Source organism: Methylobacterium sp. D53M, from assembly GCF_053345625.1.
Map to the genome: position 1 here is coordinate 278,808 of NZ_JBKFAL010000004.1, position 55,105 is coordinate 333,912.

General features: G+C 70.9%; 50 protein-coding genes, 3 tRNA genes and 3 pseudogenes (2 of these 56 only partly in view). 27 read left to right on the forward strand and 29 right to left on the reverse strand.

Annotated elements, in window-relative coordinates; all coding sequences use genetic code 11:
• Window positions 1-1,357 carry the 3' portion of a DUF6880 family protein gene (locus tag ACLBYG_RS10465; protein ID WP_447681414.1) on the forward strand. It extends 155 nt beyond the left edge of the window, so 1,357 of the gene's 1,512 nt are visible here — the last part of the coding sequence; the start codon falls outside the window, past its left edge; it ends in the stop codon at window positions 1,355-1,357.
• Between the two features lie 18 nt (window positions 1,358-1,375).
• Here ACLBYG_RS10465 and ACLBYG_RS10470 read toward each other — a convergent pair whose 3' ends face one another.
• Both ACLBYG_RS10470 and ACLBYG_RS10475 read right to left on the reverse strand, forming a co-directional pair.
• Window positions 1,376-1,738: a DUF427 domain-containing protein gene (locus ACLBYG_RS10470; RefSeq protein ID WP_447681415.1), complete on the reverse strand. Its 363-nt coding sequence runs from the start codon at window positions 1,736-1,738 to the stop codon at window positions 1,376-1,378.
• The gene (locus ACLBYG_RS10475; protein ID WP_056528928.1) at window positions 1,735-2,625 is read right to left on the reverse strand and encodes a methyltransferase domain-containing protein; all 891 of its coding nucleotides are present in this window, start codon (window positions 2,623-2,625) and stop codon (window positions 1,735-1,737) included. Before ACLBYG_RS10475 ends, ACLBYG_RS10470 begins: the two co-directional genes overlap by 4 nt.
• A 149-nt stretch (window positions 2,626-2,774) precedes the next feature.
• Between ACLBYG_RS10475 and ACLBYG_RS10480 the strand changes: the two genes are divergently transcribed.
• Both ACLBYG_RS10480 and ACLBYG_RS10485 read left to right on the forward strand, forming a co-directional pair.
• Window positions 2,775-3,020, forward strand: a complete 246-nt coding sequence (locus ACLBYG_RS10480) for a hypothetical protein (RefSeq protein ID WP_020092126.1) — start codon at window positions 2,775-2,777, stop codon at window positions 3,018-3,020.
• 28 nt (window positions 3,021-3,048) lie between these two features.
• On the forward strand, window positions 3,049-3,810 hold the full coding sequence (locus ACLBYG_RS10485; protein ID WP_447681416.1) for a ComF family protein: 762 nt from the start codon (window positions 3,049-3,051) through the stop codon (window positions 3,808-3,810).
• A gap of 8 nt (window positions 3,811-3,818) precedes the next feature.
• Here ACLBYG_RS10485 and ACLBYG_RS10490 read toward each other — a convergent pair whose 3' ends face one another.
• Window positions 3,819-4,412 carry an N-acetyltransferase family protein gene (locus tag ACLBYG_RS10490; protein ID WP_447681417.1) on the reverse strand — a complete coding sequence of 198 codons (594 nt, stop codon included), beginning with the start codon at window positions 4,410-4,412 and terminating at the stop codon, window positions 3,819-3,821.
• A gap of 322 nt (window positions 4,413-4,734) precedes the next feature.
• Here ACLBYG_RS10490 and zapE point away from each other — a divergent pair, with 322 nt between their 5' ends.
• Together zapE and ACLBYG_RS10500 are read left to right on the forward strand one after the other, a co-directional pair.
• The gene (zapE, locus tag ACLBYG_RS10495; RefSeq protein ID WP_447681418.1) at window positions 4,735-5,967 is read left to right on the forward strand and encodes a cell division protein ZapE; all 1,233 of its coding nucleotides are present in this window, start codon (window positions 4,735-4,737) and stop codon (window positions 5,965-5,967) included.
• The gene (locus tag ACLBYG_RS10500) at window positions 5,964-8,939 is read left to right on the forward strand and encodes a response regulator (protein ID WP_447681419.1); all 2,976 of its coding nucleotides are present in this window, start codon (window positions 5,964-5,966) and stop codon (window positions 8,937-8,939) included. Before zapE ends, ACLBYG_RS10500 begins: the two co-directional genes overlap by 4 nt.
• A 51-nt stretch (window positions 8,940-8,990) precedes the next feature.
• Here ACLBYG_RS10500 and ubiB read toward each other — a convergent pair whose 3' ends face one another.
• From ubiB to ACLBYG_RS10520, 4 genes are all read right to left on the reverse strand, one after another.
• Window positions 8,991-10,553: a 2-polyprenylphenol 6-hydroxylase gene (gene ubiB / locus ACLBYG_RS10505; RefSeq protein ID WP_447681420.1), complete on the reverse strand. Its 1,563-nt coding sequence runs from the start codon at window positions 10,551-10,553 to the stop codon at window positions 8,991-8,993.
• 31 nt (window positions 10,554-10,584) lie between these two features.
• Window positions 10,585-11,370, reverse strand: coding sequence for a bifunctional demethylmenaquinone methyltransferase/2-methoxy-6-polyprenyl-1,4-benzoquinol methylase UbiE (ubiE, locus tag ACLBYG_RS10510; RefSeq protein WP_447681421.1), 786 nt, complete (start codon window positions 11,368-11,370; stop codon window positions 10,585-10,587).
• Between the two features lie 113 nt (window positions 11,371-11,483).
• The gene (leuB, locus tag ACLBYG_RS10515) at window positions 11,484-12,593 is read right to left on the reverse strand and encodes a 3-isopropylmalate dehydrogenase (RefSeq protein WP_447681422.1); all 1,110 of its coding nucleotides are present in this window, start codon (window positions 12,591-12,593) and stop codon (window positions 11,484-11,486) included.
• Between the two features lie 115 nt (window positions 12,594-12,708).
• Entirely contained in the window at window positions 12,709-13,446 is a 738-nt protein-coding gene (locus tag ACLBYG_RS10520) for a carbonic anhydrase (protein WP_447681423.1), read from the reverse strand.
• 260 nt (window positions 13,447-13,706) lie between these two features.
• On the opposite strand from ACLBYG_RS10520, the gene ACLBYG_RS10525 reads away from it, so the two are divergent.
• The 3 genes from ACLBYG_RS10525 to ACLBYG_RS10535 all read left to right on the forward strand — a co-directional run bounded on the left by ACLBYG_RS10525 (window position 13,707) and on the right by ACLBYG_RS10535 (window position 16,572).
• The gene (locus ACLBYG_RS10525; RefSeq protein ID WP_447681424.1) at window positions 13,707-14,561 is read left to right on the forward strand and encodes a hypothetical protein; all 855 of its coding nucleotides are present in this window, start codon (window positions 13,707-13,709) and stop codon (window positions 14,559-14,561) included.
• A gap of 269 nt (window positions 14,562-14,830) precedes the next feature.
• A complete protein-coding gene (locus ACLBYG_RS10530) occupies window positions 14,831-16,396 on the forward strand; it encodes a 2-isopropylmalate synthase (protein ID WP_091676703.1) in 1,566 nt (521 codons plus the stop codon).
• A gap of 100 nt (window positions 16,397-16,496) precedes the next feature.
• Window positions 16,497-16,572: transfer RNA gene (locus ACLBYG_RS10535), tRNA-Lys, on the forward strand.
• A 378-nt stretch (window positions 16,573-16,950) separates the two neighbouring features.
• On the opposite strand, the gene ACLBYG_RS10540 is transcribed toward ACLBYG_RS10535, so the two are convergent.
• From ACLBYG_RS10540 to ACLBYG_RS10550, 3 genes are all read right to left on the reverse strand, one after another.
• Window positions 16,951-19,425, reverse strand: a complete 2,475-nt coding sequence (locus tag ACLBYG_RS10540; protein WP_447681425.1) for a Hint domain-containing protein — start codon at window positions 19,423-19,425, stop codon at window positions 16,951-16,953.
• 698 nt (window positions 19,426-20,123) lie between these two features.
• Entirely contained in the window at window positions 20,124-21,170 is a 1,047-nt protein-coding gene (locus tag ACLBYG_RS10545; protein WP_447681426.1) for a glycosyltransferase family 2 protein, read from the reverse strand.
• A 602-nt stretch (window positions 21,171-21,772) separates the two neighbouring features.
• Window positions 21,773-22,069, reverse strand: a complete 297-nt coding sequence (locus ACLBYG_RS10550; RefSeq protein ID WP_447681427.1) for a hypothetical protein — start codon at window positions 22,067-22,069, stop codon at window positions 21,773-21,775.
• A 187-nt stretch (window positions 22,070-22,256) separates the two neighbouring features.
• Here ACLBYG_RS10550 and ACLBYG_RS10555 point away from each other — a divergent pair, with 187 nt between their 5' ends.
• Window positions 22,257-22,580, forward strand: a complete 324-nt coding sequence (locus ACLBYG_RS10555) for a hypothetical protein (RefSeq protein ID WP_447681428.1) — start codon at window positions 22,257-22,259, stop codon at window positions 22,578-22,580.
• Window positions 22,581-23,044: 464 nt separating this feature from the next.
• Window positions 23,045-23,317 (forward strand): hypothetical protein, encoded by a 273-nt coding sequence (locus ACLBYG_RS10560; RefSeq protein ID WP_020092139.1) that lies wholly within the window; start codon window positions 23,045-23,047, stop codon window positions 23,315-23,317.
• Window positions 23,318-23,489: 172 nt separating this feature from the next.
• Here the strand turns inward: ACLBYG_RS10560 and ACLBYG_RS10565 are convergent, their stop codons facing one another.
• Window positions 23,490-23,783 (reverse strand): hypothetical protein, encoded by a 294-nt coding sequence (locus ACLBYG_RS10565; RefSeq protein ID WP_020092140.1) that lies wholly within the window; start codon window positions 23,781-23,783, stop codon window positions 23,490-23,492.
• A 315-nt stretch (window positions 23,784-24,098) separates the two neighbouring features.
• Window positions 24,099-25,607 (reverse strand): annotated as a pseudogene (locus ACLBYG_RS10570) (excinuclease ABC subunit A); the annotation flags it as partial.
• Window positions 25,608-25,970: 363 nt separating this feature from the next.
• On the opposite strand from ACLBYG_RS10570, the gene ACLBYG_RS10575 reads away from it, so the two are divergent.
• The gene (locus tag ACLBYG_RS10575) at window positions 25,971-26,714 is read left to right on the forward strand and encodes a dienelactone hydrolase family protein (protein WP_447681429.1); all 744 of its coding nucleotides are present in this window, start codon (window positions 25,971-25,973) and stop codon (window positions 26,712-26,714) included.
• Window positions 26,715-26,728: 14 nt separating this feature from the next.
• On the opposite strand, the gene ACLBYG_RS10580 is transcribed toward ACLBYG_RS10575, so the two are convergent.
• Window positions 26,729-27,241: a CYTH domain-containing protein gene (locus tag ACLBYG_RS10580; protein ID WP_091677196.1), complete on the reverse strand. Its 513-nt coding sequence runs from the start codon at window positions 27,239-27,241 to the stop codon at window positions 26,729-26,731.
• A gap of 591 nt (window positions 27,242-27,832) precedes the next feature.
• On the opposite strand from ACLBYG_RS10580, the pseudogene ACLBYG_RS10585 reads away from it, so the two are divergent.
• From ACLBYG_RS10585 to ACLBYG_RS10595, 3 genes and pseudogenes are all read left to right on the forward strand, one after another.
• A pseudogene (locus ACLBYG_RS10585) lies at window positions 27,833-28,293 on the forward strand (glycine cleavage T C-terminal barrel domain-containing protein); the annotation flags it as partial.
• Complete coding sequence (locus tag ACLBYG_RS10590) at window positions 28,286-28,873, forward strand: sarcosine oxidase subunit gamma (protein ID WP_447681430.1); 588 nt, start codon at window positions 28,286-28,288, stop codon at window positions 28,871-28,873. The pseudogene ACLBYG_RS10585 and the gene ACLBYG_RS10590, both read left to right, overlap by 8 nt.
• Window positions 28,870-30,222, forward strand: a complete 1,353-nt coding sequence (locus ACLBYG_RS10595; RefSeq protein WP_447681431.1) for an L-serine ammonia-lyase — start codon at window positions 28,870-28,872, stop codon at window positions 30,220-30,222. The genes ACLBYG_RS10590 and ACLBYG_RS10595 overlap by 4 nt, the downstream gene beginning before the upstream one ends.
• A gap of 35 nt (window positions 30,223-30,257) precedes the next feature.
• Here the strand turns inward: ACLBYG_RS10595 and ACLBYG_RS10600 are convergent, their stop codons facing one another.
• The 6 genes and pseudogenes from ACLBYG_RS10600 to ACLBYG_RS10625 all read right to left on the reverse strand — a co-directional run bounded on the left by ACLBYG_RS10600 (window position 30,258) and on the right by ACLBYG_RS10625 (window position 35,933).
• Window positions 30,258-30,770 (reverse strand): prolyl-tRNA synthetase associated domain-containing protein, encoded by a 513-nt coding sequence (locus ACLBYG_RS10600; protein WP_447681432.1) that lies wholly within the window; start codon window positions 30,768-30,770, stop codon window positions 30,258-30,260.
• An 8-nt stretch (window positions 30,771-30,778) separates the two neighbouring features.
• Window positions 30,779-31,553: pseudogene (locus ACLBYG_RS10605) on the reverse strand (electron transfer flavoprotein subunit beta).
• On the reverse strand, window positions 31,550-31,687 hold the full coding sequence (locus ACLBYG_RS10610; protein ID WP_447681433.1) for a hypothetical protein: 138 nt from the start codon (window positions 31,685-31,687) through the stop codon (window positions 31,550-31,552). The pseudogene ACLBYG_RS10605 and the gene ACLBYG_RS10610 overlap by 4 nt, the downstream one beginning before the upstream one ends.
• 63 nt (window positions 31,688-31,750) lie before the next feature.
• A complete protein-coding gene (locus ACLBYG_RS10615; protein ID WP_447681434.1) occupies window positions 31,751-32,566 on the reverse strand; it encodes an FAD-binding protein in 816 nt (271 codons plus the stop codon).
• Between the two features lie 130 nt (window positions 32,567-32,696).
• Window positions 32,697-34,562, reverse strand: a complete 1,866-nt coding sequence (locus ACLBYG_RS10620; RefSeq protein ID WP_447681435.1) for a glycoside hydrolase family 15 protein — start codon at window positions 34,560-34,562, stop codon at window positions 32,697-32,699.
• A 126-nt stretch (window positions 34,563-34,688) separates the two neighbouring features.
• Window positions 34,689-35,933, reverse strand: a complete 1,245-nt coding sequence (locus tag ACLBYG_RS10625; protein ID WP_447681436.1) for an acyl-CoA dehydrogenase family protein — start codon at window positions 35,931-35,933, stop codon at window positions 34,689-34,691.
• A 124-nt stretch (window positions 35,934-36,057) separates the two neighbouring features.
• Between ACLBYG_RS10625 and ACLBYG_RS10630 the strand changes: the two genes are divergently transcribed.
• Together ACLBYG_RS10630 and ACLBYG_RS10635 are read left to right on the forward strand one after the other, a co-directional pair.
• Window positions 36,058-36,813: a response regulator gene (locus ACLBYG_RS10630; RefSeq protein WP_020092151.1), complete on the forward strand. Its 756-nt coding sequence runs from the start codon at window positions 36,058-36,060 to the stop codon at window positions 36,811-36,813.
• The gene (locus ACLBYG_RS10635; protein ID WP_447681437.1) at window positions 36,810-38,219 is read left to right on the forward strand and encodes an ATP-binding protein; all 1,410 of its coding nucleotides are present in this window, start codon (window positions 36,810-36,812) and stop codon (window positions 38,217-38,219) included. Before ACLBYG_RS10630 ends, ACLBYG_RS10635 begins: the two co-directional genes overlap by 4 nt.
• A 24-nt stretch (window positions 38,220-38,243) precedes the next feature.
• Here the strand turns inward: ACLBYG_RS10635 and ACLBYG_RS10640 are convergent, their stop codons facing one another.
• Window positions 38,244-40,400, reverse strand: a complete 2,157-nt coding sequence (locus tag ACLBYG_RS10640; protein ID WP_447681438.1) for a methyl-accepting chemotaxis protein — start codon at window positions 40,398-40,400, stop codon at window positions 38,244-38,246.
• 415 nt (window positions 40,401-40,815) lie between these two features.
• On the opposite strand from ACLBYG_RS10640, the gene rocF reads away from it, so the two are divergent.
• The 3 genes from rocF to ACLBYG_RS10655 all read left to right on the forward strand — a co-directional run bounded on the left by rocF (window position 40,816) and on the right by ACLBYG_RS10655 (window position 42,850).
• A complete protein-coding gene (rocF, locus tag ACLBYG_RS10645) occupies window positions 40,816-41,784 on the forward strand; it encodes an arginase (protein WP_056527896.1) in 969 nt (322 codons plus the stop codon).
• Window positions 41,784-42,659: an urease accessory protein UreD gene (locus tag ACLBYG_RS10650; RefSeq protein ID WP_447681439.1), complete on the forward strand. Its 876-nt coding sequence runs from the start codon at window positions 41,784-41,786 to the stop codon at window positions 42,657-42,659. The genes rocF and ACLBYG_RS10650 overlap by 1 nt, the downstream gene beginning before the upstream one ends.
• A gap of 117 nt (window positions 42,660-42,776) precedes the next feature.
• A tRNA-Cys gene (locus ACLBYG_RS10655) sits at window positions 42,777-42,850 on the forward strand.
• A gap of 48 nt (window positions 42,851-42,898) precedes the next feature.
• Here ACLBYG_RS10655 and ACLBYG_RS10660 read toward each other — a convergent pair.
• Together ACLBYG_RS10660 and ACLBYG_RS10665 are read right to left on the reverse strand one after the other, a co-directional pair.
• Window positions 42,899-44,578: a methyl-accepting chemotaxis protein gene (locus ACLBYG_RS10660; protein ID WP_447681440.1), complete on the reverse strand. Its 1,680-nt coding sequence runs from the start codon at window positions 44,576-44,578 to the stop codon at window positions 42,899-42,901.
• A gap of 306 nt (window positions 44,579-44,884) precedes the next feature.
• On the reverse strand, window positions 44,885-45,121 hold the full coding sequence (locus ACLBYG_RS10665) for a hypothetical protein (RefSeq protein WP_056527886.1): 237 nt from the start codon (window positions 45,119-45,121) through the stop codon (window positions 44,885-44,887).
• 268 nt (window positions 45,122-45,389) lie between these two features.
• Here ACLBYG_RS10665 and ACLBYG_RS10670 point away from each other — a divergent pair.
• The 3 genes from ACLBYG_RS10670 (at window position 45,390) to ACLBYG_RS10680 (ending at window position 46,403) form a co-directional block, all read left to right on the forward strand.
• Window positions 45,390-45,465: transfer RNA gene (locus ACLBYG_RS10670), tRNA-Asn, on the forward strand.
• 344 nt (window positions 45,466-45,809) lie between these two features.
• Window positions 45,810-46,034, forward strand: coding sequence for a hypothetical protein (locus ACLBYG_RS10675; RefSeq protein WP_244526756.1), 225 nt, complete (start codon window positions 45,810-45,812; stop codon window positions 46,032-46,034).
• Window positions 46,035-46,160: 126 nt separating this feature from the next.
• Window positions 46,161-46,403: a hypothetical protein gene (locus ACLBYG_RS10680; protein ID WP_056530108.1), complete on the forward strand. Its 243-nt coding sequence runs from the start codon at window positions 46,161-46,163 to the stop codon at window positions 46,401-46,403.
• Window positions 46,404-46,525: 122 nt separating this feature from the next.
• On the opposite strand, the gene ACLBYG_RS10685 is transcribed toward ACLBYG_RS10680, so the two are convergent.
• The 3 genes from ACLBYG_RS10685 to ACLBYG_RS10695 form a co-directional block, all read right to left on the reverse strand.
• On the reverse strand, window positions 46,526-47,212 hold the full coding sequence (locus ACLBYG_RS10685; RefSeq protein ID WP_447681441.1) for a BA14K family protein: 687 nt from the start codon (window positions 47,210-47,212) through the stop codon (window positions 46,526-46,528).
• A 125-nt stretch (window positions 47,213-47,337) separates the two neighbouring features.
• The gene (locus ACLBYG_RS10690) at window positions 47,338-47,655 is read right to left on the reverse strand and encodes a hypothetical protein (RefSeq protein WP_100251293.1); all 318 of its coding nucleotides are present in this window, start codon (window positions 47,653-47,655) and stop codon (window positions 47,338-47,340) included.
• A gap of 69 nt (window positions 47,656-47,724) precedes the next feature.
• Window positions 47,725-47,907, reverse strand: a complete 183-nt coding sequence (locus tag ACLBYG_RS10695; protein WP_012319429.1) for a hypothetical protein — start codon at window positions 47,905-47,907, stop codon at window positions 47,725-47,727.
• 475 nt (window positions 47,908-48,382) lie between these two features.
• Here ACLBYG_RS10695 and ACLBYG_RS10700 point away from each other — a divergent pair, with 475 nt between their 5' ends.
• From ACLBYG_RS10700 to ACLBYG_RS10710, 3 genes are all read left to right on the forward strand, one after another.
• Window positions 48,383-49,036: a cell wall anchor protein gene (locus ACLBYG_RS10700; protein WP_447681442.1), complete on the forward strand. Its 654-nt coding sequence runs from the start codon at window positions 48,383-48,385 to the stop codon at window positions 49,034-49,036.
• Window positions 49,037-49,108: 72 nt separating this feature from the next.
• Entirely contained in the window at window positions 49,109-49,687 is a 579-nt protein-coding gene (locus tag ACLBYG_RS10705; protein WP_447681443.1) for an NADPH-dependent FMN reductase, read from the forward strand.
• Window positions 49,688-50,031: 344 nt separating this feature from the next.
• Entirely contained in the window at window positions 50,032-50,364 is a 333-nt protein-coding gene (locus ACLBYG_RS10710) for a hypothetical protein (RefSeq protein WP_020092164.1), read from the forward strand.
• A gap of 322 nt (window positions 50,365-50,686) precedes the next feature.
• On the opposite strand, the gene ACLBYG_RS10715 is transcribed toward ACLBYG_RS10710, so the two are convergent.
• Window positions 50,687-50,902 (reverse strand): hypothetical protein, encoded by a 216-nt coding sequence (locus ACLBYG_RS10715; RefSeq protein WP_020092165.1) that lies wholly within the window; start codon window positions 50,900-50,902, stop codon window positions 50,687-50,689.
• A 305-nt stretch (window positions 50,903-51,207) separates the two neighbouring features.
• On the opposite strand from ACLBYG_RS10715, the gene ACLBYG_RS10720 reads away from it, so the two are divergent.
• A complete protein-coding gene (locus ACLBYG_RS10720; protein WP_165923077.1) occupies window positions 51,208-51,360 on the forward strand; it encodes a hypothetical protein in 153 nt (50 codons plus the stop codon).
• Window positions 51,361-51,363: 3 nt separating this feature from the next.
• Here ACLBYG_RS10720 and ACLBYG_RS10725 read toward each other — a convergent pair whose 3' ends face one another.
• Entirely contained in the window at window positions 51,364-51,843 is a 480-nt protein-coding gene (locus ACLBYG_RS10725; RefSeq protein ID WP_447681444.1) for a hypothetical protein, read from the reverse strand.
• A 154-nt stretch (window positions 51,844-51,997) separates the two neighbouring features.
• Entirely contained in the window at window positions 51,998-53,248 is a 1,251-nt protein-coding gene (serA, locus tag ACLBYG_RS10730) for a phosphoglycerate dehydrogenase (protein ID WP_447681445.1), read from the reverse strand.
• A 373-nt stretch (window positions 53,249-53,621) separates the two neighbouring features.
• Here serA and ACLBYG_RS10735 point away from each other — a divergent pair, with 373 nt between their 5' ends.
• A complete protein-coding gene (locus ACLBYG_RS10735) occupies window positions 53,622-54,470 on the forward strand; it encodes a transglutaminase-like domain-containing protein (protein ID WP_447681446.1) in 849 nt (282 codons plus the stop codon).
• Between the two features lie 34 nt (window positions 54,471-54,504).
• Here the strand turns inward: ACLBYG_RS10735 and ACLBYG_RS10740 are convergent, their stop codons facing one another.
• Window positions 54,505-55,105, reverse strand: partial view of a Crp/Fnr family transcriptional regulator gene (locus ACLBYG_RS10740; RefSeq protein ID WP_447681447.1) — the 3' portion only. The gene runs 167 nt beyond the window's last position; only the last 601 of its 768 coding nucleotides appear in the window; the start codon falls outside the window, past its right edge; it ends in the stop codon at window positions 54,505-54,507.

The window sequence follows — 55,105 nt, forward strand, 5'->3', positions numbered from 1 at the left end:
GCGCAACCCGGCCTTCAAGAAGCTGGTGAGCGCCGCGCTCGCCTCGCTCCAGGGCCCCGAGGCCGTCGCGGCGATCGTCGACCGGCGGCTGACGGCCCTCGAGGGCGCCCAGGGCTACATCGACTGGCAGAAGCGCCGGACCTTCGCGGCCGACCTCAACACGACCGTGACGGTGATCCTCAACGAGCTGCGGCCCCTCGATGCGGGGGCCGCGCTCGACCGGCTCCGGCGCTTCCTCGACGGCGCCGACGCGGTCCTGAACCGCGTGGACGACAGCACCGGCGCCGTGCAGGGCGTGTTCGACCGCGCCTCAGCGGCCTTCGTGGAGATCGCCGGTGCCCTGCCGCCGGAGGACGCCGCCCGGTTAGCGGCGCGCCTCGTCGAGCCGTTCGCGGCGGATCCGTTCGGCCCCCTCGGAACCGTCCTCGGCGAGATGATCCCGGCGCTGCCCGAGCAAGCCCTCGCCGAGATCGACGACCGGCTCTCCGCCGCCGAGGCGGCCCTGCCGCAGGGCGGGGATCCCCGCCGCGACGCGACTCACCACCGGCAGGCGGCCCGGATCCAGATCCTGCGCCTGCGCCAGGCCGTCGCCGACCGGCGCGGCGACACCGACACCTTCATCGCCCTGGAGCGGGCGACCTTGCCGGGGCGGGAGAACCGCGTCGCGATCGCCCGGCGGCTCCTCGGCGCGGGGCGCGCCGCCGAGGCGCTGGACTGGATCCGGCGCATGCAGGATCCGGGTCTGCGAATCGCCACCCGGGCCGACTTGATCGCCGGCTTCGACCTGCGCGGACCGGAACGGGAGCGGCAGGCCCTTGAGATCGAGATCCTCGACGCGCTCGGCCGGGGTGAGGAGGCCCAGGCCCTGCGCTGGGGGCGGTTCGAGCGCGAGCTCGACGCGCCGATGCTGCGGGCCTTCCTCGCCAAGCTCCCGGACTTCGACGACGAGGAGGCGCTCCTGCGCGCCCTCGACCACGCCGAGGCCTTCCCGCAGCCGCACCGGGCGCTCGCCTTCCTGGCGGCCTGGCCGGATCTGCGCCGTGCGGCCGCGCTGGTCGTCGCGCGGCCTGAGACCTGGCAGGGCGACCAGTACGCGGTGCTGGCGCCGGTCGCCGAGGCGCTGGCGCAGGATCACCCCCGGGCCGCGACGATCCTGTATCGCCGGCTCGTCGACTCGATCCTCGAGACCGGCCGCAGCGCCGCCTACCCGCACGGCGCGCGCTACCTCGCGGAGCTCGACGCCCTGGCGGGGCGCCTCGCGACCGGCGTCGTCGATCCGGATCCGCAGGCCTACCGCGCTGCTCTGCGGCGGGCGCACGGCCGCAAGCACGGGTTCTGGAGCCTCGTGCGCGACTGAACCGGGCGCGCGGCCGGCTCAGTCCTCCAGCACGATGGCGTCGACCCGATCCGGGTAGAAAGCCACGTGGTCGCGGATTGCCGCGACGGCCGGGTACGGATCGCCGTAGCTCCAGACCGCGTCGGGGCGCCGATCGCCGTCGACGACGAGGTCGAAATAGTGGGCGTCGCCCTTGTACGGGCATTGGCTCGTCCGCGCCGAGGCGACGAAACAATCGGCACGGATGTCGCTTCGCGGCACGTAGAAGACCGGTGGGTACCGAGCCTCCTGCAGCCGCAGGGCGTTCCGGGTCTCGGCGACCGCGGCGCCCGCCACGACGACGCGGACGCGCCGGGACTCGGGCTCGACGGTGATCGGGTGGTCCGGTCCGGGCAGCTTCATGGCGTGTTCCCTCCCTCGGGCTTCAACTCGACGGTCCCGAGCGCGTCGGCGAGGCGCGTCTTCGCGGTCCCGGGCCGCAGGGGCTTCTGCTGGGTCTCGTGCGGCGCCCAGCCCGAGAGCCACAGAACCTCGAAGGTCGCCCGCACGCGACCGTCCGGGTCCGAGAACCGCTCGGCGTAGATCTCGGCCATGCGCAGCAACGTCGCCCGCCGCAGCGGCGTCCGCCGCCGCTCGGTGAGCACGTTGGTCATGCCCATGGCCCGCAGGTCGCGCATCAGGCCGAACGGGTCGGCGTAGCGGACCGTCAGCGTGTCGGTATCGGCCACCGGCAGCGCGAAGCCCGCCCGCTGCAGCAGGCCGCCGGCCTCGCGCACCGCCGCGAAGGGCGCCACGCGGGGGCTGACCCCACCCTCGACCTCGCTCTCGGCCTGGGCGAAGCTCTGGCGCAGCTCCGTCAGCGTCGCGCCGCCGAGCAGGCAGCCGACGAACAGCCCATCCGGACGGAGGGCGCGGCGCAGCTGGATCAGCGTGCCGGGGAGGTCGTTCACGGCGTGGAGGGCCAGCAGCGACACGGCGAGGTCCAGGCTCCCGGTCGCCAGCGGCAGCGCTTCGGGATCTCCGACGATCAGGTCGCCGCCCGGCTCCGGCAGGGCCGCGAGGCGGACATGCCGCGCCGCCGGATAGCGGGCGGCGAGCAGCCGGGTCGCCACGGGACGCGGCGTGGCGAGGTCGAGAACAGAGACGAAGCTGCGCAGGACGGCGCCGAGCCGGTCGTCGAGATCCTCGGCGAGGCGGTCGAGGAGGAAGCCCGGGTAGCCGAGGCGCCCGGCACGGGCGAGGCGGCGGCGGGCGAGGCGCGTGTCGAACAGGGCGGCGGGAGCATCCATCGGGGGGCAGATGGCATCTGCGGTCGCGTCGCGCCACCGTCGCCGCGCACGGTCTCGTGAGCTGCGCTAGGATGCTGGAACGACTCGGGAGCGTCGCTGTTCCTGCTGCAACCGGCCCAACGGCCGAGATTCCTCAGGGAGCACACATCATGAAGCGCATGCTCGTCGGGGCCGCCGTGGCCCTCACCACCCTGGCCGCCGCGGGCGGCGCCGAGGCGAAGGGCTGCATCAAGGGCGCCATCGTCGGCGGCATCGCGGGTCACTACGCCGGCCATCACGGCCTCGTCGGCGCCGCGGCCGGCTGCGCCATCGGCCGCCACCGCGCCAACGCTCGCGACCGTCAGGTCGAGCGGCAGCAGATGGCGCCGCAGGCGCGCCCCGTCTCGGCCCAGTAAGCCGGGTCTGCGGGAGCGCGTCGCGCGCATGACGGCCTTCCAGGCCGTCGCCACGGCCCTGCGCGGTCTGCCGCGCGGGGTCGTCTCCCTGATCTACCCGCCCACCTGCGCGGGCTGCGGCGGCGCCACCGCCGATCCGGGCGCCCTCTGTCCGTCCTGCTGGTCGAGCCTGCGCCTGATCGAGGAACCGGTGTGCCAGCGCTACGGTACGCCCTTCGCGGTCGACCTCGGGGTCGGCCCGCTGGTGTCGCCCCGGGCCATCGCGGAACCGCCGGTCTCCGGCCGCGCCCGGGCGGTCGCCCTCTACGATTCCGTGGCGCGGCGGCTCGTCCATCGCCTGAAGTATGAGGACCGGCTCGATCTCGCCGGCGTGATGGCCCGGATGATGGCCGCGAGCGGCCGGACCCTGATCGCCGAGGCCGAGTGCCTCGTGCCGGTACCGCTCCATCGCGGACGCCTGTGGCGGCGGCGCTTCAACCAGTCCGCCCTGCTGGCGCGGGCGATCGCGGATGCGGCGGGGCGGCCGTGCGTCGCCACGGCCCTCGTGCGCGTGCGGGCCACGCGATCCCAGGTCGGCCTGAGCCGCGCGGCGCGGGCCGAGAACCTGAGCGGCGCCTTCCGGGTCGCCTCCGCCGAGCAGCACCGCGTCCGCGGGCGCCGGGTCCTCCTCGTGGACGACGTCATGACCACCGGCGCCACCGGCAACGCCGCCGCCCGCGCGCTCCTGCGCGGCGGGGCGACGTCCGTGGATCTCCTGACCTTCGCCCTCGTCGGCGACATCGCCGGCTGAGCCTGCCTTCAGCGCCCGGCCTGCACCCGCTCCGGGAAGCCCGCCGCCAGGGTGAAATCGAACGCCTCCGCGATCCCCTCGTACCAGAGCGAGAACGGCGTCGGACGCGCGAGGTGCAGGGCGCCCTCGATCTCGCGCCCCTCGTGCTGGATGGCCGCCCCGTGCTTGGCCGCGAGCCGCAGCATGGGCCCGTTTCCCGACAGGCAGCGGACGTGGAGATCCTTCACGCCACGATGCCGCGCCGCGCGGGCGATCCGGGCGAACAGGGCGGCCCCGATCCCCTTGCGGCGGAAGGTCTGCTCGACCGCGAAGGCCGCCTCAGCGTGCGGCCCCAGGGCGTAGCGGGACGCGCCCGGCCCCATCGGCCGCAGCTCGGCGAGACCGCGCAGCACGCCGCCCACGAAGGCGCCGTACATCACGCCCTCCGCGGTCAGCGCCTGCGCGGCGTAGGCCCGGACTCCGGCCTCGCTGACATTGCCCATGAAGCGGCTCGCCCGGGTCTCCGGATCCAGCCGCAGGAAATAGTCGAGGACCGCCGCGCGGTCCGCCGGCCAGAGACGCCGGATGGTGTGGGTCGGCCCATCGAGGGCTTGTACCGCCATGATGAAGCTCCGGTTCGTGCGCGCTGCCGCGCGGGGTGATCCGGACGCTCCTCCCAAGAGACCGCGGGGATGTCGCATCCCCGTATTCATTGTGCAATGCAGCAGAGTGGGGGGCCGGCCGGCCGCGGGCCTGCTATGCGTGGAACCGATGGGAGGCTTCGATGGGACGCCTCGATGGGACGCTTGCCCGTGGCTGTTCGGCCGCGGGCTTGATTCAGGCCGAGCTTGCGCGGCACTGGAACAGGCCCCGGGTCGTTGACCGCCGATGCGGGCGCAGGGGGTGCCGAACCGGTGCCGCGATCAGCAGCGAGGAACCGGCGGCGTGAACGACAGATCCGGCAAGTCCATCGCCCCGTCGCCGGCGGCGCTCGCCGGCGCGGTCTCGCCCGGCCCGGTCCACGAGCGCTACGAGGCGCTGGTCGCGACCGGTGCCATCGAGCGTGATCCGGCGCAGGCGCACCTGGTGCGGGCCCTCGACCGGCTGGTCCTCGACCTCCAGCGCCGCAAGCGGGCCAGCAAGACGAGCGCCCTGGGGTGGCTGTTCCGCCGCAAGGACGAGGCCGAGGCGATCAAGGGCCTGTACATCTGGGGCTCTGTCGGGCGCGGGAAGACCATGCTGATGGACCTGTTCCACGACGCGGCGCCGGAGCCGAAGCGGCGGGTCCATTTCCACGGCTTCCTGGCGGACGCGCACGAGCGCATCCACGCCTACCGGCAGGCGCTGAAGGCCGGCACCGTCAAGGGCGACGACCCGATCGGACCGGTGGCCGACCAGCTCGCCGACGAAGCGACCCTGCTGTGCTTCGACGAGTTCACCGTCACCGACATCGCCGACGCGATGATCCTGGGGCGCCTGTTCAACCACCTGTTCCGGCGCGGCGTCACCGTCGTCGCGACCTCGAACGTCGAGCCCGACCGGCTCTACGAGGGCGGCCTCAACCGGGCGTTGTTCCTGCCCTTCGTGGCGAACCTCCAGGAACGCGTGACCGTCGTCCGCCTCGACTCCCGGACGGATTTCCGGCTGGAGAAGCTCGGCGGCGCGGCGGTCTACCATGTCCCCGCCGACGCGGCGGCGCGCGCGGCCCTCGACGCCGCCTTCAAGGCCCTGACCGGCAAGGCTCGCGGCCTCCCGGCGACGGTCACGGTCCACGGCCGGGCCGTGGCGGTTCCCGAGCAGGCGACCGGCGTGGCCCGGTTCGGCTTCGACGATCTCTGTCGCCAGCCCCTCGGCGCCTCCGACTACATGGCACTCGCCCGCGCCTACCACACGGTGATCCTCGACGGGATCCCGGTGATGGGCGAGGCGGAGCGGAACGAGGCCAAGCGCTTCATCACGCTGGTCGACACGCTCTACGACCGGCACGTGAAGCTCGTGGCCTCCGCGGCCGCCGAAGCGCAGGACCTCTACACCGCCCGGACCGGCCGCGAGGCCTTCGAGTTCGACCGGACCGTCTCGCGCCTCATTGAGATGCGGTCGCGGGAATATCTCGGCCAGCCGCACGGCCGGCCCGATTCCGAGGCGTCGGGCGCCACCACCGGGCTGGTGGAGACGTGAGCGCCCCGTCGCGCGCCGGATCGATCTTCGGCCTGCGCCGGCGCAATTGGCGCGGCGCCGGCCCGCTGGGCTGGCTCCTCGGTTCGCCCGTCGCCTTCATCCTGCTGATCGTCGCCCTGGGCAGCGGCACGGCCAATTACGTGACCGGCGAGACCGACCGGGCCGCGACCGCCCGGGCGAACGCGACGATCGCCGGGATCGAGCGCCTGATCTCCGAGGTCAAGGACCTGGAGACCGGGGAGCGCGGCTTCGTGCTGGTCGGCAGCGAAGATTACCTCCGTCCCTACACGACCGCCCTCACCAAGATCGACACGGAGCTGACCGGCCTCGGCGCCGCCGCGCAGGAGTCGGTCCGAGCCGGCGGCCCGTCGCTCGCCGGGCTGATCGCGCAGAAGCGCGACTTCGCCGCCCGGGTGGTGGAGGCGCGGCGGAACCGGGGCTTCGACGCCGCCATCGACCTCGTCCGCACCGGCGAGGGCAAGCAGCTGATGGACGCGATCCGCGCCGAGTCGGCGGCCCGGCAGGCCGCGACCCTGGAGCAGCTCGCGACCATCCAGGCGCGCGAAGCGTGGCGCGGACTCCTTCTGTTCCTCCTCTCCGCGGCGGCGGCCCTCGGAGCGATCGTGCTGCTGGCGCGCCTCGCCCTGGTGCGACGGCAGGAATCCCTCCGGATGTCCCGCCTCCTCGATGGGGTGCTGGCCAACGCGCCGGTGGGGCTCGGCTTCCTCGACCGTGACCTGAAGATCCGGCACATGAACCGGGCGCTCGCCACCATGAGCGAGCGCGGCTTCGGGGCCGATCTCGGCGCGCCGATCTGGGCCATGCTCCCGACTCTGCGGGAGGAGCTGGCCCCGAAGCTGGCCGCGGCCCTGACGGAAGGCCTGGTCTCGCCGAACGTGCCGGTGGCGGTGCCGACCCCCTCGGCGCCGGGCGGCGTGCGGCATTTCTCGATGAGCTTCTATCCGCTCCGGGGCGAGGAGAGCGCGGCGGCCGACCAGAGCGTCGAGGGCGTCGGCCTCGTGGTGGTCGACGAGACCATCCGCCACCTCGCGGAGGCCCGGCTGCGCCGGAGCGAGGAGCGCTTCCGCTCGCTGATCGAGGCGAGCGCCGCCATCGTCTGGACCGCCAACCCGGAAGGGAGCCTCCATCGCCGCCAGACGGCCTGGACCCGCTTCACCGGCCAGGACGAGGCCGCCTACGCGGGGCTCGGCTTCCTCGACGCGGTCCACCCGGAGGACCGTGCGCATACCCGCGCCGCGTGGACCCGCGCTGTCACCAGCCTGGAACCCTACGCCACCGAGCACCGGATCCGCGCCGCCTCCGGGACCTACCGGCACATGAGCGTGCGCGCCGTCCCGATCCTCGAACCCGACGGCACCCTGCGGGAGTGGGTCGGGACCCACACGGACATCACCGAGCGCAAGGAGGCCGAGGCCGCGATCGAGGCGGCGCGCGCGGCGGCCGAGGCCGCCAACGCGGCCAAGAGCCAGTTCCTGGCCAATATGAGCCACGAGCTGCGCACCCCGCTCTCGGCGGTGATCGGCTATTCCGAGATGGTGCAGGAGGAGCTGGAGGATATCGGCGAGGCCGATCTCGTCACCGACATGAAGAAGATCGAGACCAACGCCCGCCACCTCCTCGGCCTGATCAACGACGTGCTCGACATCTCGAAGATCGAGGCCGACCGGGTCGAGATCTACGCGGAGGATTTCGAGGTCGCCGCCGTGGTGCAGGAGGTCGCGGTCACGGTCGAGGGTCTCGTCGCCAAGAAGGGCAACACCCTGGCGCTGGAGCTGGAACCGGGCCTGGGCAGCGCGCATACCGACGTGACCAAGCTGCGGCAGTGCCTGATCAATCTCCTGAGCAACGCCGCGAAGTTCACCGAGGATGGCCGGATCACCCTGGCGGTCGCCCGGGCGGACGGAGCGCTGCGCTTCTGCGTGACCGACACCGGCATCGGCATGACGCGGGAGCAGGTCGGCAAGCTGTTCGAGCGGTTCACCCAGGCCGACGCCTCCACGACGCGCCGGTTCGGCGGCACCGGGCTCGGCCTCGCGATCACCCGGGCCTTCGCCGAGATGCTGGGCGGCTCGATCACCGTGGACAGCCGCGAGGGGCAGGGCACCGCCTTCACGCTGACGCTGCCGGACCGTTTCGAGGCCGCCGCGGCCGAGGACGCGGACCCGGCCGCATCGGGAGGCGGCGACCGCGGGACGATCCTGGTGGTCGACGACGACGCCGCGACCCGCGATCTGCTGGCGCGCTTCCTGGAGCGCGAGGGCTTCTCGGTGACGGTCGCCGAGGACGGGCGGCGCGGGCTCGATCTCGCTCGCAGCCTGCATCCGCGGGCCGTTCTCCTCGACGTCACCATGCCGCAGATGGACGGATGGGCGGTGCTGCGGGCCATCCGGGCCGATCCCGAGATCGGCGCGACGCCGATCGTGATGGTGACGGTCCTGGACGAGCAGAACCTCGCCTTCTCCCTCGGCGCCACCGACTACCTGCAGAAGCCGATCGACTGGGGAAGCCTGCGCCAGATCGTCGACCGCTTCCGCCTCGCCTCGGGTGACGGCGCGATCCTCGTCGTCGAGGACGAGGCCGACGTCCGCGAGCACGTCTGCGCCTATCTCGCGCGCGAGGGCTTCCCGGTCCGCGAGGCCGAGAACGGCCTGCGCGCTCTGGCAGCCCTGGAGACGGAGCGCCCATCCCTCATCCTGCTCGACCTGATGATGCCCGAGATGGACGGATTCGCGTTCCTGCGGGCGCTGCGGGCCCGGCCTGACAGCCGCGACGTGCCGGTGGTGGTGCTCACCGCCAAGGACATCACGGCCGAGGACCGGCGCCGTCTGGCCGGTCAGGCCGACAGGGTGCTCGCCAAGGGCTCGACCGGGCTCAAGGAGCTGGCCCGCGAGCTGCGTGCCCTGGTCCCCGCGACAGAGGACGCGCCCGCCCAGGGACCCGAGCCCGGCTGAGCGCCCGCGGACGACGCGCGGTCCCGGTCCCGGATCGGGGATGGTGCCGCGTCAGAGACCCCGGAATGCCAGCATCAGCGCGCCGACGGCGATGCCCCACAGGGCCAGCGTCGACCAGATCGCGCGGTAGCGTTCGTTGCGGGCGAAGCGCTCCAGCCGGCGGGCATCGCCGGTGCCGGCCTCGTCGAGGCGGACCAGCACGCGCTTTAACCGCATGGCAAGGTCCGGGATGTCGCCGACGACGTCGGAGACGACCTTGAGGGCGTCCAGGCCGCTCTGCGCCCGGCCGACTGGCCCCATGTTGCGGGCGATCCAGGCGCGCACGACCGGCTCGGCCGTGGTCCACATATCGAGGCGCGGGTCGAGGGAGCGGGCGACGCCCTCCACCACCACCATGGTCTTCTGGAGCATCACCAGCTCGGTGCGGGTGCTCATGTCGAACAGGGCCGTGACGTCGAACAGAAGGGTCAGGACCTTGGCCATCGAGATCTCGTCGGCCCGGCGCTGGTGGATCGGCTCGCCGATGGCGCGGATCGCCTGCGCGAAATCCTCCACGGAGTGGTGGGCCGGCACGTAGCCCGCCTCGAAATGGACCTTCGCCACCCGGCGGTAGTCGCGCAGGATGAAGCCCAGCAGGATCTCGGCGAGAAACCGGCGCTCGTTCGGGCCGAGGCGGCCCATGATGCCGAAATCGACCGCGACCAGCCGGCCCTCGGCATCGACCAGCAGGTTCCCCTGGTGCATGTCCGCGTGGAAGAAGCCGTCGCGGATCGCGTGTTGCAGGAAGCTCTGGATGACGGTCCGCCCGATGGTCTGCGGATCGTGCCCCCGGGCGGCGAGCTCCGCGGCGCTGTGCAGGCGGGTCCCCTCGATCCACTCGGCCGACAACACCTCGCGGGCGGTCAGCTCCCATTCCGGCCTCGGCACACGGAAGTCCGGATCGTCCTTGGTGTTCTCGGCGAGCTCGGAGGCGGCCGCCGCCTCCAGGCGGAAATCCATCTCCATCAGCACCGAGCGCGCGAGGATCTCCACCACCTCGCGCGGGCGCAGCCGCTCCGCCTGCGGCGACAGGGCGTTCACCACCCGCGCCATGAAGCGCATGACCTCGAGGTCGCGCATAAAGCGCTCGCGGACGCCAGGCCGCATCACCTTCACGGCGAGGGCGCGCTGCGTGCCGTCGGGATCCTGCACGATCGCCTTGTGGACCTGCGCGATCGAGGCGGCGGCGATCGGCTCGCTGAACGACACGAACAGGGCGCTCACGGGCTTGCCGAGGGCGGCCTCGACGGTGCGAATCGCGACCGCCTGCGGGAAGGGCGGCACCCGGTCCTGCAGTTTCTCCAAGTCGAAGGCCGCGCGCATGCCGACGATGTCGGGCCGCGTCGCCAGGAACTGGCCGAATTTCACGTAGGACGGGCCGAGGCGCGTCATCGCCGCAGAGAGCCGGGCCGCCCCGTCGTCGAGGCCGGGCCGCTCGAGGGAGCGGCCGATCCGCAGGGCGAGGCGCAGGTGTGGGGGCAGCTCAGAGGGGTCGACGAGGGCGAGGGCGCCCTCGCGGGCCAGCACGAAGCCGACCCGCGCGCCGCGAAACAAGTTGACGGCGGCGCTGATCACCGGTGCTGGCTCCCGTCGCGCGCGGCGGCGGTCAAGAGACCTTCCAGCCCGAATGGATCGCCACGATCCCGCCCGTCAGCGCCCGGTCGGTGACGTGCCGGAAGCCCGCGCGCTCGATCATGCCCGCGAAGGCGCCACGAGTCGGGAACTTCCGGATCGACTCCACGAGGTAGCGGTAGGACTCGGCGTCCCCGGCCACCCGGGCGCCGATGCGCGGGATCACGTTGAACGAGTAGGCGTCGTAGATGCGGTCGAGCAGCGGGATGTCGACGGCCGAGAATTCCAGGCAGAGGAAGCGCCCACCGGGCTTCAGCACCCGCCGCGCCTCGGCCAGCGCCGTCTCGATCCGCGGCACGTTCCGGATGCCGAAGGCGATCGTGTAGGCGTCGAAGGACGCGTCCGGCAGCGGCAGCGCCTCGGCGTTGCCGGTCACGAAGGCGATCCGGTCGCCGGCCTCGTCGACCTTGCGCTCCCGCCCCCGCTCGGCGCCGACCCGCAGCATCGACTCGTTGATGTCGAGGACGGTGACTCGGGTGCGCGGACCGCCCGCGGCCAGCACCCGGAAGGCCACGTCGCCGGTGCCGCCGGCGACGTCGAGATGCGCGAAGGCGCGGTTCTGCGGCGGCCGCAGCATCGAGACGAGCTGCGCCTTCCAGGCCCGGTGCAGGCCCGCCGACATCAGGTCGTTCATGATGTCGTAGCGGCGGGCGACCGAGTGGAAGACGCTGTCGACGCGCCCCTGCTTCTCGTCGAGCGCCACGCGCTCGAAGCCGAAATCCGCGCTCGCGCGCTCAGACGCCCCGTCTCCGGCCTTCATGACGCTCCCAATCCTCGATGGGCGCGTCATAGCGAAGGTCGCGCCCGACCGCCATGCGTCGAAACACGCGGCTGGGGACCGACCCCGGTGCTGCGACGCGCCGAAGACGTGTCTCAGCCGACCCGGGTGCGGAGCGCGTCCGCCACCGCGCTGGCCATGGCGCGCGTGCCCATCGGGTTCGTGCCCTCGCCGGCGATGTCGGCGGTGCGCGCGCCGCCCGCGAGGGCGTCGGTGATGGCGCCGTCGAGGGCGTCGGCCGCGTCGCCGAGGCCGAAGGAGTAGCGCAGGCACATGGCGAGCGAGCCGATCATGGCGATCGGGTTGGCCTTGTCCTGGCCGGCGATGTCGGGCGCCGAGCCGTGGACCGGCTCGTAGAGCGCGCGGCGCAGGCCGCTCGCGTCGACCGCGCCGAGGGAAGCCGACGGCAGCATGCCCAGCGAGCCGGTGAGCATGGCGGCGATGTCGGAGAGCACGTCGCCGAACAGATTGTCGGTCACCAGCACGTCGAACTGCTTGGGCCGGCGCACCAGCTGCATGGCGCAGTTGTCGGCGAGGACGTGCTCGAGCTGCAGGTCGGCGTAGTGCTCGGCGTGCACCTTGGTGACGACCTCCTTCCAGAGAACGCCCGACTTCATCACGTTGTGCTTCTCGGCCGAGGCGACCCGGCCCGAGCGCTTGCCCGCGAGGTCGAAGGCCACGTGGGCGATCCGCTCGATCTCCGCCGTCGTGTAGACCTGGGTGTCGACCGCCCGCTTGGAGCCGTCCTCCAGCGTGGTGATCTCCTTCGGTTCGCCGAAATAGACGCCGCCGGTGAGCTCCCGCACGATCATGATGTCGAGTCCCTCGACCAGCTCGCGCTTCAGCGCCGAGGCCTCCGCCAGCGCCGGGTAGCAGATCGCCGGCCGCAGGTTGGCGAAGAGGTCGAGCTCCTTGCGCAGGCGCAGCAGGCCGGCTTCGGGGCGGTTCTCGTAGGCGACACCGGCCCATTTCGGTCCGCCGACCGCGCCGAGCAGGATCGCGTCCGCGTCCCTCGCGCGTTGCAGGGTCGCGTCCGCGAGCGGGACGCCGTGCGCGTCGAGGGCGCTGCCGCCGACGAGGTCGGTCTCGGTCTCGAAGGTCGCGAGACCGGTCTCCTTGAGGGTGTCGAGCACCACCTGCATGCCGCCGGCGACCTCCGGGCCGATCCCGTCGCCGGGGAGGAGCAGGAGCTTGTAGCTGGCCATGACGGTCTCGCGGGTTCGGTCTCGACGTGCCGGCGGGCTTTATCGAGGCTGCACCGTCATTGGCAAGCTTCGGCGCAGCGCCCGCCCGCACGCCGGGGCGGATCGCGCACCGCGGTCAGAGGATCACGACCCGGCCCGTGCCGATGTCGTAGAAGCCGCCCACGACCTTCACCCGCTCGGCGGCGACGGCCTCCGCGATGATGGGGCCGGCCTGCTCGAGGCGCCGGACGCTGTGCCGGACATTCTGGGCGATGGCCTCGGCGAGGGGATCCTCCGCACGCGCCTTCTCCGCCAGATCGACCGCCGGGCGAATCGCGTCGATCAGCACGGGGAGATGACCGGGAAGGGTCGCGTTGGTCTTCATGACGTCGATCGTCGCCTTCACGGCCCCGCAATCGGAGTGGCCGAGGACGAGGATCAGCGGCGCGCCCAGGACCGACACGCCGTATTCGAGGCTGGCGAGGCCATCGGTGGTGACGAAGTTGCCGGCGACGCGGACGACGAACAGATCGCCCGGTCCCTGGTCGAAGATGAAATCCGGGGCGACCCGGGCATCGGCACAGCCGACGATACACGCGATCGGATACTGCGCCGCGGCCCGCGCGGCGCGACCGGCCGAGAAGTCCCGGTTCGTCGACGTGTTGGCGACGTAGCGGCTGTTGCCGTCGCGCAGCCGCGTGAGGGCCGCCTCGGGCGTGATGGCGTTCGATCGCGCGCCGTCGGGGGCCGCCTCGGTCCGCCGGATCCCGGCGGAAGCCACCATCACGGTACCGGCCGCGGCCGCGGCCAGCAGGCCGCGCCGGGAGAGAGAGGGTCGATGCAGATCGCACACGGTGGACGGTCCCCTTCGCATCTGACGCCGGCCAGGCCCGGCAGACCGCTCGCTCCGGCAGCGCTGAGACAAGCACTGCGAGTCGTAGCCCCGCGCGTTCTTCACCACCGAGTCCAAACTTTGCAGGGAATCCTGGACCGAAGGCCGGGCGCGCGGCATCCCTTCGGTTGGGATCCGGCTGAGTCGGGGCGCGGATGTTGGACGATCATTTCCGAGCGCGGATCACTCTGCTTCGATCCGAGCGCGATTTCCGCCTGGCGGTCGCCGGTTACTGCCAGAGCATGATCGAACCGGCGCAGATTGTTTGGCCGAGCCACAAGCCGCTCAATCAGATCGGGCGCTACGTGGTCTCGTTCATGCTGATCCACAACGACTACGCGTGGCGGCACCACGGCGGTCCCCGCCCCACCCTGACTGTCCTCCAGGCGATGGTGGGATCGAGCCCGAGGCAGACGGCCGGCTTCGTGTCGGCCCTGAAGGCCGGGCGATTCGTCACCGCGGTGGCGGATCCGGGCGACGGGCGCGTGAAATGCCTGCAGGCGGCACCGGCCCTGGTGACCGAGATCGCGCGGAGCGGGCGGCTGTTCGTCGCCGCCATGGACGCGGTGACCCGTCGCGACCCGGGTCGCGCCGGGATGCTCGACGGACCCGACCGGCTCGGGGAGCTGGTGCGCCTTTCGGCCGCCCACGTGCTGAGGCACGGCACGCTCATCGCGGCGTTCCCGCGGGTGCTCCATTTCGCTGGACGGGACTGCGGCTACCCGCTGCTCACGGCCCTGGTCGGGGCCCATTATGCCGCAACGGTGCCCGGCGCGCCGGCGGCGGTGTCGCTCAGCCTGCGCAGCCTCGCCGAGCGGCTGGACGTGTCGCGGGCCCATGTCGGCAACCTGCTCGGCGAGGCCGAGGCCGCGGGATGGATCCGGATCGCTGGCGGCCACCTGACCGCCTTCGACCCGACGCTGCTTGCGGAGTTCGAGGTCTGGGCCGCCGGGCAGATGCTGTTCTACGACGATCTCGCGGCAGCGATCCTCGCGGAGGCGCCGGCCGCGCCCGTCCCGGCCGGCGCCTCCGGACACGTCGGTCTCGCTTGTGTTCCGGTCGATCCGGGGATACCTACGGGCGGCACCGCGCCGTGAGAACGTCCCGCGCGGGTCGCCGACAGGAGAGACGAGCCTTGGCCAGAGCCGGCTCAGCGATCGAGACCGCCCGCGCCGCCTCTACGGCGCTGCGGTCCCGTGCGCGCCGCTCCGGGCTCCTTCTTCCGCTTCTGCTTACCCGCCCCTGAGGGCCGTCCGGGCGCGCGCCTGGGCCTTCAGGGGAGTTCTTTCATTCGCGAATCCGCCCGCGAGGGCACCACGCCGCGCCGCGCCATCACGTGCCGGGCGGCCCGCGACAGGGTAATGCCATGACTACGACCAGCACCGCTTCCGCCCGCGACCGGATCCTGATCTTCGACACGACGCTCCGCGACGGCGAGCAGTGCCCCGGCGCCACCATGACCTTCGACGAGAAGCTCGCGGTCGCCGAGTTGCTCGACACGATGGGCGTCGACATCATTGAGGCCGGGTTCCCCATCGCGTCGAACGGCGATTTCGAGGCGGTCTCGGAGATCGCCCGGAGGACCAAGCGCGCGACCATCGCGGGCCTCGCCCGCGCGATCCCCGCCGACATCGCCCGGGCCGGCGAGGCCGTGCGCCACGCCAAGCGCGCGCGGATCCACACCTTCGTGTCCACCTCGCCGATCCATCTCGCGCACCAGATGCGCAAGAGCCAGGACGAGGTCGTCGAGATCATCCTCAAGACCGTGGCCCAGGCCCGCGACCTCGTCGAGGACGTGGAGTGGTCGGCCATGGACGCGACCCGCACGCCGCTCGACTACCTGTGCCGCTGCGTCGAGGCGGCGATCAAGGCCGGCGCCACGACGATCAACCTCCCTGATACGGTCGGCTACGCCACGCCGTCGGAGTACCGCGACATGTTCGCGAACGTCCGCGCGCGCGTGCCGAATGCCGACAGGGCCGTGTTCTCGGTCCATTGCCACAACGATCTGGGCCTCGCGATCGCCAATTCCCTGGCGGGCATCGAGGGTGGCGCCCGGCAGGTCGAGTGCACGATCAACGGCATCGGCGAGCGGGCCGGCAACGCCGCACTCGAGGAGATCGTGATGGCGCTGCGCACCCGCGCGGACGTGCTGCCCTACGAGACCGGCGTCGAGTCGACCATGCTGACCCGCGCCTCGAAGCTCGTGAGCCACGCCACGAACTTCCCTGTGCAGTTCAACAAGGCGATCGTCGGCCGCAACGCCTTCGCGCACGAGAGCGGCATTCACCAGGACGGCATGCTGAAGAACGCCGAGACCTACGAGATCATGACGCCGGCCTCCGTGGGGCTGACCAAGACCTCCCTCGTGATGGGCAAACACTCCGGCCGAGCGGCGTTCCGCTCCAAGCTGGAGGACCTCGGCCTGCACCTGTCGGACAACCAGTTCCAGGACGCCTTCGACCGGTTCAAGGCCTTGGCCGACCGGAAGAAGCACGTCTACGACGAGGATATCGAGGCGCTGGTCGACGAGAACCTCGCCACGGCCCACGACCGCATCCGGCTGGTCTCGCTGTCGGTCATCGCCGGCACCCGCGGACCGCAGCGCGCCACGCTGCGGATCGCCGACGAGACCGGCACGCGGATCGAGGAGGCGGACGGCAACGGGCCGGTCGACGCGGTGTTCAACGCGATCTCGGCGCTGGTCCCGCATCAGGCGCAGCTGGAGCTCTATCAGGTCCATGCCGTGACCGGCGGGACGGACGCGCAGGCGGAGGTCTCGGTGCGGCTGCGGGACGGCGAGCGCAGCGTCACCGCGCGCGGCGCCGATCCGGACACGCTCGTGGCGTCGGCGAAGGCGTATCTGTCGGCGCTGAACAAGCTGTCGGCCCATTCCGTGCGCGTGCATGCACAGCATGCGGCGGCGGAATGAGAAAAAGCGGCGGCCGGGGGTGGACAGGCCCCGGCCGCGTTGGTATCAGCCCGCCACCCCGGACGGACTTGGTGGCCACCGGGCGGTCGCAGAAGCGATCGGGCGCATAGCTCAGTTGGTAGAGCAGCTGACTCTTAATCAGCGGGTCCTAGGTTCGAACCCTAGTGCGCCCACCAAGACTTAGCCTACTTCCTGCGAACCGGACCTCAATCCCGGTGAGCGAAGGGTAAGAAGGCGAAGCGATCAACAATCTTCATTGCAGCGATGAGCCGCTCTCCGTTCACCGAACTGCGACGGGCGAGCCAAGACCGCGGAAGCCTCGCTTCATGGCCGAGGGCTACGATTCGGTTGGCCAAGCCATCGCAGCGCTTCGAGATTGAGTTCTGACGGTCGGCTTCGAAAATACACGTCGATGGAGGGGACTGGCTCACGATCGTCACCGTCGCACGATTGCGCCTCGCCCACATTCCCCTCTCTCCGCGCAAGCTGCCGAAAAAGCCCCGCGCGGCGGTGCCGGCGGGGCTGAGGGTCGGCGCCGGATGTCCCGATCGACGCTACGCTGCCAACAGCGCGATCCAAGACCCTGCCGCATCCATCCGCTTGGCGCACATCAAGAGGCCATCGGCCGAGCGACGCACTTCGACACGATGATGTACGTGCGGAGCGAGGCGTACATGCACACCGAGGTCGAAGCCGCATCGCCCGTCGCCGAAGCCGGCCGCAGCAAGGTCCGACCGGAACTCGGCCGCCACCGCGAACGCGACGACGGCACCGTCCACCAACACGTCCAGGCACAGCGGGGTGTCGGGATGCGCCTCGTCGCGCGCCCAGCCCCCGACGTGCAGCAGGCCATCGCCCGTCACGACGCATCGGTCCAGCCACGCTCGCACCGGGCCCGGCTCTTCAGCACCGTCGAACGAGACAGCGCGGAGGGCTAAGCGCCCGCGCAGCGCGGCCAAGTCGGGACCGAGTTCGGCGCGCGGAGCGTAGGGCATGCGCCCGGTGCCGACGTCGAGGGCCTGCACGCCATCGAAGCCCCCGCGCACGCCGGGCGCCGCCAGGAAGCTCTCCGCCGGAGCATTCTCCGCGAGCAGCAGGTCGTGGGTGTCCAACTCGACGTGCCAGTAGGTGAGATCCGCCACCGCTTCGCCACGCGTGATGCTCGAGCCGTTGACCAGATGTCCCGCGGCCGCGAGCAGCCCGTCCAGCCACAGGCAGTGATCTGGAGAGACAAGCAGGTCGCGGGCGGGCACGCCCTCGCTCAGTGCGTCGGCCCGGATGCGGACGGGGCGCTCGGCCGGGGGAACCATCGATCCCCGGTACGCGCGGGTGCCGATCCAACGGATCGGGCGCGGCGTACCGGCAACCGTGATGGCGAGATCGCCCACCGCGAGCTGCTCCACCGGCACGTCCGAGATGACCCGATCGCGCAGGACACGGATCCGCGTCCCGGTCACGTAGCAGGGGGCTGGGTTGGCCGGCTGAGATGGGTTCGTGGGGTTCGGGGCCGTAGCGGCGCGCACGATCGTGCCGCCCTGGCCGTCCGACACCGCCGCGAAGCTGGTCGTGCGGGGGGCCGACAGCACGAAGTTCTCGCTCACCTGCCCGCCACCGGAGCGGGTGCCGGTGATGGTGATCGAGCTGTTCGCACTGTTGTAGCTGACGCTGGAGTTGCTCAGGCCGGCGAGCGCGATCTCGTTGCCCGAACCGAAATTGGAGATGGTATTGGCGAAGGTGCCACCATTGGCCGGCTGAGCGGCCACGTTGAGCCCGAGGCGCGCTGTCGCCGTGCCCGACATCGTGCCGAAGGTGATCGTCCCCGTGCCGGCCGAGGTCGGACCGCCGAGCTGAAGGGTGCTCAACACCGCGCCGCCGTTCGAACCGATCGTGGTGCCGCCGGAGTAGGTGCTGACCCCTGTCAGCGTCTGCGTGCCACCGTTGACCGCCACGCCGCCGGTACCGGAGATCGCGCCGCTGTAGCTGGTCGAACCATTGGTGATGGTCAGGGCCTGCGCACCGAGCGTCGTCCCGCCGGTGCCCGAGAGCGTGGTGATCGAGGCACCGGCCGTCGTCCCCGAGATGTCGAACGTGCCGGCGTTAGCTACGGGTCCGAGATTGTTGGGAGCGTTGCCGAGGACGCGCAATGTCGTGGCGCCGCCGGCGATCCCGAGGCCGCCGTTCAGCGTTCCCGTGCTGGGGGTCAGGCTGTTGGTGCCGCCCGTGACGTTGATAGCGACGGCCCGGACGGTTGTGCTGCCGCCGGTGAAGCCGCCCGAGATCGTGCCGGTGTTGGTGATGGCGATGTTCGCGCCGGACAGACCGGCTCCCCCCTGGCCCGCGACGCCCGCCGTCCCGCCGTTCGCGGCTCCGCCCAGGCCGCCGTTTCCGCCCGTGATCTGGCCGGTGTTCGTGCCCGTGCTCCCGTAGAGGAACAGTCCGATGCCGCCGTTACCTCCGCCACCGCCGAAAGCGCCGGGACCGCCGGCGGCACCGCCGGCACCGCCGTTCCCGCCGGTGATCTGAGCGCTGGCGATGAAGGATCCGGGGCCGGGCTCAACGAAGCCGTAACCACCGCTGCCGCCGCCGCCACCTCCGCCCGTCCCGTTGCCGGCACCGCCCGTTCCACCGGTGCCGCCGGTCCGGGAAAAGGTGAAGCCTACGCCATTCCCGGTGTTGGAGAGGTACTGGCCGTGGCTGCCGCCGCCGCCGCCGCCGCCGCCATCGCCGGGATTCGGACCGGCGAGGCCAGCCCCGCCAGCCCCCCCGAAAAAGCTGGAGCCCGTGTTGGTCGAGTAGGCGCCACCCGTTCCCGACGTGTTGGTGACGGTCCCGCCAGCCGCCGCGCCCCCGTTGCCGCCGGCGCCTCCGACTGAGCCCGCGGCACCGCCCGCACCTCCGCCGCTCCCCTGGGCAGAAGCGCCGCCGTTTCCACCGGCCGCGCCGGTGCCGTTCGCCACCTCGTCCGCCCCGGGCTGACCGCCGGTGCCGTTGACCGGATCTGCGCCGCTCCCGCCCTGACCGCCCGACATCGCCGCGTTCCTAACCATCCGCATCGACCCGTCATCCGCAATCTTGCGCGGGCGGGTGCTTGCCGTCAGCGTGACGCCTGTAGGCCCTCGGAGTCGAGGATGCAGCGTCGCCTAATCGGTGATCGCCGGGCTCGAGACAGCGTTTTCTGATCCATGTGCTCTCTCCGTGACAGGAGGTCGGACTGATCTGGCACGGAAACTGATTTGATGGCCTTTCATGCTCCTCTTCTGGGAAGAATAGTTCTTAACAAGTCGTGGGATTGGTTCGCACGCCACTCATGCGCCCCAGCGCAGGGGTCGATCCGGATGTGGTCCGTCCGCAGTGCGACATATCTCAGAATGGATTCGGCGAAGTCCCGCGCGACGAATGCCGGCGGGGCTGAGGTCGGCTCAGGGCTGGGAGCTTAGTCTGCGCGCGGGCGGCGCGGCTCCTGTCAGCCGGGGGTCGCAGGCGGATCCTTCGGCGCGGTGCGATTGCCGATGATAATCCTGACCATCGGCGTCAAGAGCGCCTGTGCCGGGAGTCAGGCTTGAGCGCGGCCGGATCTGCCGGGCAGGCAATGCGCCACCGCCGCGACAGCTCAGTGTGCGCTGGTCCGGCATCCGCTGCGGCAACCTTGACGCCTGGGTTGCGACGTCGAAGACTTATGCACAATCGATATTGAGAGGACGCTCGAAGGCCGAAACCTCGCTCAATTTCACTCATGGAGAGCGTTGCGCCTCGGCCTGTTGATGGCCCCACGGGTGTAACTGAGGATAGATTTTGCGGTTCGGGCGAGCACTGTTTTACCATTCAACCTGAAGCGAAGTATCAGTTTTGCTACACGATTAGGTAAGAAGGTCATGGAGAGCGCCGCGCTCAGGGTCATCAATTTCCTCGCCGAACCGTACCAATTCGGAAAATAGTCCGCCAGCTCGATTACCTGTTTCAAAGTGAGTTTTTTCCCAGAGACAATATTGATATATATTTGGTCTCTCAGATATATATAATTTCTGCGACTTCCAATAATGTCATGATCAATTTTTCTGACGGAAAGTATATGCTTTAGATGTTCCATGCGATTGTAAAAACGTTCTTGATTGTATTGAAGCCGCTCGACTGAAGGCAAGCGCCCAGTCGAGGAAATATTTCTGTCGTGAACCCTATAGTAGCCCAGCACCTCATTAAAAGTATAGATTTCACCCAAGAATGGAGCCGCGATAAGGATTACACCGTCCACCGAATCATAGGATGCCTCCCGAAGAAGATCGCACACGTCTCTTCGAAAAATATTCCCCGAGGTCGGAGGGGAAACATATATTCCTGTTTCAGAGATATCCTGAATGTAGGAATTTTTGATCTTCTGATTACTCAGATCAGGGAAAAATCTACCCTGCTCATCACTATTTTCATCGATTATTGACAAAGGGAATTGGAGTTTGGAGTATTTGTCGTCTAATTTCTCGACAATTTTCTGTAAAGCGCCCGAAGAAATCTTATCGTCAGCATCCAAAAACAGCACATGATTGGCTGTCGTATTATCTAATCCGAGTACGCAGGCGCTTACAGAGCCGCCATTTTGCTTACGTAGACATTTTACCCCAGTGCCCTGAATTAAAGTCCAAGAATTATCCGTCGATCCATCGTCCACGACGACCAGTTCACATTCCTCAGATAATTGTAAACTTACACTTTCGATCGCTTCGACTATATATTTCTCGTAATTATAACAGTTGACAATGATCGCGAGCTTCTTGGTACCCATCTGTCGGCTCCCAGTTCAACCACTGGAACCCGGGGGTCCAGCCGCGAATCATTCGCATCTGAGTCTATCTTCGACTGCTAGTACAGCAAATATCATCCATACGGATACGGGTAATTTTATTGAAATTCTAGTAGCGGCCAGTCCAGATCAAGCAAAGTAATTTTCGACCGTAGTTTTCAATTTTCGACTCGCTCCGACATTATCGCATGGTGAAATTTTATTATTATTCACGGATTGCCAGCAAGTGTTTGAATTAAAGTGACAACAGATCTAAATCGAGCGATAACAACTTCCCGGTTCGGAAAAATTGTTATGTCCAATTGGAAATATAACTTCAAAATACCCGACTGAGTGGTCCGCAACGATTGTGTGGCCAAGAGAAAATTTGACCCCTGATCGAGCGCCACCTTCCTCTCAACGATATAGATAGTGTGGTTGTAGACATCGGCCACGCGCGCTCGGGATCCTGAGATGTGGTCGAGCACTGCATCGACACCGCGAGGCAGAACGCCCCCCGTTCATGCCAGTGGACACCGTCCGCCGCAGATCTCTCAACCGCCACTCCGTGACGCCAGACCGCTTGTTTGTCGCGGCCTTCGCGTTCAACAATCCCGAGAACCTGGCAGCGCCCCCACCGAACAGGAGCGGCCAGCCAGCACTGGGCTGGACCTTTGCAAGCAGGTCGAGCCGCGGGACAGCGGCCCGTCGAGCGGCGGACTGTTCTTGGTCCGCTGGCCCGGTAGTCGCCAGATGCCGCTCGCGAGATCGAGTTCGGCCCGCGTCACGCCCGCCACCGCCTCGCGGCGCTGACCGGTCCGCGTTCGCGAGCGGACGATGCGGCCGAAGTCGTCATCCCGACAACCCTTCAACGCAACCTTGATCTCGTCGGGCGCGAGCAACCCGGCAGCGCTTCTCCTCCTGGGCCGTCTCGATCGTGCCGACTACTGGGTCGGGCTCGGCCCTGCCGTTCCCGATCAGCCACCCAAAGATGGCTGAGAGCGTGGCCCGCGCCCTTTTCGCCGCGTCCGGCTCGTTCTCCTTCAAGATCACTCCGAGGCGCTCGGCGACTGTCGCCCGGCTCACAGCGTGAAGCGACTCGCGCAGCTTCCCGGTGGCTGCTCGGTCTTCGATCCGAACGTCACGGTGGCCCGCGCCTCGGCGGAATGCTCCTCGTCAGGCGAATCCGACCCGAGCTTGGCCAGCGCCGGCCGCTCGCTCGCCGCTCGCCAGGCATCGGTCGAGCAGCACGACCCGGCCGAGGGTGTCCCGCTTGGTCTGACCGATCGCGTTGCGGCATTGGACGATCCGCTGCCGCGAGCCGCCCGCGCCGACGCGCAGGCCGAAGCCAGGGAAATCGAACACGACCAGGCGTTCTATTCCGACCGAGAGTTCGCGGCGGCAGCGGTCTGATCGGCGAGGCGCATTCCGGCACACAGGCGGAGCGATTTCAGCAGTGCCCAGCGTTGGACAATCGGCGGGTCCATCGATTTCAAGAGCGCGCTCAAGCTGTCGGCGACGCCGGCAAGCAGAACATGCGGGTCTCGGCGCTCGGAGCGTCGTCCTCTTAACGCAGCGGGTCCCAGGTTCGAACCCCAGCGCGCCCACAGAGCCTTCGAGGGCCATGGCCGAACCGCTCGGCAGCGTACTCCGCCAACCTTTCTTGCCTTCGGCGCGTCCTACGAAGGTGCGGCATGTTATCCGATCTCGACGTGGGGGCGCCGTCCCGGTTAGCTGGTGTGGCACGGATCGGAGGGTCAGGAGGGAGCTGTGACAGGAGTTCGGCTGCGCGTGTCCGCCCCAAGGTGTCGTGTCCGCGCCGGTCGCGTCGGCGTAACGCCCTGCATGTCCGGCAGAGAGCGGGTTCGGGAGGGGACATGACGTCCACCGCTCTCGCCGTGATGATGGCCGGCGTGCTGGGGGCCTTCTGCACGATCGTGTTCGCGGTCGACTGGGTACCGGGCTCCGTCGTTGGATTGCCGAACCTGCCGAGCCGGCGCGTGATCGGCCTGTGGGTCTACAACGGCGTTCTCTGCCTCGCCCTGGCCGCTTGGTTGGTGTGCACGTATTTCTGCACCGTCGACGGCTACGACGACATTCCCGCGGTGCGCGACAGCTACTGCAGGCCGCACGCGACCGTGGGCGCGTGACCAGCGCTTCTCCGGGCTCGGCGGGGTGCTGTGGCCCGCCGGGGGCCACCCTGAACGTCGGGTCTGCGGCGGCGCGGTACGGGTCAGGGCCTGACCAACAGTCCGCCGCGCGGCACGCCGACGGCGCTGGATCGGCCGGTGACGTCCGGCCGGAATGCCCGGCGCGGATCTGCTAGCTGAGCTTGTCGTCGGGCTCCGTGGGCTCCACGCTCGTGCCCAGCGCACCGCCCGCGGGCGGATCGGTCCGACCGCGCTGGTCCCGGCCCGAGACTCCGTCCGTCTCGCCCGCCCGCTGCCCATGCGGGTGCAGCGCGTGACGGTTGGCGCGGGCCATCTCCTTGTGGGTCGGGATGGACCGCCACGGCGCGGAAGCGGTTCCCAGGCGAAGCGTTGAAGGGGACCGCGTGAGGAACACCGCGAGCAGGACCCACGGAATGACGAACACGGCGAACGCGGTGAGGCCCATGGCGGTCCTCCGAAGAATTCAGCAGTAACGGTTGAAACTCCGGCGACTCAGTACTGATCCCGCAAAACTCACTTTAATCGATACTGCACCGCAGCGCGTCCTCCCGCGCGCAAGACGCGGAACACGATCGACCGGCCAGACCGTCGGACCACTGCCGGCAACCCGGCGCGTGACGCGTGCGCGCGGCACGCCTTCGTCCTCCGAGCCCTGTGCCGGCCGCGGTGGGTGACCTCAGCCCGGCGGCCGCGTGCGGACCGTCGCGAGTTCCTCGCGCAGATAGGGCGCCGTGCGGCCGGCCGCGGCCGCGGCGACGATCTCGGGCCGGCCGGCGGCCACGACGGTGCCGCTCTGGTCGCCGCCGCCGGGGCCCATGTCGATCACGTGGTCGGCTTGGGCAACGACGCGCATGTCGTGCTCGACCATGACGACGGTGTTGCCCGCGTCGACCAGACCGTTGAGCTGGACCATGAGGCGGTCGACGTCGGTCGGGTGCAGGCCGGTCGTCGGCTCGTCGAGGACGTAGAGCGTGCCGCCGCGCTGCCCGCGCTGCAGCTCACCCGACGACAGGGTCGTGGTCACACGGTCCAGCGAGAGGTAGCCCAGGCCCAGATCCGCGAGCGTCCCGATGCGCGCGATGAGGTCCGAGGCCAGGCGCTGGGCGGCGAGGCGCTTCTCGATCGACAGGTTCGGCGTGACGCGCACGTCCGGCGCGCCCGCATGGGCAGAGCCCCCGGACGCGGCACGCTCGGCGCGGTCCTTCCGGCCCACCGCGCGGTCGAGGGTGGCGGGTGCGGCGTCGGCCTCGGGCTGCCGGTCCTCGGCCGCCGGCCTCAGGGCCTCGGCGAGCGCCGAGAGCGGCATGCGCGAGAGCGCGCCGATATCCAGCCCCGCGAACGTGACCGAGAGCGCCTCGGGCTTCAGCCGCTTGCCGTAGCAGGCCGGGCAATACTCGCTCACGAGGTAGCGCGCGGCGCGGCGGCGCATCAGCGCGCTCTGCGAGTTGGTGAAGGTGCCGAGCACGTGGCGGCGGGCGCTGGTGAAGGTGCCCATGTAGCTCGGCTCCAGGCCGCGGCGGCGGGCGAGCCGCGTCTGCTCCGGGGTGAGGCCAGCATAAACCGGCTCCTGCGGCTGCTCGTCCGTGAACAGGATCCAGTCCCGGAGCGTCCGGGGCAGCGCTTTCCAGGGCGTGTCGACGTCGACGCCCCGGCTGACAAGGATGTCCCGCAGGTTCTGGCCGCCCCAGGCCTGCGGCCAGGCCGCGACGGCCCGCTCGCGGATCGTCAGGGACGGGTCCGGCACCATCGAGGCTTCCGTGGCCTGGTAGACCCGACCGAGGCCGCCGCAGGACGGGCAGGCGCCCTGCGGCGTGTTGGGCGAGAAGTCCTCGGCGTAGAGCATCGGCTGGCCGGGCGGGTAGGTGCCGGCGCGCGAGTACATCAGGCGCACGAGGCTCGACAGGGTCGTGACGCTGCCGACCGAGGAGCGCGCGCTCGGGGTGCCGCGCTGCTGCTGGAGCGCGACAGCGGGCGGGAGGCCCTCGATCGCGTCGACGTCGGGGACGCCGACCTGGTCGATCATACGCCGCGCGTAGGGCGCGACCGATTCGAAATAGCGGCGCTGCGCCTCCGCGTAGAGGGTGCCGAAGGCCAGCGAGGACTTGCCGGATCCGGAGACGCCCGTGAACACGACGAGCGCGTCGCGCGGCATCTCCACGTCGATGTCGCGCAGGTTGTGCTCCCGCGCGCCTCGGACCGTGACGTAGCCCGTCCGCCCCGCGCCCGCCCGCGCGACCGTCGTCTCGCGCCGGGGTTTCGCTTGGTCCATGAGCAGCCTTCTTGAAGGAGGCCGGCGCCCCCGCGAATCGTGAAATCGGGAGACCGGAGACCGGCGCGGGCGACGGGGCCGTCACCGCGCGGGTCGCCGCGGCGACCCGTATACCGTCCGGCCCGCAAACCGAAACCGGACCGCGCCGGGAACGCGTCAGACATCTGGCTTCGCGGCGGAGCGACCGGGACAGCTCGGTCGCAGGCCAGGACCGTCGCCGCAGCACCACCGGACCGGATCAGGTCACGGGCCTTCTCCTCGCTCACGGCGACCGGCGGCCCGAGACGTGGGGTGCGGTCGACGGCCTGGCGATTTTCCGAAGGCGGGCGCAGAACGTGCGGGCGCCCCGTCGAGGAACCGAGCATGGTCAACGAGCACGTCGCGATCCGGACCGAGGACGGCGTATGCGGGACGCACGTCGTCGCGCCGGACGGCGCGGGGCCCTGGCCGGCCGTGATCCTGTACATGGATGCCGGCGGTATCCGACCGGCCCTCGTCGACATGGCGCGGCGGCTCGCGACCGGCGGCTATCTCATTCTGTTACCGGACCTCTTCTACCGCTACGGGCCCTATGGCCCCTTCGTCCCCGCTGACGTGTTCAAAGGCGATTTCCGAGCGATCCTCGGCCCGCTGATGGCGACGACGGACAATCTCAAGGCCGCGACCGATACAGCGGCGCTCCTCGCCTATCTCGACACGCGCGACGACGTCGCGGGGCGCGCGGTCGGGGTGGTAGGCTTCTGCATGGGCGGCCGCATGGCCATCACGGCGGCCGGCACGTATCCGGACCGGTTCGCCGCCGTCGCCAGCTTCCACGGCGGCAATCTCGCGACCGAGGAACCCGCGAGCCCGCATCATCTGGCACCCGCGCTGAGGGCCGAGATGTATATCGCGGCCGCCGAGAACGACGGAAGCTACCCGTCCGCGATGGCCGAGAGGCTGGAGACGGCGCTGTCGCGAGCCGGTGTTCGGTATGCGGCGGAGACCTATCCCGCCGCGCACGGCTGGATGATGCCGGACTTCCCCGTCCACGATCGCGCGGCCGCGGAGCGCGGCTGGGCGGCGATGGGCGCCCTGTTCGACCGCGCCCTGCGCAGCACGGGCTGAGCGCTGCCGCGTCGCTAAGCGGCCACCGGCAGCCGCAGCACGTCGTCCATCGTGATCGGCCGGCCGGCCTCGCAGCAGAGATGGAGCAGGGTGGACTGGCGGAACCGCAGGTCGCCGGTCACCTCCTCGCCGAGCCAAGCGGGCTTGCTGAAGGACTGATCGGCCCGCGCGAGTTCGACCTCGGCCAGGACCATCCCGGCCAGCGAACCCTGGAAGACGTCGACCTCCCAGGTCAGCCCGTCGTGCGGCACGCAGTAGCGGATCTTCTCGATCACGTTGCCGGTGCACACCTGATCGACCATGGCGGCGCCGTCGGCATGCGGGATCTCGTACTCGAACTCCGCGCGAGCGATGCCTTCGCGCGCGCCCTTGACCGTCAGCCAGGCACGCTCGCCGTCGAGCCGCACCCGGACCTTCCCGCGCGCGAAATGACCGACCAGGCCGTCCTTCAGGTGCCGAATGGATGTGGCCGCGTCGCGCCAGCCCGCGCCTGCCACGAGGAACTTCCGCTCGATCTCTAATCGCATCCACGCGTCCATTGCTTCGGCCGGACGCCTCGTAGCCCATCGGGGCCGCCGAGTCAGGCGGACTGGGGCATCCGGTGCGGACGCACGGGAACGGGACTCGGCCTCGACGCAGATGTGCCGCTCACCGTTGCGGCAGAACGATCGTCAGCCTCTCGGATCGCCGTCGATCCGGCGACGTCGTGCCCGGGCGCGAACCGCGCCGTCCGCGTGACCGAGTCGATGATCGCGGGAGCGTAAACGACAAGCGGCGGCGCTGCGAACGATGCGCCTGCAAAGGAACGCGGCCGTTCTTGCACAATATTTTCTCGTCGCTGTCTAAATCGGTACCAATGCTGCAGTGCATTAAGAACTCATGACGGTAAAATTCCGGACGCGTCGTCTTCCCGCCAGAAAGCGTCGCAGGAAGGCAAGCCCGTGAGGGGGCCGCCGGTAGCTTTTCATTTTCATTGATAAAAAGCTTGCTCAGCTCAGGGCAATAATCGACGGCTGTAAAATGCAATAAATCGCAGAGATCGTAACCACATAGGTCGTATTACCTTTGCGGGCGTGAGCAAGATCTTCGGCTGGAGCTGCGCGAGGGCCTCGCGACCCGGGACCGAGATGATGCACGTGCTCCGGGCCGAGAAGGGCTACATCATCGTCGGCCAGGAGACGGACGGGACCGTCACCCCGGACGCTGTCGGGCTGGCCGGCATGATCGCCAAGGCGAAGACGGATTTCGTCGGCAAGCGCTCACTCGCCCGGCCCGACGGGGTCGCCTCCGGCCGCGAGCAGCTGATCGGGCTCGCCTCCGACGACCCGCGATGCGTCCTCGACGAGGGCGCGCAGGTCGTCGCCGACCCGACCCAACCGATCCCGATGCGGATGCTCGGCCACGTGACGTCGAGCTACTGGAGCGCGAATTGCGACCGCTCCATCGCGCTGGCCCTCGTGGTGGGCGGACGCGACCTGCTCGACCGGACACTCCACGTCACGATCCCGGACGGCTTCACCACCGCGACCGTGGCCGAGCCGGTGTTCTTCGATCCGAAGGGGAGCGCATCCATGCTTGAGGCACGCTACCGCACCGCCCGGGCGCTCCCGCTCGGCCGCACCGAGGCGCCGGCCGGCGCCGGACTCCTGATCCGGCCGGCCAGAGCCGAGGCGCGCTTCTCCCTGCGCCTGCGCGGTCCCCGCACGTCGGCGGCCGGTTTCCCCCTCGACCGCCCGATCAACACCCTGTCGGGCGACGAGACTCGGTGGATCGCCCGCCTCGGCGCCGACGAGTGGCTGATCGACGCGCCCGAGACCGATGCCGACATCCTGGCCGCCGCCGTGAGCACCGACCTCGCCGGCCGGACGCACGCCCTCGTGGACGTGTCGCACCGCAATGTCGGGATCGACGTCCGCGGGGACGCGGCCGCGATCGCCCTCAACGCCGGCTGCCCCCTCGACCTCGGCGACGCTGCCTTCCCGGCGGGCAGCGCCACCCGCACGGTCCTCGCCAAGGCCGAGGTCGTGCTGATCCGTCGCCCCGGCCCGGTCCCGATATACCGGGTTGCGTGCTGGCGGTCCTTCGCGACCTACGTGTATGGCTTGCTGCAGGAAGCCGCCTTCGGGGCCGGCCCGCTGGAGAGAGCCGCCGCGCGATGATCAGCGCCTTCGATCTGTTCAAGATCGGGATCGGCCCGTCGAGTTCCCACACGATCGGGCCCATGGTGGCCGCGCGCCGCTTCCGCGACCGCGTCGCCGGCCGGTCCGGCGTCGCGCGGGTGTCCGCGGAGATCTTCGGCTCCCTCGCCTGGACCGGGCGCGGCCACGGCACCGACGTGGCGATCTTCCTCGGTCTGCTCGGCCACAAGCCCGCGACCGTCGATCCGGACGCCGTGGCGGGCTACACGCGAACCCTGGCCCAGACCGGCGCCATCAGCCTGCCGGGCGTCGCCTTCGACACGACGAAGGACCTTGTCTTCAACTTCACCGAGGTGCTGCCCCGCCACACGAACGGCATGCGCTTCCGCGCCCACGACGCCGACGGTGCCGTGCTGGACGAGGTGGTCTGCTACTCGGTCGGCGGCGGCTTCGTCGAGGAGGAGGGGGCAGCGGAGACCGGCGGCCCCGGCGCCGTCGCGGTGCCCCACCCGTTCGAGAGCGGTGCGGACCTGCTGCGAATCTGCGCCGAGACCGGCCTCACCATCCCGCAGGTCCAGATGGCCAACGAGCGCGCCCTGCGCGGCGAGGCCGAGATCGAGGCCGGGCTCGACGCCGTCCGCGACGCCATGCTGGCCTGCATCAGTCGCGGCCTGCGCATGGACGGCGAGCTCCCCGGCGGCCTCAGGGTCCGGCGGCGCGCGAAGCGCCTGTACGAGACCCTCGAGGCGAACCGCCTCACGAACAGCCGGCCGGCCCACGAGATCATGGACTGGATCAGCCTGTTCGCCCTGGCGGTGAACGAGGAGAACGCGTCCGGCGGCCGGATCGTCACGGCGCCGACCAACGGCGCGGCCGGGATCGTGCCGGCGGTGCTGCGCTACATCGTCGACTTCTATCCCGGCTGGAGCGAGGCGCGCGGCCGCGATTACCTCCTCGCCGCCGCGGCGATCGGCGGCCTGATCAAGCGCCGGGCCTCGATCTCGGGCGCCGAGGTCGGCTGCCAGGGGGAAGTCGGCTCCGCGGCCGCCATGGCGGCCGCCGGGCTTGCGTCCGTCCTCGGGGGCGACGCGCGGCAGGTCGCCAACGCCGCCGAGATCGCCATGGAGCACCATCTGGGCATGACCTGCGACCCGATCGGGGGGCTCGTCCAGATCCCCTGCATCGAGCGCAACGCCTTCGGTGCCAACAAGGCGGTGGCGGCCGCATCCCTCGCCCTCCACGGCGACGGGGTGCATTTCGTCAGCCTCGATCAGGTCATCGAGACGATGCGCCAGACCGGCCACGACATGCAGGCCAAGTACAAGGAAACCTCCCTCGGCGGCCTCGCGGTCAACGTGGCCGCCTGCTGAGCGCGACGTCCCGCGCGGCCTCGCAGGGGATCGTGTCAGGCCGCCTGCGACGCCCCCGGCAGCGCGAACGGCTCCGGCGCGTGACCCTCCGCGCGGAGCGCGGCCAGCAGGTCGGCCGGCGTGATGTTGAGGGTGCGCGTGCTCACCAGGGGATGGACGTTGATCCGCGCCTCCGCGAGCAGGCTGTCCTGGACGAAGATCCGCACGCTGCCCGGCGCGGCGTTGAGGGCAGCGAGCGGCGACACCGCGCCGCTCGCGACGCCGAGCTGCTCGCCGAGCGCCTCGGCACTCGCGAAGGACAGGCCGCCCCGCGCGCCGAGGACGGCCCGGAACGCCTTCAGGTCCACCTGGGCGTCGTGACGGAGCGTGACGAGGAAGTACGTCTTCTTGCCGTCGCGCAGGAACAGGTTCTTGGTGTGCGCGCCGACGATGTCGCCGCAGGCCGCCATCATCGCCTCGACGGTCAGGACCGGCGCGTGCTCGTAGAGCTTGTAGGCGACCCCGAGCGCGCGCAGCCGGGCCAGGAGATCGTCGGAGGTCAAAGGCATCGGGTTCCTCATCGGGGTTCGGAGGCCGGCGGCGCGAGGACGCCGATCCGGCGCAGGTGAGCCAGGATCTCGCGCGGCCGCGTCGGGCTCGGGCCGCACGAGCAGGCGCCCGCCGACGGCCGCCGCCTCTCCGGTCGCAGCCCTCAGCCGCTCCGCCGCCGAGCCGCCGGACGGCGCACCTTTCACGATTTTCGGCCGGCGGCGATAGGGGCGCTCCTCGAAGACCGGGACGGGGGCCGCCGCCGCGGCCGGGTCGCCCGCAACGGTCTCGATCACGCCGTGCGGCGCCTGCCCGTAGGCGAAGGAGAGCGGCGCGGGCGCGTCGGGATGGATCGTGGCCAGGACCGGACCGCGCAGGCGCACGCGGCGGCGGGCACCGCGGCCGAGGGTCTGGTCGAGGGACAATGCGCCCGCGTCGCCGGCCGCGAGGGCGACGATATCGGGGATCAGGAGGCCGTCGAGGGCCTCCGCGACCGCGTAGGGAACCATCCCGGTCTCGTCGCCCCCCTGGCCGCGACGGCCCGCGAGGATCAGGCCGGGCGCCATCCCCGCGAGGCGCGTGGAGAGGGCCGGCACCGGATCTGCCCCTGCCGGCACGCGGACGTGGACGATCCGGGACAGGCCGTGGCCCAGCGCGACGGCGGCCGCGGCCGGCCCGGCGTGGAGGCCCACGGCCTCGCCGAGGCCCGTCGCGAGGCGGATCGCCTGGGCCTCCAGCCGCGACAGGGCCGTCGCGCCCGAGACCGGATGCCGTCCCGCGGAGAGGAGCACGACGCTGGTCACGGGCTGCCCACCGGGCACGCGGCTTCCTCGGCCAGGAGCCGCAGCAGGGCGGGCATGACCGCCTGCGCGTCCTGCACGATGGCGAGGCCCGCCCGCTCGATCATCGCCGCGTGCAGGTCGGTGTTGACCGCCACGACGTGCTCGCAGCCCGCGACACCCTGCAGGTGCTGCGGCGCGCCCGAGATACCGAGGGCGAGCTAGCAGGTCGCCGCCAGGACGATGCCGGAGGCGCCGACCCGGGTTCGGCGCGGCATCTGCCCGAAATCGCACAGGACCCGGCTCGCGCCCGGGGTTGCACGGAGCGCCGCGACGAGCTGCCGGAACGCGTCGAGGTCGGTCACCCCGTTCCCCGCGGCGGTGACGAACGCGGCGAGCGCGAGCGGCACCCTGGCCGGATCGGCCGGGACGTGCCGCACCGAGAGGACCGCCGTCCCGGCGGGCGCGGGCTTCGCCACCGCGACCGCCAGCGGCCGAGCCTCCCAGGGCGGCCCGGCATACTCGGCCACCGCGTCCGGGGCGACGGTGGCGAGCAGGCCCAGCGCGGCCCGCTGCTCAACGCTGCGGCCGCGCGCCGGGCGGATCAGCCCGGAGGCGGAGACAACCTCGGCCTGAGTGAACAGCGGCGCGCCGAGCCGGACCGCGACCCGGCGGGCGACGTCGCCGCCGTCAAGGGTTTCCGGGAACAGGACGTGCCGCGGATCGAGCGCCGTCAGGGCCGCGGCGATCCGGGCGGCCCGGCCGGCGGGATCGTAGGCGCTATCGTGGAAGGCCCGCACGGCGCCGTCGTCGTCCCGGACGATCGCCACCGAGGTCTTGCCGATGTCGACGACCATGACGTCGCCAGCCTCCGGCACGTCGGGCTCGACGCCGACGTAGATCCAGTGGCGGCCGAAGATGACCGCCGTGTCGGCCTTGAAGACTTCGGGGCTCAGGTAGAACTCGGCCGGCAGGCTGTAGCCGCGACGGCGCTGGCGCAGGAGACGCTGCAGAGGGGTCGGCGTCACGTCGAGCATGGGACCTCCGGAGCCATTCAGGCCCCGAAACTATCGCCGCCGGCCCGGCCGCCCGCTGCCACGCCAGCGATACTCGCTTGGTCAACGGCGACGTCGCGCGGACCGGCCCGTGCCGGGGGCCGGGGCGCCGCTACTCAGCGGCCGACCGCGTGACGGTCTCCGCCCCGTCGTCCACGCCGAAGCGCGCGATGCTGTCCTCCAGCCGCAGCGCGGCGTTGATCAAGGCCATGTGGGAGAAGCCCTGCGGCGTGTTCCCGCGTTGCGCCCCGGTGGCCGGGTCGATCTCCTCGGCGAGCAGCCCGACATCGTTGCACCGGGCGATCAGGCGCTCGAAGGCGGCCCTGGCCTCTCCGGTCCGCCCGTCGAGGGCGAGGCAGCCGACCCGCCAGAACGCGCAGGCCGTGAACGTGCCCTCGTCGCCCTCCAGCCCGTCCTCCATGCGGTAGCGGTAGATCAGGTCGCCGACGCCCAGTTCGCGCTCGACCGCCGCCAGGGTCTCGCGCATGCGCGGCTCCCGCGGGTCGAGGGCCCCGAACAGGGCGACGCGCAGGACCGCGGCGTCGAGGTGGTGCGAATCGTAGGCGCCGACATAGGCCCGCTTCTCGGCGTTCCAGCCCTTCTCCAGGTATTCCGACCGGATCTCGGCGGCGATCCGCTCCCACTCGGCGATCTTCGCCTCCGGCACGCCCGCGATGTTGCGGGCGATCCGGGCCGCGTCCTGCAGGGCGACCCAGATCATCGCCTTGGTGTGGACCTGCTGGCGCGGCCCGGTGCGCAGCTCCCAGATGCCGTTATCCGCGTCGTGGCGGTGGCGGATGGCCCGGGCGGTGAGGTTGTCCAGCACCTCCGGCAGCCGGTCGTTGACCTTCTCGGGCGGGTCGTAATCGACCGCCTCGAGGAAGACGCACAGCGCCCGGATCAGCTCGCCGTAGATGTCGTGCTGGTCCTGGCACTCGGCGATGTTGCCGATCACCACCGGCCCCACCCCGTTCCAGCCGGCGAGGTGGCTCAATGCCTCCTCCGGCGGCATGTCGCCGGCGATGCCGTACATGAGCCGCGTCTCCCGCCCGAAGGTGCCGTCGCGCTCGCGCAGGAAGCGCAGGAACTCGGACGCCTCGCGGACGTAGCCCAGCATCACGAAGGCGGTGACCGTGAAAGCGGCGTCCCGCATCCAGGTGAAGCGGTAATCGTAGTTGCGGTTGCCCGGGACCGCCTCGGGCAGGCCGGCCGTGGCCGCCGCGACGATCCCGCCCGAGGGCGAGTAGGTCAGCAGCTTCAGGCACAGGGCGGACCGCATCACCGCGTCCCGGTAGGCGCCGCGATAGGTGCTCCGGGCGCACCAGCGGCGCCAGTAATCGGCGGTCGACTCCAGCCGCCTCTGGGCGCCGGCGAAATCCTCGATGCAGGCCTCGTCCTGATCCTCGCCGTGGGTCAGGACCAGGTAGGCGGTCTCGCCCTCCGCGAGGTCGAACCGGACCTCGGCCGCGTCCCCCGCGAGGGTCGGGCCTGCGTGCGCGTTGACCCGCACGCGCCAGTCCCCGGCCTCGAACAGGACCGACCCGCCCTCGACCAGCGGCGTGCACGGGCGGCGGGCGTAGTCGAAGGTCGGACGGATCCGGAACACGCCCGAGACCCGGCCCTGCTCGCAGGTCAGCAGCCGGATCAGGCGGCTCTCGCTCTCGCCGTCCGGCCCCTCGTCGGGCTCCGGGCTCGGCGGGTTGACGGGCATCAGATCGACGAGGCGCGCCCGGCCGGTCTCCGTGGTGAAGGTCGTCTCCAGGATGTTGGTGTCGGGCAGGTAGCGGCGCGCGCTCCCGGTCGGGCCGTCGAGGGCGAGGCTGCACGCCCCGCCCTTGTCGTCGTCGAGGAGCTTCACGAACAGCGCCGGCGAATCGTGGCGCGGCCAGCACAGCCAGTCGATGGAGCCGTCGCGGGCGATCAGCGCGCAGGAATGGGTGTCACCGATGAGGGCGTAATCGCTGATGGGCTTCGACACGGGGCTTCCGGATGGCGGCACCCGGTCCGCCGGGCAGGACAGAGTTCTGAGGTAGCCGGGCGTCGCCGGGCGGGGAGTCCCGCTCGACGATTCGCCGCACGGCCGCGCGCGATCGCTCCCGGTCGGTCAGGCCCCGGGCCGCGGCAGCATGCGGTCGCTGATGATCCGCCGCTGGATCTCGCTCGTGCCCTCGAAGATCGTCGTCAGCCGCGCGTCGCGCCAGTAGCGCTCGACCCGGCGCTCGGTGGTGTAGCCGTTGCCGCCGTGGAGCTGCATCGCTTGGTTGGTGACCCGCACCGCCATCTCGGTGGCCAAGAGCTTCACCATCGCCGACTCGCTCTCGGCGGGCTCACCCTGGTCGAGGAGGTGGGCGGCCTGATGCCAGAAGGCCCGCGCCTGTGCGACCTCGGCGGCCATGTCGGCCAGCGCGAAGCGCAGCGCCTGGAAGTCGCCGATCGGGTGGCCGAACTGGACCCGCTCCTGGAGGTAGCACTGGCAATCCTCGACCGCCGCGCGGGCGACGCCGACGGCCCGCGCCGCCGTGTGGACCCGGGCGATGTTGAGGCCGCGCTGGACGGCAGCGAACCCGCCGGAATCCGCGTCCGCCCCTTGGTCGCCGTAGAGCCCGGTGAGCCGGTCGCTCTCGGGCACGCACACGTCCTCCAGGGACAGCTCGAAGGTCTGGAACCCGTGATAGCCGATCTTGTCGATCACCCGGCCGGTCACGCCGGCCGGGAAGCTGTCGCGCTCCTTGAGCACGAGGAACGGTTCCAGGCCGGCGGAGCGCGACTCGCCCGGCTCCGGGTCGCGGGTCCGGGCCAGGACCTCGATGAAGTCGGCGCTCTTGGCGAAGCCGGCCCAGCGCTTGGTCCCGGTGATCCGCCACCGGTCGCCGTCGCGCACCGCGCGGGTCTGCACGCCGGCGAGGTCGGACCCGGCATCGGGTTCCGACAGCGAGATCGAGCCGATCCACTGCCCCCGGGCCGAGCGCCGGATCAGCTCCGCCCGGCGCTCCGGGTCGAGGGTCTGGGTGCCGAGGCCCTGACCGCGGGCCAGGATGCTGCCCACCGACAGCCAGGCCCGGGCCAGCTCCTCCGAGACGAGGCAGTACTCGAACACGCCGAGCCCGAGGCCGCCGTGCTCCGCCGGGATCGTGATGCCGAACCAGCCCTTCTCGGCCATGGCGTCGATGAGCGACCGCGGCATCTCGGCCTTGTGACGGTCGAGCTCGTCGGCGAGCGGCAGGACGGTGTCGCGGGCGAAGGCCCGGGCCTCTTCCTGTAGCGCCGCCCGCGCCTCGGTGCGCCAGGGCGAGGCAAGTTCCGGCGGCTTCGGCGCGATCAGGTCCTTCCGATCCTCGGTTCCGGTCATCGTTCCCCCCTGTGATGTGACGCCGTGCGGCAACTCAGTTCAGGTCCGTGCGGGAAACACGCGCTTACAAAATGGTTCCGTGCCCCATCTTCGAATAATCGGCGGACGGGGTCATAATAGCTTGATGATGCAGGCCGAACCGCAGACCGATTCCTTCGCGATGAGCGCACCCGCAACACCCCACATCCTCGTCGTCGAGGACGATCGGGAGATCTCGGCGCTGATCGCGCGCTACCTGCGCGGCAACGATTGTCGCGTCACGCTGGCCGGCGACGGCGCCGACATGGACCGGGTCCTGGCGGAAGCGCGGATCGACCTCATCGTGCTCGACCTGATGCTTCCCGGCGAGGACGGCCTGAGCCTGTGCAGGCGCCTGCGCGGTACCTCGCAGATCCCGATCCTGATCCTGACCGCGAAATCCGAGGACGTGGACCGGATCCTCGGCCTCGAACTCGGCGCCGACGACTACCTCGCCAAGCCGTTCAACCCGCGGGAACTGCTCGCCCGCATCCGTGCCATCCTGCGCCGGGTCGCCGCCGAGGCGCCGGACGCCGACGAGCGGCGGCGCCTGCACTTCTCGGGCTGGACGCTGGACGTCTCCCTGCGTCAGGTTCTCTCGCCCGAGGGTGCGCGGATCTCGATCACCGGTGCGGAGTTCGACCTCCTCCACGCCCTCTGCCTCCGGCCGGGGCGGGTGCTGTCGCGGGACCAGCTCCTCGACCTCACCCAGGGCCGGGCCGCGGGCCCGTTCGAGCGGAGCATCGACGTGCTGATCTCCCGGATCCGCCAGAAGATCGAGCGCGACACCCGCAACCCCGAATTCATCCGCACGATCCGGTCCGGGGGCTACCTGTTCACGCCCGAGGTCACGCGGTCATGAGCGGTCTGGGGCGCCTCCGCGCGCGGCTGCGTCCGAAGACCATCGCGGGCCAGATCGCGCTCCTCGTGGTCGCCGGCATCGCCGTGGCGCACGTGGTCGCCACCGCGGCGTTCCTGATGCTGCACGAGTCGCAGAATCCCGACACGCTGCCGGGCGTGGCCGCGAGCCGCCTCGGCGTTCTGGTGAGACTCATGGACGCCGCCGACCCGGCGGCGCGACCGGCGCTGCTGGCGAGCGGCCGCAGCCTGCCGCTGATCCAAGTCGAGCCCTGGGACGGGACGGTGCCGTCGGGGGCGAAGCCGGCTCCTGACCTGCCGGTGATCCGCAAGCTGCGCTACGGCGCCGGCCGGCCGGTGACGATCACCGACCTCGCCGCGGCCGACCCGGCGCGCGACAAGTCGGACGGCCGCCTCCATATCGGCATCGTCACGCCGGCGGGTGTGCGGGTCCAGGCGACGCTGCCGAACGATCCTCTGCGGGGACCCCGCCAGGGGGCGCTGATCTTCACCGTGGTGTTCCTGGCGCTGACGCTGGCGCTGCTCTGCGTCTGGGCCACGCGCGCCCTCACGGCGCCGCTGAAGCGGCTCGCAGGCGCGGCGGAAGCCTTCGGCGCCCGCGACGACCACGTGGCGCTGCCGGAGGCGGGGCCGCGCGAGGTGCTCGCCGTGTCGCGGGCGCTGGACCGGATGCGGTCGCGCGTCCGCCGCCTGATCGACGACCGGACGCAGATGCTGGCGGCGATCAGCCACGACCTGCGGACGCCGATCACCCGGCTGCGCCTGCGCGCCGAGTTCATCGAGGACGAGAACGCCCGGGCCTCGACCCTGCGCGACCTCGACCAGATGAACGGCCTCGTCGAGGCGGCGCTCTCCTTCGTGCGCGACGGCCAGATCCGCGACGCGAACAGCCACAGCCTCGTGGATCTCGCCTCGGTGGTGCAGACGGTCTGCGACGACTTCTCGGATTTCGGCGCCCCGGTCAGCGTCAGCCGCAGCCGGCACGTCCTGGTCCAGGGCCGGCCCGAGGAACTCCAGCGGGCGGTGACGAACCTCGTGGACAACGCCGTGAAGTACGGCGGCCGGGCCGACGTGCAGATGGAGGCCTCCGAGCGCGGCGTCCGGGTCTGCATCCTGGACAACGGCCCGGGGATCCCGGAGGCGGAGCGCGAGGCGATGCTCCAGCCCTTCGTGCGCGGCGACCGGGCGCGCAATCTCAACGAGGCCAGCGGCTTCGGCCTCGGCCTCTCGATCGTGCAGGCCATCGTCGAGGCCCATAACGGGCGCCTGCGGCTGGAGAACCGCCCCGAGGGCGGCCTCTGCGCGGCGATCGAGCTGCCCCTGGCCGCCCAGGCCTTCGCGGGGCGCGCGGCGCAGAAGCCCGTGCCGCTCCCGGCCGAGGCGGCCTGAGGCCGCCTCGGGTCCCGTTCGCTTCTACGCCGCCCGCACGTTGCGGAGGAACTGCGCCACCTCGGCGCGGAGCTGCTCCGAGCGGGTCGCCAGCGAGTCGGACGCCTGCGCCACCGAGTCCGCGGCCTCGCCGGCATCGCCAGCGACCCGCGCTACCTCGGCGATCTCCAGGGTCATCGTGCCGGTGCCGGCCGACGCCTGCCCCATGCTGCGCACGATGTCCTGCGTGGTGACGCCCTGCTGGTCCACCGCGGCGGCGATGCTGGTCGACACTTGGTTCATCGCCTCGATCTGGGCGGTGATGCCCTGGATCGCCCCGGCCGCGTCGCCCGTGACCGTCTGGATCGAGGCGACCTGACGGCTGATCTCCTCGGTGGCGCGGGTGGTCTGCGCGGCGAGTTCCTTGACCTCGGCGGCGACCACCGCGAAGCCGCGGCCCGCCTCGCCGGCGCGGGCGGCCTCGATCGTGGCGTTGAGCGCCAGCAGGTTCGTCTGCCCGGCGATGGTCGAGACCATGCCGACCACGTCGCCGATGCGCGTCGCGGCGGCGGCGAGGTCGGTCATGGTCTGCTCGGCCCGGCGGGCCTCGCCGACGGCGGTGGCGGACATGCCGGCCGCCTGCTCGACCTGCCGGCCGATCTCCTGGACGGTCGCGCCGAGTTCCTCGGCCGCGGCCGCCACGGTGTTGACGTTGTCGGAGGTCTGCTGCGCGGCCCCGGCGACGCTGGTCGAGCGCTCGGAGGTGCTGGAGACCGCGGCGCGCATCGTGTCCGAGGCGCCCTGAAGCTCCGTGACGGCGCCGGTCAGGCCCTCGACGATGCCGCCGACCGAGTGCTCGAAGCCGTCGGCCAGCTGCTTGAGCATGGCGCGCCGGCTCTGCTCCTCGCGCAGGCGCGCGGCCTCGGTGGTCTGGAGCTGCTGGGCGGCCTCCTCGAGCGACATGTCGCGGATCGTGACCACGGCGCGGGCGATGTCGCCGATCTCGTCCCGCCGCGCGCTGCCCGGCACGTCGGTCAGCGCCTGGCGATCGGCGAGGGCCTTGAGGGCGCGGGTGAGGGCACCGAGCGGCGCCACGATCGAGCGGGCGAGCAGCAGGCCGAGCAGGGCCGTTCCGGCGAGCACGAACAGGCCGGTCAGGATCAGCGTGCGCGACAGGGCCTGGACCGCGTCGATCGCCTCCGCCTGGGTCTGCTCCGCCACCACCGTCCAGGGCGCGCCCAGGACGGTCACCGGCGAGGCGGCCGCCATGTGGGTGCCGTTCTCCGCCGCGAAGTCGACGGGACCGCCGGCCTTGACCCGGCCGGCGGCGAGGCCGATCCCGGCGAGGCCCGCGCCGGCACGCACGCCGGGGTTCAGCGGCGGGTTGCTGCGCAGGAGGCCGTCCGCGCCGACCGCCAGGATCTGGCCCGTGTCGCCGAGACCGGTCCGCTTCGACAGCGTCTGGTCGAACAGGGCCGGCGTGACCCGCATGACGATGAAGCCGATCCGCTCGGCCGCCTGCGCGGTGCCCATGGCGACGTTGGCCCGCTTGGTCATGGCGCGGCCGAGGAAGGCGGCCGGGACCCCGTCTACCGGGTAGGCGGCGAAATCCTCGTACAGGACCGCGCCCGGGTCGGCGGATTTCAGGCGCTCGACGAGGCGCGCGAGCGCCGTCCCCGCCAAGCCGTCCTCCGTGACCGCTTTGCCGAAATCGGCGCCCTTCGTCGTGGTGTAGTCGATCCGGCCGTTGTCATCGATGAACATCAGGTCGGCGTAGCCCGGCTGGGCCACGAGCTTGCGCGCCACCTCCTGGACCTTGACGTGCCGGCGGGCATACATCGACGACATGCCGCTGCCGTCGAGGGCGACCCGCGCCTCGGCAGTCTGCGGCGCGCGGAACGCCGCGATGACGCTCTCGGTGTCGGGCTTCGCCGGGTCGAGGTTCTCGAGCAGGTCGGGGAAGTTCGAGACGATCTGCGGGTGGGCCGCCACCGCCAGGAAGTCGGCCTGCGCCCGATCCGCCACCAGCTCGATCGCGTCCCGGCGCGCCGCCGCGGCGAGTTCGAGGCGCTCGTGGGCCGCGGTCATCAGGCCCGCCCGCGCCGAGTACCAGCTGAATCCGCCCATGGCGGTGGCGCTCAGGAGCGCCAGGCCGACGGTCGTCGCGGGAAGGCGCGTGCTCAGCCGCGATAGCGAGATCATGATGCCCCTGTATTCTTTGGTAGATTGGTTTGACGTGAACCAATCACCCAATCCTTATAAAAATCTCGTAAACACCGATACACCGCTCAAAACTTGAGCACATGCGGAACATACAACTTAAAGAACATTCTTGGCACCATGATTCCAAGTTGCGTATGGTCGAACGCCCGTTCCGGCAAGATTTCGCCGCGCGGGTCGTCACGGACGCCCGCGCGGCGTTGAGGGATGCGCGGCATCCGGCCAAGTTTCGGCCAGCCCGTTTCGGGCAGCCCGTCGTCCCGCGGCCGCCCCGGACACACCGTCACGGATCTTGCTGACCGATCCCGTCTCGCGGTCGGCGTCATCGGCCGGTTATGAGTCCGGGTGGTAGAGCGGCCGCGGAGAACGGTCGCTTCGTGACGGCGATGGAGGTGGGATGAGCGGCGAAGACCAGCCGGACCGGGCGCGCAGCATCGCGCTGATCGGGGCCCCGATCGAGGTCGGGACCAGCGAGGCCGGCGCCCTCATGGGCCCGGCGGCCCTGCGCACGGCCGGGCTGGTGCGGGCGCTCGCCGAACTCGGCCACGCGATCGCGGATCGCGGCGACGTCGCCCCGGACGGACCCGCCGGGACGCGCGGGCTGGACGGTGTCGCCGCCTGGACGCGGGCCCTGTCCCGCGCCGTGGAGGACGCCCTCGACGCGGGGGCGCTGCCGCTGACCGCCGGCGGCGACCACAGCCTGTCCCTGGGCTCCGTCGACGGGGTGATGCGGCACTGCGCGCGGCGCGGCCAGCCCGTCTTCGTCCTCTGGCTCGACGCCCACGCCGACTTCAACACGCCGGCGACCTCGCCCTCCGGCAACGTCCACGGCATGCCGCTCGCCGCCCTGTGCGGCGAGCCGGGCTTCCCGCCGCTCTTCGCCGAGCCGGCGCCGGCGCCCCTGCCGCCCGCCGACGTCCACCTGTTCGGCCTCCGGTCGATCGATGCCGGCGAGCGCGCCCTCGTGACGGCGCGCCGGGTCGGCGTCACCGACATGCGCACGATCGACGAGTTCGGCGTCGTGGCGCCCCTGCGGCGGGTGCTCGACCGCGTCGCCGCGCGGGGCGCGCACCTCCATGTCAGCCTCGACATCGACTTCCTCGATCCGTCGATCGCCCCGGCCGTGGGCACCACCGTTCCGGGCGGCGCCACCTTCCGGGAGGCCCATCTGATCATGGAGATGCTCCACGATTCCGGTCTGGTCCGCTCCCTCGACGTGGTGGAGCTCAACCCCTTCCTCGACGAGCGCGGCCGCAGCGCCCGGGTGCTGGTCGAGCTGGTGGCCAGCCTGTTCGGCCGGCGCATCCTCGACCGGCCGACCCTGCCGATCGAGGCCGTGCCGGCGGAGCCGGCCGGGCGCGCCTGATGCACGGCCCTCTCGCGCCCTCATCCGCGCCCGAGATGACCGCACCCGAGATGACCGCGCCCGCGCGCCAGCGCTCGGACGGGCGCGTCCAGCTGCGTGTCGGACTGGCCCGTCCGGGCGGCGGGACGCGCATCCTGGATCTGGCAGAAGCCGGGCCGTCGCGGCTGCGCTTCCCCCGGGGGACCGGCGCGCCGGAGGCGGTCCTCGTCAACACGGCGGGCGGCGTCGCCTGCGGCGACACCTTCGCCATCGACCTCACGCTCGAACCGGGGGCCGAGCTGGTTCTGACCACGACGGCGGCCGAGAAGATCTATCGCTCTGACGGCCCCGTGAGCCGCATCGTCAACACGCTGCATCTGGGGGAGGGGGCCGGCCTCGCCTGGTTGCCGCAGGAGACGATCCTGTTCGATCGGGCCCGGGTGCGGCGGCGCTTCGTGGCCGATCTCGCCGAGGGGGCCGCGCTGCTCGCCGTGGAGGTCGTGGCGTTCGGCCGCGCCGCCCGGGGCGAGCGGATCGGCGACGGGCTGTTCGCGGATTCCTGGCGGATCCGCCGGGGCGGGCGCCTCGCCTACGCCGACGACCTCCTGCTGGAGGGGCCGATCAGCGACCACCTCGCTCGCCCGGCCATCGGCGGCGGCGCCCGCGCCTGCGCGACGATTCTCGACCTCTCCGCCGGGGCGGAGGCGCGCCTCGAGGAGGCGCGGACCCGGCTGGCCGAGGCCGCGTCGCCCGGGACGACGGCGGCGGCGAGCGCCTGGAACGGCCATCTGGCGGTCCGCGCGCTGGGCGACGCGGTCGGGCCCCTGCGCGGGCTCGTCGCCCGCTTCCTCGCGGGCTACCGCGGCCTGCCGATGCCGCGGGTCTGGCAGAGCTGACGCGGTCCGCGCGATCCGGGCCTCGGGGCCGTTGCCTGCGACCGCCGACCTCTGCTAGAGACGCGCACCCGGAGCTGTCCGCCAAGCTCCGGACGGGACGGCAGCGCCGTTCGGGAAGGCCTCGTGGCGGAGTGGTTACGCAGAGGACTGCAAATCCTTGCACCCCGGTTCGATTCCGGGCGAGGCCTCCATCCTTCCCAGACAGATTGTGCCGGCCGTGACGGGCCGGTGCGCGCCCGTCAGGCGCCGTGGACCTCCACCATGAAGGTCTCGATCGCCCGCTGCAGGCTGTGGGTCCCGGCATTGACCCGGGCGGCGCTGCCGCGCACCTGCCCGGCCTGCGCCTCGTTGGACGCGGCCGCGGCCTGAACGCCCGCCACGCTCTCGGAGACCTGCCGGGCCTCCGCGGCCGCGCCGAAGATCGCCCGCGCGATCTCCTGGCTGGCCTGCCCCTGCTGGTCGGTGGCGTCCGCGACCTCGGAGGCGATCAGGCTCATCCGGGCGATGGTCTCGCCGATCGTGCCGATGGCGCCGACCGTGCGCCCGGCGGCCCCCTGGATCGCCCCGACCTGCCCGGTGATGCGGTCGGTGGCGAGCGCCGTCTGGCCGGCCAGCGCCTTCACCTCCGCGGCGACCACCGCGAAGCCCCGCCCCGCGGCGCCCGCGCGGGCCGCCTCGATCGTGGCGTTGAGCGCGAGGAGGTTCGTCTGCTCGGCCACCTCGCGGATCAGCGTGACCACGGCGCCGATCTCCTCGGCCGCCTGCGAGAGGCTCATCACCGTCTCCTTGAGCCCCTGCGTGTCGGAGAGGGCCGAGGTGGCGATCGCGCTGGTGTGACGGACCCGCGCCTCGATCTCCCGCGCCGAGGCCGAGAGCTCCTCGGCCGCGCTGGCGATGCTGTCGACGAGGCCCGCGCTCTGCTGCGACGCTCCGGCGACGACGGCCGACTCGGCCGCCATCGCGCCCGCGTTGCCCGAGAGCGTGTCGGCCGCCGCCTGCATCGCCTCGGCCGAGTCGGCGAGATCGGTGACGGCGCGGTGCGTCTCGGCCTCGAAGGTGCGGGTGGCCACGGCCAGGGCCTCCGCCCGGCTGCGGTCGCGGTCGCGCCGCGCCTGCGCCTCGGCGTCGAGGTCGCGCTTCTCGATCAGCGCCGTCTGGAACGCCGCGATGGCGGCTGCCATCTCGCCGATCTCGTCGCGGCGGTGCGTGAACGGGATCGCGCGGCCGAGATCGTTGGCGGCGAGCGCCGTCATCCCCTCCTTGAGCCGATGCAGCGGCCGCCGCACCTGGCTCACGATGATCCAGATCGCCGCGAGGAGGCCGAACGCCAGGGCCGCGGCCGGCACGGCCACCAGGGTGATCCGCGCCCGACGGCGGTCGGCCGCGTCCGCGGCGCGACGGGCGTTCAGGCGGTTCAGCACCTCCCGTCCGAGAATGCCGATCTCGGCCACCATGCGCTCGCGGTTCTTCACGGTTGCCTCGTCGGTCGCCTGGATCAGCGCGGCCTTGGGCGAGACCGTCAGGCCGAGTTCGGCCGTATCGGTCTGGTAGGCGACGAATTCCTTGACGAAGAGGTCGAACCGCCGCCGTCGGTCGGCGGGGAGCTGATCCTCCATGGCCTCGAGGAAGGGCACCCGCACCTGCTCCACGGTGGCGAGGGCGTCGTGGAGCGCCGACAGCCGCGTGCGCGCCTCGGTCGTGTCCTCCGCGGTGTAGAGGGCCGTGGCCTGCACCACCGCGTGCTCGATCGCCTGCCCCAGGGCGCCCGCCTGAAGGCCGGCGTTCCAGATCCGGTCGGTGGCGGCCGCCCGCTCCTGCTCCCAGTTCGATTGTCGAACCGCGAAGGCAGCGATGCCGATCGCCACCAGGGCCAGCAGCCCGATCACCGCGGAGAGCTTCAGGCCGAGTGAGATGCGCATGGCGACGAGCCGCTTCTGGCCGGAGATTCGTGTGACCGCAGCTATATCGAAGCAAATCTTTTTGAACAGGTAAATATAGCCGGCAAAAACATTTATCTTATACTCTGAATCTCCGAGATTTTTGCCATCGCGCAGCCCGGCTCAACCTCAGCATCCAGGGGCACATCGGAGGAAGAATTCGCGGATCTCGGCCGGTGCCGGATTGTCAGTTCAATCTCGCGAGCGCTGTCGGCAGATGCGCCGGCAGGCAGCAGCACTGTTTCGCCCGGACGAAGCTGGATCGCCGCGCGCGACACGGGTCGGCGATCACGGCAGGCGGATCTCGGTCCGACCTGGGATGCACGGCTCTGGAAGCGGTAAGGCGGCCACGATCTCGCGACGGAGATCGTCGCGCTGGGCCTCCACGAGGTCGGGGAGGATATCGGCCTCGTGCTCGTCCAGGGCCGCGATCAGGCGGGGATGGTCGGCGCTCCACTCGAAGGCGACGCGCACCTCGCGTTCGGCGTAGGGGTCCTGTGGGTCGAGGCAGCGATGGGTCGGCATAGCGGCAGGGTCGTCACACCGGCGCGCCGGCAGGCGGTCCCCGTAGGAGCAGGAGACGACAGACGGATGACTTCCACCGGCCGCGGACCGGCAGAGCCGGCGACGGGCCTCGGCGACGATGTTGCCGATCAGTCACATTCCGGGCCTCCCGACCTCCGCGGGAGGCGCCACGCGCTGTGTCGGGGGGCGCACCGCGTCGGTTTGGACGCGGATCGTGCATCGAGGCCCTTGCGTCCCGCCATCCCGGTGTGTAGAGACCCCCTCGTGATCCCCGATAGCTCAGTTGGTAGAGCAGGCGACTGTTAATCGCCTTGTCGCAGGTTCGAGTCCTGCTCGGGGAGCCATCCACTTACCAACATTTTGATCGAACTGAGTTTTCGGCGCTCTCACCCGTCCCGGGTTCTGAGGTTCGGGAACAGCGGCGCCGTTCCGGCATCCGTCAATACGTGCGACGTGCCGTGTTCGACTGGCGCGATGCGGGCGTGCCGGCGCCTCTGCCGACCGGTGCCGTCGCGGATCGATCCTCTACACTCTCCGCGGGATCCGGCGCGCGGTGGCGCCGACGGATGGCGGGATGTTTCGCGCGCCCTCGAACGTCTACGTCGTGCGCCCGTGCCGCCCGCCCCGATGTGGCGCGGCGCGCTGAGCCACGACGACAGGCACGGCGGTGATCCCGATGTCGGGCGGCATGCTCGGTTCCCTGGCCCTGGCGGCCGTCTTCACGCTGGGGTGCTTCGGCATCCACAGCGCGCGCCGGCATCCGGACGCGGTGACCATCGGTCTGTTCCTCCTGCTCGGCCTGCTCGCGTCCCTGTATGTCGGCCGGCACGTCGGACCGGACGCGCACCATCCCACGTGGCAGCACGAGGCCCTGTACCGCGAGAGCGCGCCGACGTCGCATCCGACGATGTGACGGATGCAGCATGGCGCTGTCGGAGCGCGCGGCGACATCGACTGTGGTCGATCGCGACGACCGTCGCGTGTGGCCGATGGCCTCGCGGTGACCTAGTTCCCGGAGCCCTCCTGCGAGAGACCGGCCATGGCTTTCCCCGATGCGAACGAACCCAGCGCCACGTCGATCAGCGCCCTCGAGCTGGTCAATACCCTGATCGAGCGCAAGGAGAGCGGCGAGCCGGTCGACGCCGACATCCTGTCTTTCCTGACCGACATGGAACGGCTCGGGCTCACCGACACCGATGCCTACGCGACGCTCGACGCGTATCGGCCGGGGCCCGCACTGGGTGCGACCGGCGGGGATGACGCGAGCGAGGCGGACGCCTAGCGCCGGCGATCCGCCGCGCCGATCCGGCCGGTCGTGACGATGGCACCTTCATCCCCGCCGACGCCGCGGCGTCGGCGGGGATGGTCCGAGCGTGATGCGGCCGTCGTCAGGACGGTCGCGGCTCACCGGCAGCGGTGGCGACGTCCATCCCGGCCGAGATAGGTTCCGCTCTGCGGGTCGTAGGATCGGAACCGGCGCGCGCAGTAACGGTCGTCGTCCGCGACACGGTAGGTTTCGGTGTCGGCGTAGCCGTACGTGACGGGCGCGTAACCGCCGTAGTACCCGGTGTCGTAGCCGTATCCCGGATAACCGTAGCCGCCGTACAGACCGCCCACGGCGACGCCGAGGCCGAGGCCGAGGCCGCCGAGCCCGTATCCGCCCCGTCCGTAGCCGTAGCCGTAGGGGCGGCCGTAGTAGCCGCGGTTGTAGCCGTAATGGCGATGATGACCGTAGCCCCGGTGGGCGCCGAGCCCGTGCCCGAACCCGGGATTGGCGAATCCGCCGCCGACAGCCGGTCGGCCGAAATTGTGGTTGCCGAAGCCGTTATTGGCGAAGCTACCCCCTCCGGCACCTGCAGTCGGCCCGAAGGCGTGATTGCCGAAGCCCCGGTTGGCGAAGCCGCCGCCCGCGGCGCCAGCCCCGACACCGGGACTGCTGAAGCCGCCGCCGCCGACGGCCGCGGCTCCGAAATTGTGGTTGCCGAAGCCGTGGTTGGCGAAACTGCCCGCCTGCGCCTGGGCTCCGGTCGGCGCCCCGAGGAGAGCGCCGGCAAGGATTGCCGACGCGATCGCTGTGACTGTCGTGTTCATGGTCGCCACTCAGGCTCTGTTGCGTCTACTCTGATCAACGTCGCGCGCGAGACGGCCAATCCCGCTTCCTTTTGTCCCGCGACAGATCGGAGAGCGGCGCGCCGCCCCGCTCGTGAGCCGGAGACCTACGAGTGCTGCTGGGCCTTGAGGCTGCTCTGCGCCCCGGACTCGTCCGTCTTCGGGTTCGCGAGGCCGCTCGTGTTGCCGTCGGTGTCGGCGCCCGTCTCGGCAACCACCTGCCGGTTGCCGGCGTGGTCCTGGTACTGCTCGGTCTGGACGTTCTTGCTGTCCAGACCGCGCTCGTCGCTGTGCCGCGACTTGTCGCGGTTGCTGAGCACCATGTTCTCCGGCAGCACGCCTTCGGGCAGGTCCGACATGGCCCCGGATCCGGTTCCCTTGCCCTGAGCGCCGGGACCGACTTTGTGCCGACTGGCATTCGCCATGATCATTCTCCGATGCGGATCATCACGTCTCGGGCACGGCGGCTCGCGGTGCCCGCGCGGATCGGGCGGTCAGCGATCCTGCTGATAGCCCTGGTTGGTGGTGTTCACCTTGGAGTTTCCGGCCTGGCCGACCTTGTCCGGATCCTTGGTCTGGGATCCGGCGCGCCCCTGCGTGAGCGGCGCTTCCGTGGCGCTGCCGGGACCCTTGTCGGACCGGTTGGCCGGCGGGACGGGCGGTGGCTTGGTCGTCATGTGCACCTCGTGGTGGCCAGTACGGAGCCAACCCGACAGGGTCCTCATCGTTCCGGGCGCAGTTGTTCCGGCCACGCTCGAGAGCTGAGCCGTGGCGCGCGAATAGAACGACAGACGCATCTCCGCTCATCGCGACCGCGATGGAGCAATTGGTCTACTGTTCTACTTCGGACAATCTCGCGACGACGGCGGCATGTCGCGGCTGTTCGGGAACCGCGCGAGACGATGCGAACGGGCCCGGATCTCCGTGGCGGCGACGGCGACACCGCCCGAGAACCTGCGCCGTCGCGACGACCGGCGCGCGCGACCCGACCGGATCCGTGCCGATGCGGTATCTGTCGGCCGGCGCGGCCGGCAGATTCTGCCGCTCGGCCGAACCTGCCGGCCGAGAGCCCGGATGCGCCGCTGAAATCATTGGGAAAATTCTGGAATGACCCGTGCCTGTCCACCGCGAGGGCGGTCGCGGAGGCGTACCATGTCGGTCAACACGGTTTCGGGCAGTTCACTCCAGCGGGATCTCGTCAGCGCCCTCAGGCAGGCGCGGGCGGCGAACGCCGCCCGCCTCGATGTCGGCACCGCCGCGACGGCGAACCAGGAGACCGGCAAGCAGGCGGCCGCGGACGACACCGCCCCGTCGACCGGGACGACCTCGACTCCGACCCTGTCGAACGACCTGATGGCGTCGCTCCTCCAGCTGCAGTCGGACTTCAGCCAGATGGGACTGCAGACCGGCGTCACGGCGCCCGCGGAAGCCGCCGCCAACGCCGACGACACGTCGACGACCGGCAACGCCACCGGTACGGCGCCCGGTCAGGCCGCGGGCGGCGCGTCCGCCGTCCATCACCATCGCGGCCATCACGGCCACCGGCCGGTGTCGGATGCCGAGCAGAGCGAGGGTGCGGCCCAGACCGGCACCGCGACCGACGCGTCCGCGGCCTCATCTGCGGTCTCGTCCGCGAGCACGTCCACCAGCACGTCCACCACCGCGACCGCCGATCCCGCGACGGGGACCGGCAGCGGCGGCGACCTGCAATCCTTCCTGCAGCAGGTGACAAAGGCGGTGACCGCCTACGCGGCCGGCGGACCGCTCGGCATCGCGGCCGCGCTGACCAGCACCACCAAGGTCTGACGATCCCGGGCTTGGCCCGCGGCTGGAGCGGCGCGGCCGCCTCTGGCATGATCGGGGCAACCGGAGAGCGCCATGGCCCTGACCGTCCCCGTGATCCTCGGCAGCGTTCGGACCGACCGCATCGGCATCCGCGCCGCGCGCTTCCTGATCGCGCAGCTGGAGTCCCGCGGCCACGCCGCCCCCCTGGTCGATCCGGCCGAGCTGGCGCTCCCGCTCCTCGACCGGATGTACAAGGAATACCCGGCCGGGACGGCGCCGGAGCCCCTGCAGCGCTGCGCCGACCTCTTCCGCCGCGCCGACGCCTTTCTGGTCGTCACGGCCGAGTACAACCACGGTGTGCCGCCGGCACTGTCGAACACCCTCGATCACTTCCTCGAGGAGTATTTCTGGCGGCCCTCGGCCATCTGCTGCTACTCGGCCGGCCAGTTCGGCGGCGTCCGGGCCGCGATGCCGCTGCGGGCCATGCTCGCCGAGATGGGCATGTCCAGCATCCCCTCCCTTCTGCCGATCCCGCGACTCCAGAAGGTCATCGACGCGCAGGGCGTCCCCGCCGAGCCCTGGCTCTCGGCGGCGGCCGGCCGCTTCCTCGATGAGCTGGAATGGCATGCCGAGGCCCTGCGGGACCGGCGCCGGGGCGGCACGCCGTACTGACCCGCGGAGCGCGCTCCGGACGCCGCGGGCCCGGGTCGGACGGTGGCTCGAGCGGTGCGGCCCCAGCATCGCCCCTGCCGGAGCGGAGGTATTCGGACGGCGAACCGGGCCTCCAAGCGGGCGTTTCTGTGCGCTGAATCTGTCGAGACGGCGCATTCGATTCTGGAAATGCCCAAATACTCGGCACACGATTGTAGAACAACTGTGCCGGATCGGGCCCCCGAGACGTTGAACCCGCGGAGCGCTCATGTCGCGAGACAGTATTGCGCTGTTGCAAAAAGGTGGCTGCACACAGCCCCGAAGTATGAGAACTTGGCCGTGTTCCCGAACCCGGACCGATTCCGATGAAGATCGACGAGAGGGCGCTCCTGCAGGAGCGCGTGCGGACGCTTGTCCTGCGCCACGCCCTGGAAGCCGTACTGGACCGCCTCGCGTCGGTGGCGCGCGAGGCCGGGAAAGATGCCGAGACGGAATTCCTGAGCCTGGAGCAGTCGCTCGTCTCGGCCGCGCGCGGTCTCGCCGATCGGGCCACCGCCCAGAAGCTGGCGGTGCTGGTCGCCGTCGAGGACGCGGGCACGACGATCCGGGCCGCGTTCGACAACGCCCATGACCGCCTCGAGGCGCTGCGGCCGGCCCATCTCACCCTCGTCGCACCGACGGCGGCCGTCGCCGCCTAGCTGCGCGCGGGCTCGGGCTGAGCCCGGAGCGCCCGGCGCGGACGGGATGTCGGTGCGGCCGCGCCTCGGGCTGGGACGCGCCGCCACGGGATCGTCGAGGATAGCGGGGATCTGGGACGCCGGGACCGAAATCCGGGACCGAACGCCCTGCCGCGCAACCGATACAGGCAGCGTCTCCTGCCGCACCGCTCGAAGATCCGGTCCCCGACTCGCCGTGGCCGGCCGGACACGTCCGCGAGGCTCCGCTCCGGCACTGCCGGGACTGGCGGAAGCCCGGATCGGGCGGGCGCGTCCGCGACGCGCCCGCCAGCTCACTGCCAGCTCACTGCTTGGCGCGGTTGATGATCGCCCAGAGCGCGTGAGCGACGGGCTCGGTGACGGTGCGGCGGTACTTGCGGTGAACCAGTTGCCCGTTGTGGTAGACGTCCTGCTCCACGTAGAGCCGCTCGCCGTCCCAGCGGACGATGTTGTCGGACTCGGTGGTCTCCTCGACGCCGAGATCGCCTCGGAGAATCGAGTTGCCTGTCTGGGTCAGCATACGCGCGTCCTCGTTCACGCAGTCGGTTCTACCCGGGAAGCGCCGCCGCGGCCCGTGCAGCGCGATCCCAGGCAGCCCCCGATGTGGGCAGCATAGGAGGGCATCGGCGGACTTGCCAGCGAGGCGATGGACGCAAGCGCCCGACCGTCACGTCGTCCCCGCCGGCACCGCGATCCGGGCACGACCTTAACGTTACCCATGTGCGCTTCGGCACGTCCAGCTCGGCCGTAAGGTGCGATCCTTCACAGGCGCACCCAGTCTGTCCGCACGACGCGGACGGGATCGGCGGCGCGACGGAGGCGTCCATGCTCGCTCGCCCGTTCCGCCTGCTCGCCCCGGCGCTCGCAGCCCTCGGACTCGTGGCCCTGCGCCTCGCGAGCCCATTCATCGGGCCGGTGTCGCCCGCGCAACCGGGCGCGACCGACGACGCGGGCGTCGTCTTCCGGCACTATCTCTGACGCTCAACCCCGGCGGCTCAGCACGGGAGCGGCGGCCGGCAGCGGGCAAGACGCGCCGGCCGCGGGCCCGAGGATGATGTCGCCCTGGCGCGGGTTGTTGACGGTGAACGGGGCCGTCTCCTGGAGACCGATGAAGCCGCGCCCGATCTGCGGCACGAACAGGTCGCCCCCGAACCGGACGAAGCAGCGGTCGAGCACCGCCTCGTAATCGAAGGTCCGCTGGGTGACCGGGGTCCCGCCCGCGCCCGGCCCACCGCAATAGGCCGAGATGTCGATCTGGCCCGGCCGCGCCAGCCGCACCGGGAGCGACTGGCCGGGCAGCAGCGTGGCGGGCGGGCCGCCGTCCTGACGGGCGACCAGAACGAGGTTCGACCGGTTGTAGACCCGGCGCAGGCAATCCGCCGACGCGCCGGAGACGACTGAGACCGACCCGACGATGCCGAGCACGAGGCCGGCCCATGCGCACGCTACACGCTTCGTCACCGCAATTCCTCCGCCGGCCGGGCGCTCGACCGGCCGAGGCCGTCGATGGTGCCGTCCCTGACTTGAACAGCGGCCAGCTTGGCCGCGCAAGACGAACGCGGCAAGACCCGCCGCGTTCACGCGCGCATCGTAAATTCCCGCGCGCGCCTCGGGATCAGCGGCGCTCGTAGAGGAGGCGGGCCCGGATCGTGCCCGGGATGGCGCGGATCTCGGTGAGCAGCGCCTCGGCATCCGCGTCGGTGGCGTCGGTCTCCAGCACCACGTAACCGACCTCGCCGTCGGTCTGGTAGAACTGCGCGGCGATGTTGACGTGGCCGCGGGAGAACACGTCGTTGAGCCGCCCGAGCATGCCGGGCAGGTTGCGCTGGACGTGGATGAACCGCGTCCCGGTCGGACGGGCCGGGAGCTGCACCTGCGGGAAGTTCACCGCGCCGACCGTCGAGCCGATATCGGAATAGTCCACGAGCTTGCGCGCCACCTCGGAGCCGATCCGCTCCTGCGCCTCCTCGGTGGAGCCGCCGATATGCGGGGTGAGGATCACGTTCTCGAGGCCCTGGAGCGGGCTCACGAACGCTTCGGCGTTCGAGCCGGGCTCCACCGGGAAGACGTCGACGGCCGCGCCCTTGAGATGGCCGTCGCGCAGGGCAGCGGCCAGCGCCTCAAGATCGACCACGGTGCCCCGGGCGTTGTTGATCAGGAAGGCGCCGGGCTTCATCGCCCGGATCTCGGCGGCGCCGATCATGTTGGCGGTGGCGTCGGTCTCCGGCACGTGCAGCGAGACGACGTCGCTCTGCGCCAGCAGGGCGTGCAGCGTCTCGACCGGCTCGGTGTTGCCGTGGCGCAGCTTGTCGGTGTGGTCGTAGAACAGCACGCGCATGCCCATGGCCTCGGCCAGGGTCGAGAGCTGCGTGCCGATATTGCCGTAGCCGACGATGCCCAGCGTCTTGCCGCGCACCTCGAGCGAGCCCACCGCCGACTTGTCCCAGCGGCCCGCGTGGGCGCCCACCGAGCGCGGAACGATCCGGCGCAGCAGCATCACGATCTCGCCGATCGTCAGCTCCGCCACCGAGCGGGTGTTGGAGAAGGGCGCGTTGAAGACCGGGATGCCCCGGTGGCGCGCGGCCTCTAGATCGACCTGATTGGTGCCGACCGAGAAGCAGCCCACGGCCAGGAGCCGGTCCGCCGCCTCGAAGGCGGAAGCGTCGAGCTGCGTGCGCGAGCGGATGCCCACCATGTGCACGCCCTGGAGCGCCTCGTGCAGGGCCTCCCGGTCCAGCGCCTTCGGCAGCCGGGTCAGGTTGGTGTAGCCGGCCGCCCGCATCAGCGCCACGGCGCTGTCGTTGATGCCCTCGAGCAGCAGGACGCGGATCTTGTCCTTCGGCAGGGAAAGCTTGTCGGGCGTCATGGGCGTCGATCGTCTGGCAGCAGGCCGGGCCGGGCGGTGCCGGCAGGCCCTGGAGTCGAGCGGCCTGGGATAAGAGGGCGCCGTGTGCGTTGCAACATGGCGCGGTGACGGACCGCCCCGCTTGACCGCAGCCCCGCCCCCGGCCTGCCGCATGGCTCCCGCAAGGCTCTCGCATGGCTCATCGGATGCCGGCCGGTCCGGGCGCGGCACCTCCGGCGCGGGCACCGCTCTGCCAAATATTCGGGCAGTTCAAACCGGCCTGAACTGACCTGATCGACGGAACTCGGCCCCGGCTCGCGGCTTATTGGGCCCTGTACTGTAACGACCCGCCTGCCGCTCCGTCGGCCGGCGTCCTTCCTCACGGTCCCCGACGATGCATATCCGCACCGGCTTCTCGATCGCCTTCGACACGTTCGGCCTCACGCCGATGAACCTGCTCCTCAACGTGCGCCCGGAGCGGCGGGGCGACCTCCTGACGCCGGAGGTGATCGCCTTCGATCCGCCGGTCGCGGCGTCGCAGCACGTCGACGCCTTCGGCAACGTCTGCACGCGCATCGTCGCGCCGGGCGGCCGGATCACCATGGCGGCCGATTTCACGATCGCCGACAGCGGGCTGCCGGACGATCAGGCCCCCGGCGCCCGGCAGATCGCCGTTCAGGACCTGCCCGACGAGGTCGTGCCGTACCTGCTCGGCTCCCGCTACTGCGACACCGACAAGCTGTCGGGCATCGCGTGGTCCCTGTTCGGCGGCACGCCGGAGGGCTGGGCCCGCGTCCAGGCGATCGTCGACTTCGCCCATACCCGCCTGCGCTTCGACTACCAGCAGGCCGACGCGACCCGCACCGCCTTCGACGGCTACACGCAGGGCGTCGGCGTGTGCCGGGACTTCGCGCATCTGGCGATCACCCTGTGCCGGTGCATGAACATCCCGGCCCGCTACGCCACCGGCTATCTCGGCGATATCGGCGTGCCGAAGGACCCGGCGCCGATGGACTTCTCGGCGTGGTTCGAGGTCTTCCTCGAAGGGCCCGAGGGGCCGCGCTGGTACACGTTCGACGCCCGCCACAACCGGCCCCGCATCGGCCGCATCGTCATGGCCCGCGGCCGCGACGCCACCGACTGCGCCCTGACGACGAGCTTCGGTGCCGCCCATCTGGTCCGGTTCGACGTCCACACCGACGCGGTGACCGAGGCGCCGGAGACCCTGGCCCGGGCCGCCTGAGGCGCGCGCCCGCCGCGTCACCCGGCCCCACCCGCTACATCGCCTCGGCGGTCTCTCGGGCCGGCGCCGGGTTGTTCGCCAGGTGCAGGAACGTCTGGTCGAACTCGGCGACCTCCGTCAGCGCGTCCCAATCCTCGATGGTCAGGATGCCGCCGCTCAGCGTGACGAGCCCGCGTCCACGCAGAGTGCGCAGGACCCGGTTGAGATGGACGCTGGTCAAGCCGAGCGCGTCGGCGAGTTCGGACTGCTTGGGCACCAGCGGGCAGCTCAGGCCGCGCGCGAGCCCGACCGCCTTCTGCCGGAGATAGAGCTCGCAGAACAGGTGGGCCACGCGACCGAGCGCCTGCCGCCGCCCGAGGCTGGTGATCCGCTCGCGGTAATGGGCGGCGTCGATGAGGCTGTCGCGCCAGAGGGTGCCGGCGAGCCCCGGATTGCGCAGGAGGACCGCGCGCAGGTCGTCGTGCGCGATCAGCGCCACCACGCAGGACGTCAGGGTGGCGAGGTTGTGATCCATCCGGTGCAGGTGAAGGCTCTGCAGATCCGGCACGTCGCCCGCGATGTAGAACGACAGGATCTGCCGCCCCCCCTCGGCGAGGGCGGCGTAGCGGTAGACCCAGCCCTGGAGGACGAGGCAG

Coding starts and splice junctions, on each gene's coding strand:
- ACLBYG_RS10720 (WP_165923077.1), top strand. CDS start 51,208: ATGCTCGCTCGCCCGTTCCGCCTGCTCGCCCCGGCGCTCGCAGCCCTC.
- ACLBYG_RS10575 (WP_447681429.1), top strand. CDS start 25,971: ATGGTCAACGAGCACGTCGCGATCCGGACCGAGGACGGCGTATGCGGG.
- ACLBYG_RS10470 (WP_447681415.1), bottom strand. CDS start 1,738: ATGAAGCTGCCCGGACCGGACCACCCGATCACCGTCGAGCCCGAGTCC.
- ACLBYG_RS10695 (WP_012319429.1), bottom strand. CDS start 47,907: ATGACGACCAAGCCACCGCCCGTCCCGCCGGCCAACCGGTCCGACAAG.
- ACLBYG_RS10580 (WP_091677196.1), bottom strand. CDS start 27,241: ATGCGATTAGAGATCGAGCGGAAGTTCCTCGTGGCAGGCGCGGGCTGG.
- ACLBYG_RS10560 (WP_020092139.1), top strand. CDS start 23,045: ATGACGTCCACCGCTCTCGCCGTGATGATGGCCGGCGTGCTGGGGGCC.
- ACLBYG_RS10690 (WP_100251293.1), bottom strand. CDS start 47,655: ATGGCGAATGCCAGTCGGCACAAAGTCGGTCCCGGCGCTCAGGGCAAG.
- ACLBYG_RS10590 (WP_447681430.1), top strand. CDS start 28,286: ATGCTTGAGGCACGCTACCGCACCGCCCGGGCGCTCCCGCTCGGCCGC.
- ACLBYG_RS10540 (WP_447681425.1), bottom strand. CDS start 19,425: ATGTCGGGCGGTCAGGGCGGGAGCGGCGCAGATCCGGTCAACGGCACC.
- ACLBYG_RS10490 (WP_447681417.1), bottom strand. CDS start 4,412: ATGGCGGTACAAGCCCTCGATGGGCCGACCCACACCATCCGGCGTCTC.
- ACLBYG_RS10565 (WP_020092140.1), bottom strand. CDS start 23,783: ATGGGCCTCACCGCGTTCGCCGTGTTCGTCATTCCGTGGGTCCTGCTC.
- ACLBYG_RS10630 (WP_020092151.1), top strand. CDS start 36,058: ATGATGCAGGCCGAACCGCAGACCGATTCCTTCGCGATGAGCGCACCC.
- ACLBYG_RS10520 (WP_447681423.1), bottom strand. CDS start 13,446: ATGCGAAGGGGACCGTCCACCGTGTGCGATCTGCATCGACCCTCTCTC.
- ACLBYG_RS10525 (WP_447681424.1), top strand. CDS start 13,707: ATGATCGAACCGGCGCAGATTGTTTGGCCGAGCCACAAGCCGCTCAAT.
- ACLBYG_RS10650 (WP_447681439.1), top strand. CDS start 41,784: ATGCACGGCCCTCTCGCGCCCTCATCCGCGCCCGAGATGACCGCACCC.
- ACLBYG_RS10685 (WP_447681441.1), bottom strand. CDS start 47,212: ATGAACACGACAGTCACAGCGATCGCGTCGGCAATCCTTGCCGGCGCT.
- ACLBYG_RS10545 (WP_447681426.1), bottom strand. CDS start 21,170: ATGGGTACCAAGAAGCTCGCGATCATTGTCAACTGTTATAATTACGAG.
- ACLBYG_RS10635 (WP_447681437.1), top strand. CDS start 36,810: ATGAGCGGTCTGGGGCGCCTCCGCGCGCGGCTGCGTCCGAAGACCATC.
- ubiE (WP_447681421.1), bottom strand. CDS start 11,370: ATGAAGGCCGGAGACGGGGCGTCTGAGCGCGCGAGCGCGGATTTCGGC.
- ACLBYG_RS10640 (WP_447681438.1), bottom strand. CDS start 40,400: ATGATCTCGCTATCGCGGCTGAGCACGCGCCTTCCCGCGACGACCGTC.
- ACLBYG_RS10715 (WP_020092165.1), bottom strand. CDS start 50,902: ATGCTGACCCAGACAGGCAACTCGATTCTCCGAGGCGATCTCGGCGTC.
- ACLBYG_RS10660 (WP_447681440.1), bottom strand. CDS start 44,578: ATGCGCATCTCACTCGGCCTGAAGCTCTCCGCGGTGATCGGGCTGCTG.
- ACLBYG_RS10680 (WP_056530108.1), top strand. CDS start 46,161: ATGGCTTTCCCCGATGCGAACGAACCCAGCGCCACGTCGATCAGCGCC.
- ACLBYG_RS10485 (WP_447681416.1), top strand. CDS start 3,049: ATGACGGCCTTCCAGGCCGTCGCCACGGCCCTGCGCGGTCTGCCGCGC.
- ACLBYG_RS10480 (WP_020092126.1), top strand. CDS start 2,775: ATGAAGCGCATGCTCGTCGGGGCCGCCGTGGCCCTCACCACCCTGGCC.
- ACLBYG_RS10710 (WP_020092164.1), top strand. CDS start 50,032: ATGAAGATCGACGAGAGGGCGCTCCTGCAGGAGCGCGTGCGGACGCTT.
- ACLBYG_RS10735 (WP_447681446.1), top strand. CDS start 53,622: ATGCATATCCGCACCGGCTTCTCGATCGCCTTCGACACGTTCGGCCTC.
- ACLBYG_RS10625 (WP_447681436.1), bottom strand. CDS start 35,933: ATGACCGGAACCGAGGATCGGAAGGACCTGATCGCGCCGAAGCCGCCG.
- ACLBYG_RS10595 (WP_447681431.1), top strand. CDS start 28,870: ATGATCAGCGCCTTCGATCTGTTCAAGATCGGGATCGGCCCGTCGAGT.
- ACLBYG_RS10675 (WP_244526756.1), top strand. CDS start 45,810: ATGCTCGGTTCCCTGGCCCTGGCGGCCGTCTTCACGCTGGGGTGCTTC.
- ACLBYG_RS10705 (WP_447681443.1), top strand. CDS start 49,109: ATGGCCCTGACCGTCCCCGTGATCCTCGGCAGCGTTCGGACCGACCGC.
- leuB (WP_447681422.1), bottom strand. CDS start 12,593: ATGGCCAGCTACAAGCTCCTGCTCCTCCCCGGCGACGGGATCGGCCCG.
- serA (WP_447681445.1), bottom strand. CDS start 53,248: ATGACGCCCGACAAGCTTTCCCTGCCGAAGGACAAGATCCGCGTCCTG.
- rocF (WP_056527896.1), top strand. CDS start 40,816: ATGAGCGGCGAAGACCAGCCGGACCGGGCGCGCAGCATCGCGCTGATC.
- ACLBYG_RS10530 (WP_091676703.1), top strand. CDS start 14,831: ATGACTACGACCAGCACCGCTTCCGCCCGCGACCGGATCCTGATCTTC.
- ACLBYG_RS10615 (WP_447681434.1), bottom strand. CDS start 32,566: ATGCTCGACGTGACGCCGACCCCTCTGCAGCGTCTCCTGCGCCAGCGC.
- ACLBYG_RS10600 (WP_447681432.1), bottom strand. CDS start 30,770: ATGCCTTTGACCTCCGACGATCTCCTGGCCCGGCTGCGCGCGCTCGGG.
- ACLBYG_RS10700 (WP_447681442.1), top strand. CDS start 48,383: ATGTCGGTCAACACGGTTTCGGGCAGTTCACTCCAGCGGGATCTCGTC.
- ACLBYG_RS10475 (WP_056528928.1), bottom strand. CDS start 2,625: ATGGATGCTCCCGCCGCCCTGTTCGACACGCGCCTCGCCCGCCGCCGC.
- ACLBYG_RS10665 (WP_056527886.1), bottom strand. CDS start 45,121: ATGCCGACCCATCGCTGCCTCGACCCACAGGACCCCTACGCCGAACGC.